Source organism: Segeticoccus sp., assembly GCF_035708005.1.
The window spans coordinates 1-48,229 of sequence record NZ_DASSTI010000129.1 but is presented as its reverse complement, the minus strand read 5'-3'; the positions used below and the strand labels follow the sequence as shown (position 1 = coordinate 48,229).

General features: G+C 71.7%; 46 protein-coding genes and 2 pseudogenes. 27 read left to right on the top strand and 21 right to left on the bottom strand.

Going from position 1 to position 48,229, the window contains the following annotated elements; all coding sequences use genetic code 11:
* A pseudogene (locus tag VFL99_RS12805) lies at nt 1–1,018 on the bottom strand (HNH endonuclease signature motif containing protein); the annotation flags it as partial.
* A 430-nt stretch (nt 1,019–1,448) separates the two neighbouring features.
* On the opposite strand from VFL99_RS12805, the gene VFL99_RS12800 reads away from it, so the two are divergent.
* The 5 genes from VFL99_RS12800 (at nt 1,449) to VFL99_RS12780 (ending at nt 5,614) form a co-directional block, all read left to right on the top strand.
* Nucleotides 1,449–1,883 carry a hypothetical protein gene (locus tag VFL99_RS12800; protein WP_325106752.1) on the top strand — a complete coding sequence of 145 codons (435 nt, stop codon included), beginning with the start codon at nt 1,449–1,451 and terminating at the stop codon, nt 1,881–1,883.
* Nucleotides 1,884–1,974: 91 nt separating this feature from the next.
* Nucleotides 1,975–3,474 carry a DDE-type integrase/transposase/recombinase gene (locus tag VFL99_RS12795; protein WP_325106751.1) on the top strand — a complete coding sequence of 500 codons (1,500 nt, stop codon included), beginning with the start codon at nt 1,975–1,977 and terminating at the stop codon, nt 3,472–3,474.
* Nucleotides 3,475–4,290, top strand: a complete 816-nt coding sequence (locus VFL99_RS12790) for an ExeA family protein (RefSeq protein ID WP_325106750.1) — start codon at nt 3,475–3,477, stop codon at nt 4,288–4,290.
* A 221-nt stretch (nt 4,291–4,511) separates the two neighbouring features.
* Nucleotides 4,512–4,805, top strand: coding sequence for a hypothetical protein (locus VFL99_RS12785; RefSeq protein WP_325106749.1), 294 nt, complete (start codon nt 4,512–4,514; stop codon nt 4,803–4,805).
* The gene (locus VFL99_RS12780) at nt 4,802–5,614 is read left to right on the top strand and encodes an ExeA family protein (protein ID WP_325106748.1); all 813 of its coding nucleotides are present in this window, start codon (nt 4,802–4,804) and stop codon (nt 5,612–5,614) included. The genes VFL99_RS12785 and VFL99_RS12780 overlap by 4 nt, the downstream gene beginning before the upstream one ends.
* 124 nt (nt 5,615–5,738) lie before the next feature.
* Here VFL99_RS12780 and qcrB read toward each other — a convergent pair.
* Nucleotides 5,739–7,064 (bottom strand): annotated as a pseudogene (gene qcrB / locus VFL99_RS12775) (cytochrome bc1 complex cytochrome b subunit); the annotation flags it as partial.
* A 122-nt stretch (nt 7,065–7,186) separates the two neighbouring features.
* Between qcrB and VFL99_RS12770 the strand changes: the two are divergent.
* Complete coding sequence (locus tag VFL99_RS12770) at nt 7,187–8,569, top strand: cryptochrome/photolyase family protein (RefSeq protein WP_325106747.1); 1,383 nt, start codon at nt 7,187–7,189, stop codon at nt 8,567–8,569.
* 34 nt (nt 8,570–8,603) lie between these two features.
* Here the strand turns inward: VFL99_RS12770 and VFL99_RS12765 are convergent, their stop codons facing one another.
* Together VFL99_RS12765 and VFL99_RS12760 are read right to left on the bottom strand one after the other, a co-directional pair.
* Nucleotides 8,604–9,512: a DICT sensory domain-containing protein gene (locus VFL99_RS12765; protein WP_325106746.1), complete on the bottom strand. Its 909-nt coding sequence runs from the start codon at nt 9,510–9,512 to the stop codon at nt 8,604–8,606.
* 89 nt (nt 9,513–9,601) lie between these two features.
* Nucleotides 9,602–10,111: a MarR family winged helix-turn-helix transcriptional regulator gene (locus VFL99_RS12760; RefSeq protein WP_325106745.1), complete on the bottom strand. Its 510-nt coding sequence runs from the start codon at nt 10,109–10,111 to the stop codon at nt 9,602–9,604.
* Nucleotides 10,112–10,175: 64 nt separating this feature from the next.
* Between VFL99_RS12760 and VFL99_RS12755 the strand changes: the two genes are divergently transcribed.
* Genes VFL99_RS12755 through VFL99_RS12730 form a run of 6 tightly spaced genes read left to right on the top strand, consistent with a single transcriptional unit; the run spans nt 10,176 to nt 16,637 of the window.
* A complete protein-coding gene (locus tag VFL99_RS12755; RefSeq protein ID WP_325106744.1) occupies nt 10,176–12,272 on the top strand; it encodes an MMPL family transporter in 2,097 nt (698 codons plus the stop codon).
* Between the two features lie 40 nt (nt 12,273–12,312).
* Entirely contained in the window at nt 12,313–12,507 is a 195-nt protein-coding gene (locus tag VFL99_RS12750; RefSeq protein WP_325106743.1) for a hypothetical protein, read from the top strand.
* Nucleotides 12,507–13,520: a class I SAM-dependent methyltransferase gene (locus tag VFL99_RS12745; RefSeq protein ID WP_325106742.1), complete on the top strand. Its 1,014-nt coding sequence runs from the start codon at nt 12,507–12,509 to the stop codon at nt 13,518–13,520. Before VFL99_RS12750 ends, VFL99_RS12745 begins: the two co-directional genes overlap by 1 nt.
* Nucleotides 13,513–14,769: an NAD(P)/FAD-dependent oxidoreductase gene (locus tag VFL99_RS12740; protein WP_325106741.1), complete on the top strand. Its 1,257-nt coding sequence runs from the start codon at nt 13,513–13,515 to the stop codon at nt 14,767–14,769. Before VFL99_RS12745 ends, VFL99_RS12740 begins: the two co-directional genes overlap by 8 nt.
* Nucleotides 14,766–15,260, top strand: coding sequence for a TspO/MBR family protein (locus tag VFL99_RS12735; RefSeq protein WP_325106740.1), 495 nt, complete (start codon nt 14,766–14,768; stop codon nt 15,258–15,260). Before VFL99_RS12740 ends, VFL99_RS12735 begins: the two co-directional genes overlap by 4 nt.
* Before the next feature lie 27 nt (nt 15,261–15,287).
* A complete protein-coding gene (locus tag VFL99_RS12730; RefSeq protein WP_325106739.1) occupies nt 15,288–16,637 on the top strand; it encodes a TIGR01777 family oxidoreductase in 1,350 nt (449 codons plus the stop codon).
* Between the two features lie 25 nt (nt 16,638–16,662).
* Here the strand turns inward: VFL99_RS12730 and VFL99_RS12725 are convergent, their stop codons facing one another.
* The 3 genes from VFL99_RS12725 to VFL99_RS12715 form a co-directional block, all read right to left on the bottom strand.
* The gene (locus VFL99_RS12725; protein WP_325106738.1) at nt 16,663–17,319 is read right to left on the bottom strand and encodes a CPBP family intramembrane glutamic endopeptidase; all 657 of its coding nucleotides are present in this window, start codon (nt 17,317–17,319) and stop codon (nt 16,663–16,665) included.
* A 110-nt stretch (nt 17,320–17,429) separates the two neighbouring features.
* Nucleotides 17,430–18,395: an NAD(P)H-binding protein gene (locus VFL99_RS12720; protein WP_325106737.1), complete on the bottom strand. Its 966-nt coding sequence runs from the start codon at nt 18,393–18,395 to the stop codon at nt 17,430–17,432.
* Nucleotides 18,392–19,294 carry a MerR family transcriptional regulator gene (locus tag VFL99_RS12715; protein ID WP_325106736.1) on the bottom strand — a complete coding sequence of 301 codons (903 nt, stop codon included), beginning with the start codon at nt 19,292–19,294 and terminating at the stop codon, nt 18,392–18,394. Before VFL99_RS12715 ends, VFL99_RS12720 begins: the two co-directional genes overlap by 4 nt.
* Before the next feature lie 137 nt (nt 19,295–19,431).
* Between VFL99_RS12715 and VFL99_RS12710 the strand changes: the two genes are divergently transcribed.
* From VFL99_RS12710 to VFL99_RS12690, 5 genes are read left to right on the top strand one after another with little or no spacing between them, the layout of a single operon-like run.
* Complete coding sequence (locus VFL99_RS12710; RefSeq protein WP_325106735.1) at nt 19,432–20,739, top strand: NAD(P)/FAD-dependent oxidoreductase; 1,308 nt, start codon at nt 19,432–19,434, stop codon at nt 20,737–20,739.
* Entirely contained in the window at nt 20,736–21,539 is an 804-nt protein-coding gene (locus tag VFL99_RS12705) for a DUF1365 domain-containing protein (RefSeq protein ID WP_325106734.1), read from the top strand. Before VFL99_RS12710 ends, VFL99_RS12705 begins: the two co-directional genes overlap by 4 nt.
* 2 nt (nt 21,540–21,541) lie before the next feature.
* Nucleotides 21,542–22,792: a cyclopropane-fatty-acyl-phospholipid synthase family protein gene (locus VFL99_RS12700; RefSeq protein WP_325106733.1), complete on the top strand. Its 1,251-nt coding sequence runs from the start codon at nt 21,542–21,544 to the stop codon at nt 22,790–22,792.
* On the top strand, nt 22,783–24,117 hold the full coding sequence (locus VFL99_RS12695) for a cyclopropane-fatty-acyl-phospholipid synthase family protein (protein ID WP_325106732.1): 1,335 nt from the start codon (nt 22,783–22,785) through the stop codon (nt 24,115–24,117). Before VFL99_RS12700 ends, VFL99_RS12695 begins: the two co-directional genes overlap by 10 nt.
* Nucleotides 24,114–24,908, top strand: a complete 795-nt coding sequence (locus VFL99_RS12690; RefSeq protein ID WP_325106731.1) for a DUF1295 domain-containing protein — start codon at nt 24,114–24,116, stop codon at nt 24,906–24,908. Before VFL99_RS12695 ends, VFL99_RS12690 begins: the two co-directional genes overlap by 4 nt.
* A gap of 36 nt (nt 24,909–24,944) precedes the next feature.
* Here the strand turns inward: VFL99_RS12690 and VFL99_RS12685 are convergent, their stop codons facing one another.
* Nucleotides 24,945–25,739: an alpha/beta hydrolase family protein gene (locus VFL99_RS12685; protein WP_325106730.1), complete on the bottom strand. Its 795-nt coding sequence runs from the start codon at nt 25,737–25,739 to the stop codon at nt 24,945–24,947.
* Between the two features lie 627 nt (nt 25,740–26,366).
* Between VFL99_RS12685 and VFL99_RS12680 the strand changes: the two genes are divergently transcribed.
* From VFL99_RS12680 to VFL99_RS12665, 4 genes are read left to right on the top strand one after another with little or no spacing between them, the layout of a single operon-like run.
* Nucleotides 26,367–27,059: a 3-oxoacid CoA-transferase subunit A gene (locus tag VFL99_RS12680; protein ID WP_325106729.1), complete on the top strand. Its 693-nt coding sequence runs from the start codon at nt 26,367–26,369 to the stop codon at nt 27,057–27,059.
* Nucleotides 27,059–27,721 carry a 3-oxoacid CoA-transferase subunit B gene (locus VFL99_RS12675; protein WP_325106728.1) on the top strand — a complete coding sequence of 221 codons (663 nt, stop codon included), beginning with the start codon at nt 27,059–27,061 and terminating at the stop codon, nt 27,719–27,721. Before VFL99_RS12680 ends, VFL99_RS12675 begins: the two co-directional genes overlap by 1 nt.
* A 10-nt stretch (nt 27,722–27,731) precedes the next feature.
* Nucleotides 27,732–29,201 carry a lipase maturation factor family protein gene (locus VFL99_RS12670; protein ID WP_325106727.1) on the top strand — a complete coding sequence of 490 codons (1,470 nt, stop codon included), beginning with the start codon at nt 27,732–27,734 and terminating at the stop codon, nt 29,199–29,201.
* Nucleotides 29,198–30,094, top strand: coding sequence for a hypothetical protein (locus tag VFL99_RS12665; protein WP_325106726.1), 897 nt, complete (start codon nt 29,198–29,200; stop codon nt 30,092–30,094). The genes VFL99_RS12670 and VFL99_RS12665 overlap by 4 nt, the downstream gene beginning before the upstream one ends.
* 4 nt (nt 30,095–30,098) lie before the next feature.
* Here the strand turns inward: VFL99_RS12665 and VFL99_RS12660 are convergent, their stop codons facing one another.
* The 3 genes from VFL99_RS12660 to VFL99_RS12650 form a co-directional block, all read right to left on the bottom strand.
* A complete protein-coding gene (locus VFL99_RS12660) occupies nt 30,099–31,265 on the bottom strand; it encodes a serine hydrolase domain-containing protein (protein WP_325106725.1) in 1,167 nt (388 codons plus the stop codon).
* 8 nt (nt 31,266–31,273) lie between these two features.
* Entirely contained in the window at nt 31,274–32,716 is a 1,443-nt protein-coding gene (locus tag VFL99_RS12655; protein ID WP_325106724.1) for an amidohydrolase family protein, read from the bottom strand.
* A 71-nt stretch (nt 32,717–32,787) separates the two neighbouring features.
* Nucleotides 32,788–33,429: an ACP phosphodiesterase gene (locus VFL99_RS12650; RefSeq protein WP_325106723.1), complete on the bottom strand. Its 642-nt coding sequence runs from the start codon at nt 33,427–33,429 to the stop codon at nt 32,788–32,790.
* 143 nt (nt 33,430–33,572) lie between these two features.
* Here VFL99_RS12650 and VFL99_RS12645 point away from each other — a divergent pair, with 143 nt between their 5' ends.
* Both VFL99_RS12645 and VFL99_RS12640 read left to right on the top strand, forming a co-directional pair.
* Nucleotides 33,573–34,124, top strand: a complete 552-nt coding sequence (locus VFL99_RS12645; RefSeq protein WP_325106722.1) for a hemerythrin domain-containing protein — start codon at nt 33,573–33,575, stop codon at nt 34,122–34,124.
* Nucleotides 34,125–34,133: 9 nt separating this feature from the next.
* The gene (locus VFL99_RS12640) at nt 34,134–35,132 is read left to right on the top strand and encodes an SDR family oxidoreductase (protein ID WP_325106721.1); all 999 of its coding nucleotides are present in this window, start codon (nt 34,134–34,136) and stop codon (nt 35,130–35,132) included.
* Nucleotides 35,133–35,138: 6 nt separating this feature from the next.
* Here VFL99_RS12640 and VFL99_RS12635 read toward each other — a convergent pair whose 3' ends face one another.
* A complete protein-coding gene (locus VFL99_RS12635) occupies nt 35,139–35,789 on the bottom strand; it encodes a nitroreductase family protein (RefSeq protein WP_325106720.1) in 651 nt (216 codons plus the stop codon).
* A gap of 46 nt (nt 35,790–35,835) precedes the next feature.
* On the opposite strand from VFL99_RS12635, the gene VFL99_RS12630 reads away from it, so the two are divergent.
* On the top strand, nt 35,836–36,840 hold the full coding sequence (locus VFL99_RS12630; protein WP_325106754.1) for a lysylphosphatidylglycerol synthase transmembrane domain-containing protein: 1,005 nt from the start codon (nt 35,836–35,838) through the stop codon (nt 36,838–36,840).
* Here the strand turns inward: VFL99_RS12630 and VFL99_RS12625 are convergent.
* Both VFL99_RS12625 and VFL99_RS12620 read right to left on the bottom strand, forming a co-directional pair.
* Nucleotides 36,782–37,390 (bottom strand): class I SAM-dependent methyltransferase, encoded by a 609-nt coding sequence (locus VFL99_RS12625; RefSeq protein ID WP_325106719.1) that lies wholly within the window; start codon nt 37,388–37,390, stop codon nt 36,782–36,784. The two genes, VFL99_RS12630 and VFL99_RS12625, sit on opposite strands and share 59 nt — an antisense overlap.
* A gap of 10 nt (nt 37,391–37,400) precedes the next feature.
* Nucleotides 37,401–38,324, bottom strand: coding sequence for a glycosyltransferase family 2 protein (locus VFL99_RS12620; RefSeq protein WP_325106718.1), 924 nt, complete (start codon nt 38,322–38,324; stop codon nt 37,401–37,403).
* A gap of 75 nt (nt 38,325–38,399) precedes the next feature.
* Here VFL99_RS12620 and VFL99_RS12615 point away from each other — a divergent pair, with 75 nt between their 5' ends.
* Complete coding sequence (locus tag VFL99_RS12615) at nt 38,400–39,836, top strand: glycosyltransferase family 39 protein (protein ID WP_325106717.1); 1,437 nt, start codon at nt 38,400–38,402, stop codon at nt 39,834–39,836.
* On the opposite strand, the gene VFL99_RS12610 is transcribed toward VFL99_RS12615, so the two are convergent.
* The 6 genes from VFL99_RS12610 to VFL99_RS12585 all read right to left on the bottom strand — a co-directional run bounded on the left by VFL99_RS12610 (nt 39,801) and on the right by VFL99_RS12585 (nt 44,836).
* Complete coding sequence (locus VFL99_RS12610; protein ID WP_325106716.1) at nt 39,801–40,439, bottom strand: TetR/AcrR family transcriptional regulator; 639 nt, start codon at nt 40,437–40,439, stop codon at nt 39,801–39,803. The genes VFL99_RS12615 and VFL99_RS12610 overlap by 36 nt on opposite strands.
* 22 nt (nt 40,440–40,461) lie before the next feature.
* Nucleotides 40,462–41,472 (bottom strand): aldo/keto reductase, encoded by a 1,011-nt coding sequence (locus VFL99_RS12605; RefSeq protein WP_325106715.1) that lies wholly within the window; start codon nt 41,470–41,472, stop codon nt 40,462–40,464.
* A 13-nt stretch (nt 41,473–41,485) separates the two neighbouring features.
* Entirely contained in the window at nt 41,486–42,592 is a 1,107-nt protein-coding gene (locus tag VFL99_RS12600) for a Zn-dependent alcohol dehydrogenase (protein WP_325106714.1), read from the bottom strand.
* Between the two features lie 65 nt (nt 42,593–42,657).
* Complete coding sequence (locus tag VFL99_RS12595) at nt 42,658–43,023, bottom strand: hypothetical protein (protein WP_325106713.1); 366 nt, start codon at nt 43,021–43,023, stop codon at nt 42,658–42,660.
* Nucleotides 43,020–44,123 carry a glycosyltransferase gene (locus VFL99_RS12590; protein WP_325106712.1) on the bottom strand — a complete coding sequence of 368 codons (1,104 nt, stop codon included), beginning with the start codon at nt 44,121–44,123 and terminating at the stop codon, nt 43,020–43,022. Before VFL99_RS12590 ends, VFL99_RS12595 begins: the two co-directional genes overlap by 4 nt.
* Before the next feature lie 26 nt (nt 44,124–44,149).
* Nucleotides 44,150–44,836, bottom strand: a complete 687-nt coding sequence (locus tag VFL99_RS12585; RefSeq protein ID WP_325106711.1) for a hypothetical protein — start codon at nt 44,834–44,836, stop codon at nt 44,150–44,152.
* Between the two features lie 528 nt (nt 44,837–45,364).
* Here VFL99_RS12585 and VFL99_RS12580 point away from each other — a divergent pair.
* Nucleotides 45,365–46,729, top strand: a complete 1,365-nt coding sequence (locus VFL99_RS12580; RefSeq protein WP_325106710.1) for an HD-GYP domain-containing protein — start codon at nt 45,365–45,367, stop codon at nt 46,727–46,729.
* Nucleotides 46,726–47,811: an HD-GYP domain-containing protein gene (locus VFL99_RS12575; protein WP_325106709.1), complete on the top strand. Its 1,086-nt coding sequence runs from the start codon at nt 46,726–46,728 to the stop codon at nt 47,809–47,811. Before VFL99_RS12580 ends, VFL99_RS12575 begins: the two co-directional genes overlap by 4 nt.
* On the opposite strand, the gene VFL99_RS12570 is transcribed toward VFL99_RS12575, so the two are convergent.
* On the bottom strand, nt 47,808–48,229 hold a 422-nt coding region (locus VFL99_RS12570), incomplete at its 5' end, for a hypothetical protein (RefSeq protein ID WP_325106708.1). The two genes, VFL99_RS12575 and VFL99_RS12570, sit on opposite strands and share 4 nt — an antisense overlap.

Here is a 48,229-nt window from a genome sequence, read left to right as displayed (position 1 = left end):
TCCAGGTGATGGTGCCGTCGGGGTGTTGTCGGGTGTGCCACAGGCGGCGGGTCTTCAGGTTGTGGTGGCGGCGGTGTTTGGCCGAGCCGTTGCTGGTGCTGGTCTTGCCGCCGGCGGCGTGGTCGGTGTCGTGGTCGAAGTCGCAGTGTGGGGCCGGCACGGTGCAGCCGGGGCCGCGGCACAGGTGGTCGCGGGCGTCGACCTGGGCGGCCAGGGCCGGTGGGGCCTGGTAGCTGGTGGAGGTCAGCTCGACCAGGTGGCCGCTGGCGGGGTCGGTGACCAGGCGTCGCCAGGTGGATCCGGCGGCCAGGCACAGCTCGCGGGTCTGGTCGGCGGGCAGGAATCCGTGCCCGGGTAGTTCGCCCACGCCGGGGCGGGTGCCGGTCAGGGTGTCCAGGGAGACGACCACGTGCACCAGGGCCGGGGGTGGGGTGCCGATCAGGTCCCAGGTGCGCCGCTGCGCCGGGCCGGGCGCCGGCGCCTCCGGCATCGCGAACGGTACCCGGGCGCCGCGCCCCGCTGGCTCGTGCTCGGGGGGCTGCTGGCCCGGTGGCGGCCCGCCGGTCGGTGTGCTGGCGCGTTCAGGAGCGCCGCGCTCAGTGGTGTCCTCACCGGTGGTGTCCTCACCGGTGGGGTCCTCAGCGGTGGTGTCCTCGGCGGTGTCGCCGGCGGTGTCGCCGGTGGGGTCGTCGATCAGGTCGGTGGCCACGATGCCGTACAGCAGCAGGTCCACGATCAGGTCGCTGCGCAGCTGGTCCAGGGTGCGTGGGTCGCCGGCGCGGCGGGCGGCGCGGGCCATGGTGTCGATGCGGCGGTGGGCGGCCACCACGCGGGGGCCGTCGCCGGTGACCCACAGGCAGGCGGTGCCGTCCTCGGCCAGCTCGAACCCGGCCCGGCGGCCGCGGACCTCCCGCTCGTGCCGGGCCGGGTCGCTGCCGTGCCGGGCCCGGGAGACCTTCAACCGCCGGTAGAACGTGCTCGCCGAGATCGGCACACACCCCGCCCCGCTCTCTGGCACACACCCACCACCAGCCGACCCACTGTTGACCGTCACTGTGGGTGACGACGTGGAGGCCCCGGGCAGTCACTGAGGTTGCCGGCGAGGGTCGATCGGCTGTCTGTGGGGTTTGTTGAGTTGCTCGGCGCCATCACGGTGCAGTTGACCGGGAGAATCGCTTCTTCGGAAGAGACGACAACGGCCCTCCCACGCCAACGTCGTGGTGGACCGTCGCGGGAGGGCCGTGCTGGATGCACGGAGGCACCCGTTGATGACGGTAGAGGCTGATCAGGGTCGGGTCGAGTCGCGGTTGGCGGACGGGCGCATCGAATGCCCAGGTTGCTCCACGGCGCTGCGCCCGTGGGGGTGGGCGCGCACCCGTGGCGTGCGAGGGCTGTCAGGACGGCTGCGGCCGCGGCGGGCGCGGTGTCCGGGCTGTCTGGTCACGCACGTGCTGTTGCCGGTGACCGTGCTGCTGCGGCGGGCGGATGCCGCGGAGGTGATCGGGGCGGCGCTGGTGGCCCGCGCCGGGGGTTGCGGGCATCGGCCGATCGGGGCGAGGTTGGGGGTGCCGGCGGCGACGGTGCGCGGCTGGCTGCGGGTGGCAGCCGGCCGGCTGGAAGCGGCCCGGGGGTACCTGCTGGGTGTGGCCGCCCGTGCCGGGGTGGACCGGCCGGTCCCGAAGGCGCTGGGTTCGCCGTGGCGGGACTTGCTCGCGGCCTTGGGCGCGGCGACCGCGGCGCTGATCGATCGGTTCGGAAGCGTGGGCGTGCTCGGCCCGGTGACGGCTTGGCAGGTCGCCGCGGCGTGCTCTGGTGGTCGGCTGCTCGCCCCCGGATGGCCCTCGACCGAACAGCAGGCGACCGGCAACACCAGTTGCCCCTGACGCTCGGTGTCGGGAGCGGGAATCCTCGCGGGAGTCACCGCCTGGCCGGGTCCTGGCCGGGCTTCCCGTTGCCGAAGCGAGGTATTCACCGGTGAGCACACCCGAGCAAGACGATGTCAAGCGCCGTGAGCGGGCCCAGCAGGTGGCGTTGTTCCGTTACCAGTTGATCTGTCCTGCCTTGGACCCGGAGTTGTCGACCAAGGCTCGCGGGCGGATCGTGCGAGCAATCGCCGCCCGCAGCCATGCCGGCCCGTTCGGTGGGCAGCACCGCTACTCCCGGGACAGCCTGGACCGTTGGATCCGCCGCTACCGGGTCGGCGGGTTCGAGGCGTTGATCCCCTCGATCCGCCAGCCCGGGTCCCGGATCGACACCACCGTGCTCGAGCTGGCGGTCGCGCTCAAGCGAGAGAACCCCGCCCGGACCGCCGCCCAGGTCGCCCGGATCCTGCGCACCTCGGGCGGGTACTCGCCCTCGGAGTCCACGCTGCTGCGGCTGTTCCACCGCCGCGACCTGATGGGCCCGGCCACCGGTGAGCAGGTCGCGTTCGGCCGGTTCGAAGCCGACGCACCGAACCAGCGCTGGGTCGGGGACGCGTTGCACGGACCGCGGGTGGGTGGCCGCAAGAGCTACCTGTTCGCGTTCCTGGACGACCACTCCCGGCTGGTCACCGGGCACCGGTTCGGGTTCGCCGAGGACGTCGTGCGACTGGCTGCCGCGTTCGAACCGGCCCTGGCCGCCCGCGGCGTACCCCAATCCTGTTACGTCGACAACGGATCGGCCTACGTGGACGCGTGGCTGCTGCGCGCCTGCGGCAAGCTCGGGATCCGTCTGGTGCACTCCACCCCGCACCGGCCCCAGGGACGAGGGAAGATCGAGCGACTGTTTCGCACCGTGCGCGAGCAGTTCCTCGTCGAGGTCGCCGACACCACCGCCGCCGACCTGTCCGAACGAGACCAGTCTCCTGCGGCAGCCCTGCTGGAGTTGAACTCCTTGTTCACCGCGTGGGTGGAGTCGGTCTACCACCACCAGGTGCACTCCGAAACCGGGCAAACCCCGCTGGCCCGGTGGAACGACGGCTGGCAGGCCGCCGGGCACGGCCCAGCCATGCCGTCCGCGGACGCGTTGACCGAGGCGTTCTTGTGGTCGACGCTGCGCACCGTCACCAAGACCGCGACCGTGTCACTGCACGGCAACACCTACCAGGTCGAGCCGGCCCTGGTCGGGCGCAAGGTCGAGCTGGTGTTCTCCCCGTTCAACCTCGAGGCCATCCAGGTCCGCCACGGCGGGCGCTCCTACGGGCCCGCCGTTCCGCACGTGATCACCCGGCACGCCCACCCCAAGGCCAGGCCCGAAACCCCCGAGCCGCCGCCGGCCCCGGGGACCGGCATCGCCTACCTGCAACTGGTCGCCCAGGCCCACCACGCCCAGGTCGCCGCGGACGAACGCATCGGCTTCCACGCCCTGTACTCCGCCCCACCACAGGCAGCTGCCACCACGCCCACGACCGACGAACCCGAGCAGATCCCCGGACAGACCCGCATCGAGGACTTCACCGACAACCCGAACGCCCAGGCACGAGAGGCCAAGTAGATGAGTATCCAACGTTTGCAATCACACTGGGGCTTCACCGCCATGCCCTTCGGCCGTGCCCTGGCGCCCTCGATGCTGCACCGCCACGCCGCGCACGCCGAAGCCGTGGCCCGGATCGGCTGGTGCATCGACCAGCACGCCCTCGGCGTGCTCACCGGCGAGGTCGGTGCCGGCAAGACCGTCGCCGTGCGCGCCGCGACCGCCGCCCTGGACACCTCCCGACACGTGGTGATCTACCTGCCCAACCCCTCCGTCGGGGTCCGCGGCATGCTGCACCACATCGTCTCCGCGCTCGGACAGGTCCCCAGCTTCTACACCGCCACCCTGGTCCCGCAGGCCGCCGAGGCCCTCGCCGCCGAACACGCCGAACGCGGCCGCACCCCCGTGGTGATCTTCGACGAGGCCCACCTGCTGGACAACACCCAGATGGAAGCCGTGCGGATGCTGACCAACCACGACATGGACTCCGGCGCCCCCTTCGCCGCCCTGCTCATCGGACAGCCCACCCTGCGCCAACGGCTGCGCCTGGGCGTGCTGGCCGCCCTGGACCAGCGCATCGCGGTGCGCTACGCCCTGGCCGGGATGAGCCCCACCGAGACCGGCGCCTACATCACCCACCACCTCAAGCTCGCCGGACGCGCCGACACCCTGTTCAGCGACGACGCGATCACCCTGATCCACAACGCCTCACGCGGCTACCCCCGCGCGGTGAACAACCTCGCCGTCAACGCCCTCACCGCCGCCTTCGCCAAGAGCAGCGCCATCGTCGACGAGAAGGCCGCGCGCATCGCGATCTCCGAGGAAGGTGCCGACTGACCCCCGCCGCGTCACCACGCCGAGCACCCCATCACTGAGCCGACCAAGGCCCCGCCCGCACCCCAGCAGGCGGGGCCAACTCACACCCCGACCATCGGCAACACCGATGACGGCATCCTCGGCAAGATCAGCGACGGACAACACTGATCGGGCGCCGTGTCGAGCTGGTCTTCGACCCCTTCGACCTGACCCGGATCGAGGTCCGCTGGCAGGGCAGGCCCATGGGGGAGGCGATCCCGCACCGGATCGGCCGGCACGTGCACGCCAAGGCCCGACCCGACGAGACCACCCCACCACCGGCGGCGACCGGGATCGACTACCTGCACCTGGTCGAGGCCGCCCACACCGCCAAGCTGGCCCAGCGGCTGGCCTACTCCCGGATCGACTCACCACCCGAGCAGGTCCCCGGCCAGCTCACCCTGCCCGGCACCGACATCCAGGCCAACACCACCGACGCCAACACCACCGACGCCGACACCACCGACGTCGACGGCGGCCAGGAGACATCGAAATGATCGAGAAGCTGCAGTCCCACTACGGATTCACCACCATGCCCTTCGGCCGGTCCCTGGCGCCGGGCATGCTGCACCGGCACGCCTCACACGCCGAGGCCGTGGCCCGGATCGGCTGGTGCGTGGCCGAACGCGCCCTGGGCGTGATCACCGCAGAGGTCGGCGCGGGCAAGACCGTCGCCGCCCGTGCCGCCCTGGCCGGGCTGGACTCCTCCCGACACACCATCATCTACCTGGGCAACCCCGCCGTCGGCGGCCGCGGCCTGTACGGCGGCATCGTCACCGCCCTGGGTGGCGTGCCGCGGTTCCACAAGGCCGCGCTCATCCCGCAAACGGCCGACCTCCTCGCCGCCGAGGACCACGAACGCGGCCGCACCGTCGTCCTCATCCTCGACGAAGCCCACCTGCTGACTGCCGAGCAGCTCGAGGAGCTACGACTGCTGACCAACGCCGACATGGACTCCCACTCCCCGTTCGCCTGCCTGCTCATCGGCCAGCCCACCCTGCGCCGCAGGATCAAGCTCGGCACCTTCGCCGCGCTCGACCAACGCATCGCCCTGCGCTACGCCATGACCGGGATGAGCGCCCAAGAGACCGCCGGCTACGTGGCCCACCACCTCGCCCTCGCCGGCCGATCCGACACCCTGTTCAGCGACGACGCCCTGGCGCTGATCCACCAAGTTGCCCGTGGCCTACCCCGAGCTGTCAACAACCTCGCCGTCCAAGCCCTGGTCGCCGCTTACGCCGCCAGCAAGGCCATCGTCGACGAGTCCAGCACCCGCGCCGCCGTCGCCGAAGTCACGGCAGAGTAACCATTACCGCGACATCCCGACCAAGAAGCCCCGCCAGCCCTCGCCGCCGGGGCTTCTTCATACCCCCGATCCGTCGTCACCCTCGACGACGGCATCATCGCCAGGCAGACCGCCGTTCAACAGGGGGACCGACGATCACCAGGCAACGCAGCAGGTTGGTGATGTCGTTGATCGACAGTTGGACCTTGTCCGCGATGATGTCGTTGCTGGAGCCGAGCATGAGCAGGGCGTAGAAGGTGATGGCCATCGCACCGAGCCCGGTGCGGGTCGGGGCGTTGCGGGGACGGTCGAGCAGGTGGTGCTCACGGGTGTCGCCGGTGACGTGGGCCTCGAGGAACGGGTAGACCCCGGCGATGGTGAACAGGATCCCCAGCAGCAGGATGCCCGGCAGCAGGGGGTTGATGCTGAGGGTGATGCCCCAGACGGCGAACTCGAGGGGCGGCATCAGCCGGAGCGCCCCGTCGGCGAAGAACATGTACCAGTCGGGCTGCGAGCCAGCGCTGATCTGGGTTGGGGAGTAGGGGCCGTAGGACCAGATCGGGTTGATTGTCACCAGCGCCGCGAGCAGCGCGGTCACACCGAAGACGATGAAGAAGAAGCCACCGGCCTTGGCGGTGTAGACCGGCATGAACGGGTAGCCGACCACGTTGTGTTCGGTCCGGCCCGGGCCGGGGTACTGCGTGTGCTTGTGGATGAACACGAACAGGATGTGCGCCGTGAACAGGCCGACGATCAGGGCCGGCAGCAACAGGATGTGGATCATGTACAGCCGCGGGACGATGTCCTCACCTGGGAACGGCCCGCCGAACAGCAGGAACGGGACGTAGCTGCCGATCACCGGGATGGACTGCATGAAGCCCTCGGCCACCCGCAGGCCGGTGCCGGACAGCAGGTCGTCCGGCAGCGAGTAGCCGGCGAAGCTCTCCATGGTCGCGCAGAACGCGAGCGTGACGCCGATGACCCAGTTGATCTCGCGGGGCTTGCGGAACGCGCCGGTGAAGAAGACCCGGAACATGTGCACCGTGATGGACACCAGGAACAGCAGCGCCGACCAGTGGTGGATCTGCCGGATCAGCAGACCGCCGCGGATGTCGAACGAGATGTGCAGCGTGGACCGGTAGGCCTCGCTCATCTGGATGTCCTGCAGCGGGGCGTAGGACCCGTGGTAGATGACCTCGTTCATGCTGGGCACGAACCAGAAGGACAGGAACGTCCCGGTGACCAGCAGGATGATCAGCGAGTACATCGCGATCTCGCCGAGCATGAACGACCAGTGGTCGGGGAAGACCTTCTGCATCAGGTGACGGACGCCCTTGGCGCCGCCGGTGCGGTCGTCGAACCAGCCGGCCACGCCGCCGAGGGAGGCGGCCGGGCCGCTGCTGGGAACCCGGGGCGCAGGATCGTCGGTGCGCAGCCCGGCCGCGCCCTTCGGAATGCTCGAGGTGCCCATCGGCGCCTCCCGCCTGCCCGGCTCACCTCTTCGGGTGGGACCGGTCCCTCGATCTGGCTATATCTTCATTGTGAATACCATAATCTACTCATTGTGAAACCATGTCAATGGAGCGTGATGTCATGACCGGCCCGAGCATCCTGTGGCTGCGCAGGGACCTGCGGCGACATGACCTGCCGGCGCTGACCGCGGCGGGCGCGGCTGCCGGATCGGCGGGGGTGCTGCCCGTCTTCGTCGTGGACCCCCGTCTGTGGGACTCGGCGGGTGGGCCGCGGCGTGCCTGGCTGGCGGCCACCTTGACAGCCACGAACGAGGCGTACGACGGGCGGCTGGTTCTGCGTCTCGGAGATCCCCGTCGTGTGGTCCCCGACCTCGCGAGGGAGGTCGGCGCCTCGTCGGTCCACGTCTCCGCCGAGAGCACGCCCTACGGCCGGCGGCGCGATCGGCACGTCGAGCGAGCCGTGACGAAGCTGGGCGTCGAGTTCGTCGCGACCGGGACGCCGTATGCCGTCGGGCCCGGCCTCGTGCGCAAGGTCGACGGAGAGCCCTACCGCGTCTTCACCCCCTTCGCGCGGGCTTGGCGCGAGCACGGCTGGCCGGCCCCGGACCAAGCGCCGGAGGCCGTGCGGTGGTCGTCCGTCAACAGCGACCCGCAGGCCGCCAGCATGGTCGACCAGGCGGCACGCAGTCCCGAGGCGTCCGGTCTCCCGGTGCCCGGGGAGGCCGGCGGGCGGGGCACGTGGGAGAGATTCCTCGAGACGGGGGTCACGGCATACGACACCGAACGAGACCGGCCGGACCGGGAGGGGACCTCACGGCTCTCGCCCTACCTCAAGCTGGGTGTCGTCCACCCACGCACGCTCCTGGCCGACCTCGCGCCGCGTCTGGCGCAGCGCGGCGCAGGCGCCGAGCGATTCGTGACCGAGCTGGCGTGGCGCGAGTTCTACGCCGACGTCCTGTGGCACCAGCCGAGGTCTGCGTGGACCGACCTGCGCGACTCGCTGTCCGGGATGCGCTACGACGAGCCGCAGGACGCGATCGACGCCTGGCGCGAGGGGCGGACCGGTTACCCGCTGGTGGATGCGGGGATGCGCCAACTGCTCGAGACGGGGTGGATGCACAACCGGGTCCGGATGGTGACCGCGAGCTTCCTGACCAAGGACCTGCACGTGTGGTGGCCGGTGGGGGCTCGGCACTTTCTGGCGCACCTCATCGACGGTGACCTGGCGTCCAACAACCACGGGTGGCAGTGGGTGGCGGGCACCGGGACCGACGCCGCGCCCTACTTCCGGGTCTTCAACCCGACGGCCCAAGGCGAGCGCTTCGACCCCGACGGCGACTACGTCCGCCGATGGGTGCCGCAGCTGCGCCACCTGACCGGCGCGGCGGTCCACCGGCCCTGGCAGGCGACCGGCGGCTACGACCACGGATACCCGAGGCGCATCGTCGACCACGCCGAGGAGCGCCGGGAGGCGCTGCGGCGCTACCAGCACGGCAAGCCCTGATCCCTGGGTCGGCGGCTCGTGACGGCGGCCCGGTTCAGCCGGGACGCGCGCTCTCCAGGTAGCCCAGCATCCTGTCGAACAGCCCCTCGGCGCGGACCACGTCGCGGGACGCTGGTCCGGGGCTGCCCGCCAAGTGCTGCTCCAGCTCCCCGGCCTGTCCCGGCGCGTATCGATCGGCGAGCCGCGCCGCGATTCGTGACGCATCCCGGACCGCCGCTGGATCGATGGTCCACACGGTCTCGAACCGGCGCTGCGAGTCCGCGATACCACCCTCGGCTGGGACCTCCCACCCGGTCAGCGCCGCCGGGTGGTCCGGCGCGTCGCAGACCAGGGCCCATTCGCGGCGCATCGGGGCATCGGCGGGCACCGGCACCTCGAGCGGCGCCACCCCGCGCGCGCTCGGTCGGGCAAAGTCGGCGAACACCACCACCGCTCGCGCGGTCCGCGCCAGCTCCTGCCACCGAGCAGCCGAGGCGCGGTAGAAGCGCTCCCGCTGAAAGCTCGCGAACAGCACCGGTTGCTGCGCCCGGGCGCAACACTCGTCCTCCATGGCGCGGGTCAGGGCCAGCAGGGTGGGCTTGCGCAGCACCTGCGGCCGCAGGCCGGGGTGGTGACGGCGCAGTCCGGCGAAGACGGAGGGTTCAGGAGCATCCTCGGAGTTCGTCGTGAGGCGGAACGCGGCGGCCAGGCCCAGCCCTGCATCTCGCCGGCGCAGGATCTCCTCGACCAGGGCGACATCCCGCTCGGCATACCGCCGGTGCCGCCCCTCCCGGCGAAGAGGGGCCGGCGCGCCGTAACGCGCCTCCCAGGTGCGCAACGTGGCAGACGGCACCCCGGTCCGTCGAGACAGCTCGCCGATCGACAGTCCCGCTTCACCTTGCTCGTTGATGGTGCGCTCCTCGGCTCCGCGACCCCTCGTTGGCTGTTCCGCCCAGTGTTCCACCTCGACCGAGCAGTGCGGGTCGCACGAGATCGCCCGGAGGGGTGGCCGGCCACGGTCGAGCTGTCCGCCAGGACCGGATGAAGGCGCGGTCAGGTCGGCCCCTCGGCGGGAGCCGACGCGGGCCCGGTCTGCCCGGGAGTCTGGGCGAAGTCGCGCAGGACCGCGCAGACGTCGTTCAGGTAGGCCAGCACGGCGCGGCTGGTGTCGGCGTCGAGCTGCTCGGTGACCCGGTTGATGCCGGCGATCAGCGGACGCAGCGCATCCAGCATGTCGTCGTGGGCGCTCCCGGTCGCTCGCACGATCCGGCGGCGCCCGTCGGTCGGGTGTGGCGCCCGCTGCAGGTGGCCCGCGGCGACCAGCCGGTCGACCAAGACGGTCGCCGAGGCGGAGCGGATGCCCAGGCTGTCGCCGAGCTCGACGACCCCCATCGGCTGGTCGCTGGAGGTGAGCCGGTCCAGCGCCGTCAGGTCGGTGATGCCGACCCCGACGCGCCGCGCGAGCACGGCGTGCACGTCCGGTGCCAGACCGAGCAGCGCCCGCAGTGCCTGACCGATCAGGTAGTGCGCTTCGTGGAGGTCCGACGTCGACGACTCGTTCATCGCGGCCATGCTATCCACCACCCATCACTAGACATTCTAGGGAAACCTCCTAGACTGTCTAGCCATGTGGAGCTCGAGGGGAAGTCATCGACGGACCACACGGTTTCGGTGGGCCCTGCCCGCCGTCCTCGTGGCGGTCTGGCTCCTGGTCGGTGGCGTCACCGGGCCGCTAGCAGGCAAGCTGAGCACCGTCCAGACCAACGACGCCGCGGCGTTCCTGCCCGCCAGCGCCGAGGCCACCCAGGTCGCGAGGCTGCAGAAGAAGTTCAACGACCAGCAGACCGTGCCGGCGGTCGTGGTGTATGCCGACCCGTCCGGCCTGGACGCGGCAGTCACCCAGCGAGCCCGCGCCGACGCCGACGCCATCGCCGGTTTCGACGGGGTGGCCGCTCCGGTAGCCGGCCCGGTCCCCTCCCGGGACGGGAAGGCGCTCGAGCTCATCGTGCCGATCAGAGCCGACTCCGACGTGGCCGGGGTGGTGGACCGGGTGCGCGCCCGCGTGAGCGCGGGCCTGCCCGAGGGCGCGCGCGGCTACGTGACGGGTCCGGCCGGGTTCACCGCCGACCTGACCGCGGCCTTCGCCGGCATCGACGGGATCCTGTTGCTGGTCGCAGTGCTGGTGGTGCTGGTCATCCTGGTCCTGGTCTACCGCAGCCCGGTCCTGCCGTTCGCGGTGTTGATCAGCTCGCTGTTCGCGCTCGCGGTGGCCAGCGGCCTGGTCTACCTGCTGGCCGACCGCGACCTGATCACCCTCAACGGCCAGAGCCAAGGCATCCTGTTCATCCTGGTCGTGGGTGCAGCCACCGACTATGCCCTGCTGCTGACCTCCCGGTATCGAGAGGAGCTGCGCGAGCACGAGTCCCGGTTCGCCGCGATGGCGGTCGCGTGGCGGCAGTCGTTGCCCACGGTGTTGGCGTCCGGACTGACCGTGATGGCGGGGTTGTTGTGCCTGTTGCTGTCCGATCTGAACTCGACCAGCAGCCTCGGTCCGGTGGGTGCCCTGGGCATCCTCGGCGCGCTGCTGTCGACGCTGACCTTCCTGCCCGCGGTGCTGGTGCTGCTGGGGCGCGCCGCGTTCTGGCCGAGGCGACCGCGGTTCGGCTCGCCCCACCCGGAACGTTCCGGGGTCTGGGGCGCGGTCGCCCGGTTCGTGGGCCGGCGCCCTCGCGCGCTGTGGGTGGGGACGGGCGCCGGTCTGGTGGTGCTGGCCGCGTTCGTCCCGACCCTTCAGGCCGGCGGCACGTCCCAGGACGCACTCTTCCTGCACCAGGTCCCGTCGGTGACCGGACAGCAGGTCGCGGCGCGGCACTTCCCGGCAGGCACCGGCAGTCCGGCGGTCATCATCGGCCCCGCCGACCGGGTCACGGAGACGGTCGCCGCCGCCAAGCAGGTCCCTGGCGTCAGCCAGGCGCGCCCCGTCGGGCCGACCGGCGGTCCGGTGAAGCCGGGCCAGGAGCCGGCGAGCGTGGACGGGCTCGCCCAGGTGCAGGCCACGCTGGAGGCGCCGCCGGACAGCGAGCGCGCGATCGACACCGTGCGGGCGCTGCGCGACACGGTCCATGACGCGGTCCCCGGGGCCAGGGTGGGCGGCAGCACGGCCACGACCCTGGACACGCGCACCACCGCCGAGCACGACCGCAACCTGGTCATCCCGATCGTGCTCGTGGTCATCTTCGTGCTGCTGGCGCTGCTGCTGCGCGCACTGCTCGCGCCCCTGCTGCTCCTGGTCACGGTGGTGCTCAGCTTTGCCGCCACCCTCGGGGTGTCTGCGCTGGTCTTCAACCACCTGTTCGGGTTCGCCGGCGCGGATCCCTCGGTCCCGCTGTTCGGCTTCGTCTTCCTCGTCGCGCTCGGGGTCGACTACAACATCTTCCTGATGTCTCGGGTGCGGGAGGAGAGCGGGCGACACGGCACCCGGGACGGTGTGCTGCGCGGCCTGGCGGTCACCGGGGGAGTGATCACCTCGGCCGGCGTCGTGCTGGCCGCCACCTTCGCCGCGCTGTCCGTCATCCCGCTGCTGTTCCTGGCCCAGATCGCCTTCATCGTCGCCTTCGGCGTCCTGCTGGACACCGTCGTCGTCCGGTCGTTGCTGGTGCCCGCGCTGGTGCACGATCTCGGATCCCGGGTCTGGTGGCCCAGTCGGCTCGCGAGCAAGGAGTGAATGTGATGCAGTGGGAAAGCGAGCAAAGGGGTGGTGACTGATGCGGGTGTGTCGCACCGTGGTGGTGGACCGGCCCCTCGAGCGGGTGTTCGCCTACCTCACCGACTTCACCCATGTCGCGCTGTTCACCTTCTCGGGCCCACTGAAGTATGCCGCATGGCTGCTGCGACCCGCGTTCAGCCGCCTCGGCGACCAGGCCGAGGCCGGCCTGCGGTCGGCCCTGGAGGCGCTGTGATGCCCGCAGGAGTAGGCCGGGTCGGGGCGCGATGGGTCGACACCGTCATGGACCGCAGCCTGGTCGCCGGCTACTCACGGCTGGGCATTTCGGTCCGACGGCGGTTGCCTGGCTGGCCGGCCGACCCGGTACTGGGAGCGCTGGGCGGCAGGCAGGTGGTCGTCACCGGCGCGACGTCTGGGCTGGGGGAGCAGACCTGCGTCGGCCTGGCGGCCCTGGGTGCGGCCGTCCATCTGGTGGTCCGCGACCCGGACAAGGGCGCCAGGGTGCGAGATTCGCTGCGCAGGCGCTGTCCTGGCGCCGAGCTGCGGGTGTGGCGGTGCGACGTGTCCGACCTGATCGACGTACGGCGGTTCACGGCGGAGTTCGCGGCCGAGGTGGGCCGGCTCGACGTCCTGGTGCACAACGCCGGGGTGATGCCGGCCCAGCGTACCCAGTCGAAGCAGGGCCACGAGCTGTCGCTCGCCACGCACGTGTTGGGCCCGGTGCTGATGACCGAGCTGTTGCGATCGACGCTCGCTGCCGCTGAGAGCAGCCGAGTGGTGTTCGTGACCTCCGGCGGCATGTACGCCCAGCGCCTGCCGGTGGGCGATCCGGAGTACCTGAAGGGTTCCTACCGCGGTGCCAGCGCTTATGCGCGGTCCAAGCGGGTGCAGGTGTCCCTGCTGCCGATCCTCGCGCAGCGGTGGGCGCCCGCCCGGGTCACGGTGTGCGCCATGCATCCCGGCTGGGCGGACACGCCCGGCGTAGCGTCCTCGCTGCCCGGGTTCGGACGACTCGCCGGGCCGATCCTGCGGGACGTCGCCGATGGTGCGGATACCACGGTGTGGCTGGCCGCCACCGAACCGACGCCACCGACCGGCCGGCTGTGGCACGATCGCCGCCCGCGGCCCGAGCATCTGGTCCCCTGGACCCGGGAGACCCGGGCGGCCCGTGCGTCCATGTGGTCCTGGTGCGCCCTGTCGCTCGGCCTGCCTGACACGGCGACGGAATGGTGTGGTGCAGATGGTTGAGCAGGTAGATGTGGCAGTCGTCGGCGCGGGCCTGGCCGGGCTGAGCTGCGGCCGAACCTTGGCGCGCAGTGGCCTACGCGTCCGGCTGCTCGAGGCCTCCGACGCAGTCGGCGGCAGGATCCGCACCGACCGCGTCGACGGGTTCCAACTGGACCGCGGCTTCCAGGTCTTCAGCACGGCATACCCCGAGTTGCCGCGCCAGCTCGACGTGCCAGCGCTGCAGCCCCGCCGGTTCGAGCGGGCGGCACTGGTTCACCTGGGCGGCACGCCCTGGCGACTGGACGACCCCCGCCGCCGCCCCACGGCCGTGGTGGACGCGCTGCAGGCGCCGGTCGGTGGGCTGCGCGACCTGGCACCGCTCGCGGCGTACGCCGCCAGCTGCGGCTACGCACCCACGTCGTGGCTCAAGGGCCGCACCGACCAGGCCACGCGGTCCCACTGGCACCGGTGGGGCCTGTCCGACGAGGTGATCGATCGCGTCCTCGCCCCCTTCTTCGCCGGGCTGCTGCTGGAGCGCGAGATGAGCACCTCCAGCCGGTTCACCGACCTCATGCTGCGGACCTTCGTGACCGGCTGGTCGGCGGTGCCCGCGGGTGGGATGCAACGACTCCCAGAGCAACTCGCCGACGGCCTCGATGTGACGTTGGAGACCCGGGTGCGACAGGTGGCCGGCACCCGGGTGGTCACCGGCGACGGGCGCCTGACCGCCCGAGCCGTGGTGGTGGCCACCGACGCGAGCACCGCCGCCGGGCTGCTGCCCGGCCTGCGCGAGCCATCCTGGAAGGGCGTGACGACCTGGTACCACGTCGCGCCCGAACCGCCGTTGTCCACGGCCACGCTCGTGGTCGACCCCGAACGGTCACCGGTCGACAACACCGTGGTGCTGACTTGCGCGGCACCGTCGTACTCGCCGGACCACCGTGCCCTCGTGGCGAGCTCGTGGGTGCACGGCTCGGGGGAGCCGCCGCCGGAGCCGGACGTGCGACGGCGGCTCGCGCAGCTCTACGGCACCAGCACCTCCGACTGGGAGCACCTGGCCACCTACGACCTGCCGCGCGCCCTGCCGGCCATGCCGGCTCCCCACCCCTTCCGGCGCACCATCAGGTGGGGCGGCTGCTACGTCTGCGGCGACCACCGTGACACCAGCTCGATCCAGGGCGCCCTGGTCTCCGGCCGGCGCACCGCGCAGGCGATCCTCACCGACCTCGGCGAGACGGCAGGTGGCCCCGAGGAGACCGGGGCCAGATGAGACCCGACCGACGAACTCACCTCGTGACGGCGGGATCTGCCCTGAGCGCCGCCCTGGTTGGGTCGCTCGGCACCCGAGTCCACACACGCTGGTACCGCGAGCTGGACACACCAGCGTGGCAGCCGCCGGGCTGGGTCTTCGCGCCGGCCTGGACCACGCTCTACACCCTCGGCGCCATCTCCGCCGACCGAGCGCTGACCCGTTCGGCCGGCGCGGATCGACGACGGCTGAAAGGGTGTTGGGTTGTCAACCTCGCCCTGAACACCGGCTGGAGCTGGCTGTTCTTCACCGCTCGCCGCCCTGACGTGGCGCTCATCGACACCACGCTGCTCGAAGCCTCGACGCTCGACCTGATCAGACTCACCCGACAGATCGACCGGCCGGCCGCACTGCTGCTGCTCCCGTACGCCGGCTGGGTCGCCTTCGCGACCGCACTCAACCTCGAGATCGTGCGCCGGTCCCGAGGTGGCCCGGTGCCGCGATCGACATGACACACGACCACGACGACGAGAGGCACCATGACCGACTTCGAGCACAGCAGTGAGGTTCCCGCTCCGGTCGAGGAGGTCTTCGCCTGGCACGAGCGGCCCGGCGCGATCCACCGGCTCACGCCGCCGTGGCAGTCGGTCCGCGTCCTGCAGGAGGCATCGTCGGTGCGCGACGGGACCGCCGTGTTGCGCCTCCCCGGCGGGCTGCGCTGGACGGCCGCCCACCGGCCCGACGGCTACGACCCGCCGCGCCAGTTCGTCGACCAGCTGACCGGAGCCCCGCTGGGCTCGGTGCTGTCCTGGCGGCACACGCACCGGTTCGAGCCGGTGTCCGACGGCGTCACCCGCGTCATCGACCGGGTCCGCACTTCGGTCCCCGAGGTCGCTCTGCGATCGATGTTCGTCTACCGGCACCGGCAGCTGGCCGCCGATCTGGCCGCTCTCGCACGGGCCAGGATCTGGGGCAGGCAGACCCTGACGGTGGCGGTCACCGGGGCCAGCGGGCTGGTCGGCACCGCGGTGTGTGCGCTGCTCGGCACGACCGGTCACCAGGTGATCAGGCTGGTGCGGCGCCCGACCAGCAACTCCGGTGAGCGGCAGTGGAACCCGCAGGATCCCGACGCCGACCTGCTGCGCGGCGTCGACGCCGTGGTGCACCTGGCCGGTGTCCCGATCGCCGGACGATTCACCGACGGCCACAAGGCGGCCGTTCGCGGCAGCCGGGTGGGCCCGACCCGGGCGCTGGCCGAGCTGGCGGCCCGCACCCCCGACGGACCACGCGTCCTCGTGTCCGCCTCCGCGGTCGGCTACTACGGCGCCGACCGGGGAGACGTCGCCCTCGAGGAAGGGGCCGAGCCGGGCTCGGACTTCCTCGCCGAGGTGGTGCGCGAATGGGAGGCGGCGACCGCACCGGCGGCCGCAGACGGCATACGCACGGTGCAGGTGCGGACCGGCATCGTGCAGTCACCCGCGGGCGGCACCCTGCGGCTGCTCCACCCCCTGTTCGCGGCGGGCCTGGGCGGGCGGCTCGGTGGGGGTGACCAGTGGCTCTCGTGGATCGGCATCGACGACCTGGCCGACGTCTACCTGCGGGCGGTGCTCGACGACGACCTGTCCGGGCCGGTGAACGCCGTCGCACCGGACCCGGTCCGCAACCGCGACTACACCCAGGTGCTGGGCGCGGTGCTGCGTCGGCCGACGATGCTGCCGATTCCGCGGCTGGGGCCACAGCTGCTGCTGGGATCGGAGGGGGCCGACGAGCTGGCGCTGGCCAGCCAGCGGGTCATGCCGGTCCGGCTGCAGGAGGCCGCGCACGTCTTCCGCCACCCGGAGCTGGAGCCGGCCCTGCGACACGTGCTGGGGAAGGAAGCCGGCGCCTGAGGAGCCGGAGTCGGTCTGCGGCTGCTCAGGACGCCCGTTGACGCCGACGGGTCGGGCGTCGGAACAGGGGCGGCAGGTGGCGGAGCATCAACACCGACCAGGTCAGGTGGGTCAGGATCGGCGCCTGCACGCCGCCGGAGGCCCGGCGCTGTAGCCCGAAAAGCACCCCCATGGCGGCACCGGCGAGGGTCAGCGCGGGGTTGCGGGTGGTGGCCGTGACCGCCACGTAGGCAACGCTGGAGACGGCCACGGGGTGGTCCTCCCGCACGGCCTGGTAGAGAGCACCGCGGAAGAACAGCTCCTCGGCCAGGCCGTTGGCGCACGTGGTCAGCACGACGGCCGGAGTCGATCCCTCGTCGGCGTAGGACAGGACCCGGGTGATCGCCCGGTCGAGGATCGGGATGTGCCTCGCCAGCAGGGCCGCGAGGTAGAACAGGCCGAAGGCGCCGGCTCCCGTGGCGACCGGCGTGACCACCGGCCGACGCAGCCGGCTGTCGCGTCCCTCGATCCACCCCAGATGCAACGGGCCCGAGGCCAGCGCGCCGACCGTCCAGGTGGCTGCCGTGGTGAGGGTGAGCACCAGGAAACGCCGTGACCCCGGCCGGCTGGACAACGAGGTGGCCAGCAACGCCGCGCCGCCAAGGCCGGTCACGCCCACGGTCTGCCGACGGAAGGTGCGCACCCGATCTGGTTCGGGCGCGGGGCGCGGGGCCTGATCGAGCAGGGGACGCGGCAGCCGGCCACGCAGACCGGCCACCCGCCGGTCACGACGGCCCCGTCGAGCCGGCGTCGTCACTCCGGGTCCGTTTCCTGGGCGCGCTCCCGCAGGGCCTGCCGGACGGCCTGGTCGTAGGACATCGGCTCGAACGGCACCAGGGCGCGGATGGCGTCGTCCCGGACGACCACCTCGTTGGTCATCGAGTCGACCAGGGCCCGCCCGGTCGCGGTGTCCACGTCGGTGACCAGGGCCAGCCACCACGAGGACAGTCCCGGGCTGAGCAGCGGGACCGGCAGGACGAGCAACGGACGGTGCTCGATGGTGGCGACCCGGCGCAGCATGGTCACGTACTCCAGGACCTCGGGCCCACCGATCTCGAAGGCCCGAGACCCCGGCAGGGGCAGGGTGAGAGCCGCCACGAGGTAGCGCACCACGTCATCGATCGCGATCGGCTGGGTGCGAGTGCGCACCCAGGTCGGGGTCACCATCACCGGAAGGTGCTGGACCAGCTGCCGGGTCAGCTCCCAGGAGATGCCGCCGTGGCCGACGATGATCCCCGCCCGCAAGGTGGTCACGGCCACGCCTCCCGCACCCAGGAGTCCCTCCACCGCGCGCCGGCTGCGCAGGTGGGCGGACAAGGCGTCGGCGTCGTCACCGAGTCCGCCGAGGTACACGATCCGACGCACTCCCGCCTCGCCGGCAGCCTCGCCGAAGGCTTGGGCCGCCGCGGCGTCCCGGCGCGCGAAGTCAGGCGCGTCCAACGAGTGCACCAGGTAGTAGGCCGCGTCGGCCCTGCCCGTGCCCGTGGTCGCGCTCCTTGGCGGCAGGGTCGCTCCGCTCCATCCTCGCCGCCCGTCGTCGCCGCTCAGTGCCCCCGGAAGAGAGTCGGGGGCGTGGACGTCGCCGTGGACCGGCACCCCCGGTCCGGAGTAGTCGTCGGGGTGTCGGGTCATCGCGACCACCTCGTGGCCTGCGTCCTGCAGCGCCCGGCACAACCGGCGACCGACGAAACCCGTGGCCCCCGCCACCAGCACCCTCATCGTGTCGCCCCGACCAGCTCGGCCTGGGTGACCGGGTCCCCGTCGAGCAGTCTGGCCCCCAGCCGTCCGGCCAACCAGGCGGTCGCGCCGGCACCGGCCAGGGCGAGCGGGCTACGACCTGCCAGCGCAGCGAGCTCGGCGGCCACCTGCTCGAACCGCGCGGAGTCGGTGCCCGCCACGACGACCAGAGCCGGCGAGGTCGCCTCCACCGCCCCGGCCAGTTCCTCGACCGGAGTGGACGTCCCGAGGTAGGTGATGACCCAACCGTGACGGGCCAGGACGATGCCGAAGACCAGCAGCGTCAGGTCGTGCAGCTCGCCTGGTGGACACGCGAGCACAGCCCTCGGCCCGCTGCCGGCTCCCCAGCCACGAGCCAGTCCGGCCAGCCGCCCGCGCAAGACGTTGCTGGCGAAGTGCTCTTGCGCCACCGTGGCCGTGCCCTGCTCCCAGCGATCGCCGAGATCGGCCAGGTAGGGCACGACCACGCCGCGCAGCACCGAGCTCAGCGACAGGTCGTCGAGGGCGCGGTCCAGCACGGCTTGCGCGGCCGGCTCGTCGAAGGCGTCCAGGGCGCGGCGCAGTTCCGTGGTCACCGCCTCGACCCCGACGTGGTCTCGAGTGCCGGCCGGGGTCTCGGGCGCCGCGATCTGTGTGGCGTCCGGCGGGTCGGCCAGCACCACCTGGGCGGCCTGGGCGGGTGCCAGGCCGCCGGCCACGAGCGTCTTCATCCGCTGCACCCTGGCCTCGTCCGCGCGCGTGTAGAGCCGGTAGCCGCCGGCCGACCGCACGGGTTCCAGGACGCCATACCGGCTCTCCCACGCGCGCAGGGTGTGGGCGGACAGCCCGACGCGGCTGCTCAGGGCGCCAATCCGCAACCCGCCCTGCTCCGAAGCACTCATGACGTCACTATACGATACTTAGACAAACATTTGACATTGCTTCGACATAGTTCCTAGCCTTGTCCTGCGAGTCGCACCCGGCAGGGGCGGGCAGCCCGGCCGGGACCCACGGCGACAGCGGTGAGGGAGAGAGATCAATGAGTCCACGTGCGCAGCCGGCGCAAGCGCCGCAAGAGGCGCGCTCCGGCGCTGGCTCGGTCGCGGTGGTCGGGTCCGGCGTCTCCGGCCTGACCGCGGCGCACCTGCTGTCCCGCCGGTACGACGTGGTCCTGTTCGAGGCCGAACCGCGGCTCGGAGGCCACGCGCACACCCATGACGTGCGCGACGCCCAGGGCGCGCGGCACGCCGTGGACAGCGGCTTCATCGTGCACAACGACGTGACCTATCCCCGGTTGCGCCAACTCTTCGCGGAACTCGACGTGCAGGTCCGTCCGACCGAGATGAGCATGAGCATCCGGTGCGACGGGTGCGGGCTGGAGTATGCCGGGGGGCGCGGGGCCCGCGGGGTCCTCGCCCAGCCGGGGCGCGTGCTGGACCCGCGGTTCGCGCGGCTGCTGGGGCAGGTGCGCCGCTTCCACCGTCGGGCAGCCACCTTCCTGCGCACCCGCACCGACGACCTCAGCACGTATGGCCAGTGGCTGACCGCGGAGGGTTTCACCGGCCACTTCATCGCCCACTACGCGGTGCCGCTGGTCTCCTGCGTCTGGTCGTCCGGCCGGGAGGTGTCGCTGAGTTATCCCGCGCGCTACCTGTTCGAGTTCCTGGACCACCACGGGATGCTGGCGGTGACCGGCTCGCCCCAGTGGTCCACGGTGGTCGGCGGCTCGCGGGTGTATGTCGAGCGGCTGGCGGCCCGGCTGTCGGACGTGCGCCGGTCCCACGCGGTCACCGACGTCACCCGGCATGCCGACGGCGTGGACCTGCGTGACGTCTCCGGGAGGGTCACCCGGGTCGACCGCGTGGTTCTCGCGACCCACGCGGATCAGGCGCTGGCGCTGTTGACCGACCCGAGCGACGCGGAGGTCACCACCCTCAAGCAGTTCGCCTACTCCCGCAACGAGACCGTCCTGCACACCGATGCCTCGGTGCTGCCACGCGCGCCACGGGCCAGGGCATCGTGGAACTACCGGATGAGTGGCTGCAGTACGAGGGACGAGCCGCCGGTCGTGTCCTACTGGATGAACCGGTTGCAGGGGCTGGAGGCGGCGGACCAGTACCTGGTCACCCTGAACGACCCCGGCCTGGTCGACCCGGGTGCGGTGCTGGCGCGGATGACCTACGAGCATCCGATCTACACCCCGGACACGCTGCGTGCCCAGACCCGGCTGCCCGGGCTGGCGACCGGGCGCACCGTCTACGCGGGCGCCTACCACGGCTGGGGCTTCCACGAGGACGGCTGTCGCTCCGGGGTCGCGGCCGCACGGCACTTCGGGGTGGACTGGTGAGCCGGCCGGCCACTGCGGCGGGGCCCTCGGGCGCGGACTCGATGACCATCCCGGACCTGCCGGCGCTGGTGGGAGGCAGGTTGACCCACCACCGGCTCGGAGCGGTCCCCTACTCCTTCCGCAACCGGGTCTACCAGTGGCTGGTCGACCTCGATGAGGTGCCGCGCCAGCCGTGGACCCTTCGCCTGCTCGCCCGGTTCGACGCCGACGACCACTTCGGCCACGGCGGCGGTGACGGCGCGGACCACGGGGTGCGGATCAAAGCCAAGGTGGAGCGCTTCCTTGCCACCCAGGGCGTCGACCTCGGCGACGGCAACCAGATCCTGATGCTGGCGGGAGCGCGGGTGCTCGGTCACGTCTTCGACCCACTGACGGTCTACTGGTGTTTCACCCGCTCGGGTGACCTGGCCTGCGTCGTGGCCGAGGTGCACAACACCTACGGGGAGCGCCATGCCTACCTGTTGCGCCCCGACCGCCACGGCCGAGCCACGACCGACAAGAGTTTCTACGTCTCCCCGTTCTACGACGTCACCGGCTCCTACCAGTTGCAGTTCAGCTTGGGCCGTGACCGGGTGGCGGTCTCGGTGACGCTGCACCGCGACGGCGCACGCGTCTTCAGCGCCGCGTTCGCGGGCCGCCCCGAACCGGCCACCCGTACTGCCCTGATCCGATATGTCCTGCGGTATCCACTGATGCCACAGCGGGTTTCGGCGCTCATCAGGTTCCACGGCCTCCGGCTCTGGCTGCGCCGCCTGCCGATCCAGCCTCGACCCCGACACGATCCCCAGGAAGGGGTATGACCATGAGTGCCTCCACCGCGACCATGTGGCCAGGCCTTGCCACGGCGCCCCGGGCGCCGTTGAGCGCCACCGTGGCCCGACGCATCTTCGAGCGGGCGATCCGGCTCGTCCCCGTCCAGGTCCGCTACCCCGACGGGAGCAGCCACGGCGACACGGGGACGGATACACCGGTGCTCGAGCTGGTGCGGCCGGACGCGTTCTTCGCCCGGTTGGGCCGCGACACCAAGATCGGGTTCGGCGAGGCCTACATGGCCGGGGACTGGAAGGCCGGCGCCGGCACCGACCTGGCCGACCTGCTCACCCCGTTCGCCGCGCGGCTGACCAGCCTCGTGCCTCCGGCCCTGCAGCGGCTGCGCGGGCTCGTGGACCGACGGCTGCCGGCAGAACAGGACAACAGCATCGGGGGTTCGCGCAGCAACGTCGCCGCGCACTACGACCTGAGCAACGAGCTGTTCGCCTCCTTCCTCGACCCGACGATGACCTACTCCTGCGCGTGGTTCGACGACACCTCCGCCGACGGTGACCTGATGCTCGAGCGGGCTCAGGAGCGCAAGATCGACGCCGTGCTCGACCTCGCGCACGTCCGCGCCGGTACCCGGCTGCTGGAGATCGGCACCGGGTGGGGCTCGCTGGCCGTCCGCGCGGCGCAGCGCGGCGCAGACGTCACGACGATCACGTTGTCGCAGGAGCAACGTCGGTTTGCCAGTGCCCGGGTCCGGGAGGCCGGGATGGCCGACCGGGTCGACCTGCGGCTGCAGGACTACCGCGAGGTCGAGGGGCGGTTCGACGCGGTGGTCAGCGTGGAGATGATCGAGGCCGTCGGCGAGTCCTACTGGCCCACCTACCTGTCCGCCCTCGACCGGCTGCTGGCCCCCGGTGGGACGGTCGGCATCCAGACCATCACCATGGCCCACGACCGGCTGCTCGCGACCCGGCACAGCTTCGGCTGGATCCAGAAGTACATCTTCCCCGGGGGGCTGATTCCCTCCGTGCCGGCCATCGAGCAGAACCTTCGGTCGCACACCACGCTCCGGGTCAGCGGGAGCCGGGAGCTGGGGCCGCACTACGCTCGCACCCTCCACCTGTGGCGGGAGCGTTTCCTGCAGCAGTGGCCGCAGGTCCGGGGGCAGGGCTTCGACGAGACCTTCCGGCGGATGTGGGAGTTCTACCTCGCCTACTGCGAGGCGGGCTTTCGCAGCGAGTACCTCGGCGTCAGCCAGCTCCAGCTGACCAGGCGGCCGTCATGGGCCTGAGGCGTCGTCGCACCCAGGGCCTGAGGGCGTGGGGTGGCCGTGGTGGGGGTGTTGCCGGCCGCCTGGTCGGTGTCGTGCAGCCGCTGCTCGCAGACGGCCCGCTACCGGTCCGGATCCGGGCCTGGGACGGCAGCGAGGTCGGACCAAAAGCCGCTCCGTTGCTGCTGATCCGGTCGCGGCGGGCCTTGCGCCGTCTGGTCTGGCGGCCGGGCGAGCTCGGGTTGGCGCAGGCCTATGTCACCGGAGAGATCGACGTGCCCGGCGGCGTGGACGACCTGACCGACGGCCTGCGCCGGATCTGGCACGTGGCACAGAGCGGCCCGGGTGGCGCGGTGCGGCTGACTCCCCGACAGAAGGTGGGGGCGTTGCGCACTGTGGCCAGGGTCGGCGCCCTCGGCCCGCCGCCGAAGGCTCCGGTGACGCAGGCGCGGCTTCGCGGTGGACGTCATACCACGGCCCGGGACCGGGCAGCCATCGGCCATCACTACGACCTGGCGAGCGAGTTCTACGCCCTCCAGCTCGATCCGAGCATGGCGTACTCGTGCGCCTACTACGCCGATGCCGACGCGACCCTCGAGCAGGCTCAGCGGGCCAAGCTCGACCTGGTCTGCCGCAAGCTCGGGCTGGAGCCCGGCATGCGTCTGCTGGACGTGGGCTGTGGCTGGGGATCCTTGGCCCTGCACGCTGCCGAGCACTACGGGGCGCAGGTCGTGGCCCTCACCATCTCGCCCAGCCAGGTCGAGCTGGTCACCGAGCGGATCGCAGAGCGGGGCCTCGCCGACCGGGTCGAGGTGCGGCTGCAGGACTACCGCGACCTCACCGAGCGGGACGTCGACGCGGTCGCCTCGATCGAGATGGGCGAACACGTCGGTGAGGACCACTATCCCACCTATGCGGCCACCATGCTCGGCGCGCTGAAGCCCGGCGGGCGACTGCTGCTGCAACAGATGTCCAGGCGGCGCGATGCCGCTCCCGGGGGTGGAGCATTCATCGAGCGGTTCATCGCACCCGACATGCACATGCGGCCCCTGTCGCAGACCCTCGGCCACCTGGAGGCGGCCGGCTTCGAGGTCCGCCACGTGCATGCCCTGCGCGAGCACTACGTCCGCACCGTTGCGGACTGGCTCGCCGCCTACGAGTCCCGGTACGACGAGGCGGTCCGGCTCGTCGGGGAGGAGTGGGCGCGCGCATGGCGGCTCTACCTGGCCGGCGGTTCGCTGGCCTTTGCGCAGGGTCGGATGGGCGTCGACCAGGTGCTGGCCAGTCGGCCGCTCCCCTCAGGTGACTCGGGTCTGCCCCCCACCCCCACCTGGCACCGGGAATGACCGACTCCGGCTTCGCCGGCGGCGCGCTGCTCGGCTCGATGGCCTGGAGCGCTGCGGCGATCGTGGTGGTCCTCGCGGTTACCTTCGCCTGGGCCCGCCACACCGGGGGGCACCGCGTCGTCGACACGGCGTGGGGTCTGCTGTTCGTGGCCGTCGCGGTCACCACCTTCGTGCGCTCGGCCGGTGACGGCGGCAGTGGCCGACGCTGGCTGCTGCTGGTCATGACACTGCTGTGGGGAGTGCGTCTGGCCGTCCACCTGGGCCGGCGCAGCCGGGGCGCGGGGGAGGACCCCAGGTATGCCGAGCTCCTGGCCGGCCGCGGTCTGGTCTTCACGATCGCCAGCGTCTACCTCCTGCAGGGAGCGCTAACGTTCGTCGTGTCGATGCCGATCCAGGTGGGCATGCTCGAGCGCGCGCCGCTCGGTGTGCTCGACTACCTCGGGGCCGCGCTCTGGCTCATCGGACTCGGCTTCGAGGCGGTCGGCGACCGGCAGCTCGACCGCTACAAGGCCGACCCCGACCGCGAGCCGGTCCTGGACACCGGGCTGTGGCGCTACACCCGCCACCCCAACTACTTCGGCGACGCGTGCGTCTGGACCGGCCTGTTCCTGGTCGCCGCCGGACACTGGCCCGGGCCGCTGACCCTGCCCAGCCTGGTCGTGATGGTCTACCTGCTCGCCTTCGGCTCGGGCAAGCGAGTGCTCGAGCGCAGCATGTCCCAGCGGCCCGGCTACGCCGCCTACATGGCGCGAACCTCCGGTTTCGTGCCCTGGCCGCCGAAGCCGCGGTGAGGCCGGCGGTGCGCGCCAGAACGCCCGCGTGAGAAGTCATCCCGTCGGCTCGCCCCTGCCGCCGAGCAGGTCAGGCAGCAGCGCGACCACGGTCGCCCAGGCCGCCGACGACGGGTCGATGAGGGTCAGGTGGTCGCCCTGGACAGGGTGCAGGACGGCCCGGTCGCCGGCCTCGGTGGCCGCGTCGACGTAGGCCGTACTCTGGGCGTAGGGGACCGTCGTGTCGTCCTTGCTGTGCACGCAGTAGACGGGCACGCCGATCGGCAGGCGCCGGATCGGGTCGGCCGTCCGGTAGTGCTGTGGCACCTGGGCCGCGGTGCCACCGAGCAGGTCCCACACCGCCGTGCCTCGCAGGCCGGAACGTCCGGCGACGGTCAGATCCAGCACCCCAGCCTGGGAGACGACCCCGGTCAGGTCAACCCGCGGGGCGGCGAGGGGCAGCGACGGGTCGCCGGGCCTCACCGCCGTGCTAGCACGTCCGGCCAGCAATGCTGCGAGCTGTTCGCCCGCCGAGTGGCCGATGGCCACCACGGCCGAGGTGTCGATCGGGCCGTGGTCGCCTCCCAGGGCCACCTCGGCAAGCTTGTCGACGCCCGTGGCGACATCCAGGAACGTCGCCGGCCAGCCGCCGCCGCCCCCCAGACGTCGATATTCCAGGTTCCAGGCGACCCAGCCGCGCCCGGCCACGTCGGCGGCCAGCGGTGTGCCCAGGTCGGCGGTGTATGCCGCGCGCCAGAACCCACCATGGATGATCACCACGGTGCCTGGCCGACGTCTGCCACCAGGCAGATGCAGGTCGGCATACTGCGAGCGGTCCGAGCCGTAGGGCACCCGGACTCTCGTCCTGCGGGCTCCCGACGTGCTGCTTGATCTGGCCGGAGTGTGACCCGGTCGGGCCCGCGGGGCGGCGTGACCGCCACCTGCGCAGCCCGTGAGGCCGGCTCCGGCAGCGCCGGCGAGAAGACCCAGCGCGGTCCTGCGGCTGAAGTGCTTCTCATCCACCACGGTGCTCCTTCTCGTTCGCACGGCAGGTTTGCTCATGCCGCTCGTTCGAAGCGAGCACCACCGGTGGATGGTGGCAGGAGCGGTGTCGACCTTCTGACCAGATCTCTGACCGAGACTCACGGGGATGCGATGAGAGGCGCGGCGATGGAGGCGCCACGAAGGCAGGGATCGTGCGGCATGGCCACCAACCATGGCGCGCCGCGAGGCGGCTGAGCGCTATCCGTGTCTGCTCATAACCCGGAGGTCGCAGGTTCAAATCCTGCCCCCGCTACCACGTCGAGGAAGGGCCCGGACCACATGGTCCGGGCCCTTCGTCGTTGCTCGGGTCGGCTCTCAGGTCGGTGCAGCCGGCACCGCCGCCAGCGCGCTGTCAGCTGCCGACCAGACGCCGGTAGCCGACGCCCTCGAGCGCCAGGTGTCCCACCGCTCCGGCGGCGACCTACCGTAAGGGGCATGCGGGTGGAGATCCTCGAGAGTGTCGACGAGGCGGTCGCGGGCATCGAGGACGGCAGCACCGTCCTGGTCGGCGGGTTCGGGCTGGCCGGGATGCCGTTCGACCTGCTCGACGGGCTCATCCGGCAGGGAGCCACCGACCTGACCATCGTGAGCAACAACGCCGGCAACGGCGAGGTCGGTCTGGCCGCACTGCTCAAGGCCGGTCGGGTGCGGAAGGTGATCTGCTCCTTCCCGCGCCAGTCCGACTCCTACGTCTTCGACGAGCTCTACCGCTCCGGCCGGATCGAGCTCGAGGTCGTACCGCAGGGCACCCTCGCCGAGCGGATGCGCGCCGCCGGTGCCGGCATCGGCGCGTTCTACACCCCCACCGGCGTGGGGACGATGCTCGCCGAGGGCAAGGAGACCCGCAGCATCGACGGGCGCGACTACGTGCTGGAGTACCCGATCAAGGGTGACGTGGCGCTGATCGGCGCCCACCGCGCCGACCGGATGGGCAACTTGGTCTACCGCAAGACCGCCCGCAACTTCGGCCCGGTGATGGCCACCGCCGCCACGACCACGATCGCCCAGGTTCACGAGGTCGTGCCGGTCGGCGGCCTCGACCCCGAAGCGGTCGTGACGCCGGGGATCTTCGTCGACCGCGTGGTCCGGGTCGAGGCCCGCCACTACACCGTGCAGGGAGCACGCTGATGCCGCTCACCACCGTCGAGCTCGCCGCGGTCGTCGCCCGTGACATCCCGGCGTACTCCTACGTCAACCTCGGGATCGGCCAGCCCACCAAGGTCGCCGAGCACCTGACGGAGGACCAGGGCATCGTGCTGCACACCGAGAACGGGATGCTCAACATGGGGCCGGCCGCGGTCGGTGACCAGGTCGACCCTGACCTGACCAACGCCGGCAAGGTGCCCGTGACCGAGCTGCCCGGTGCGTCCTACTTCCACCACGCCGACTCCTTCCTGATGATGCGGGGCGGGCACCTGGACGTCTGCGTGCTCGGCGCCTTCCAGGTCTCGGCGGCGGGTGACCTGGCGAACTGGCACACCGGAGCACCGGATGCGATCCCGGCCGTCGGCGGGGCGATGGACCTCGCGCTGGGCGCCCGGCAGGTCTTCGTGATGATGCGGCTGTTCGACAAGCAGGGCCGACCGAAACTGGTGCCGGAGTGCACCTACCCGCTCACCGGGCTCGCCTGCGTCAGTCGGGTCTACACCGACCTGGCCGTCATCGACGTCGGACCGGACGGTGCCACGGTGCGCGAGACCTTCGGAGCCACGGTCGACGACCTGCGGAGGCGTCTCGACGTGCCCTTGGCGACGCGCACGCGAGATGCCGGGAGCGACCCGCCGACCTAGCCTTCACTGCATGGGCGGGACGCTCACCGCGCAGGGCACGGCCTGGTTCGTGGCCGACGGGCAGTGGCTGGGCCGTCTGGTGTTCCAGCGGGCGCTGGCGGCGGTCTACGTCGTGGCGTTCCTGTCCGCGCGCAACCAGTTCCGCGCGCTGCTGGGGGCGCACGGACTGCTGCCCATCCCGGCATACGTGCGGCGTGTGCCCTTCAAGCGGGCACCGAGCCTGTTCCAGTGGCGCTACTCCGACGGCCTCTTCGAGGCGGTCTGCTGGGTCGGGATCGTCCTCGGCCTCGCCTCCGTGATCGGCGTGACGGGGGCGCTCCCGCTGGGGGCCTGCATGGCGGTCTACGCGGTGCTGTGGGCCCTCTACCTGTCCATCGTCAACGTCGGGCAGACCTGGTACTCCTTCGGCTGGGAGTCGCTGCTGCTCGAGGCCGGCTTCCTCGCGATCTTCCTCGGCAACGGCGCCACCGCACCGCCGGTGCTCATCCTGTGGCTGCTGCGCTGGCTGCTGTTCCGGCTCGAGTTCGGCGCCGGGCTGATCAAGATCCGCGGCGACCGGTGCTGGCGCGACCTGACCTGCCTGCGGTACCACCACGAGACGCAACCGCTGCCCAACCCGGCGAGCTGGTGGTTCCACCACCTCCCGATGCCGTTGCACAAGGTGGAGGTGCTCGCGAACCACTTCACGCAGCTCGTCGTCCCGGTGCTGGTGTTCGCACCGCAACCGGTCGCGGGGTTCGCGGCGCTCGTGATGATCGTGACGCAGTGCTGGCTCGTGTCGAGCGGGAACTTCGCGTGGCTCAACGTGCTCACGATCACCCTCGCGATCCCGGTGCTCGGCGACGGGCTGCTGCACCACGGGCTGCCGTTCTCCGCGCCCGCGCACCTGGTGTCACCGGCGTGGTGGGAGAGCGTCGTCGTCGCCGTGACGGTGTTGATCCTCGCGTTGAGCTACCGGCCCGCCCGCAACCTCGTGTCGCGTCGCCAGCTCATGAACGCGTCGTTCGACCAGCTCCACCTCGTCAACACGTATGGCGCGTTCGGCGGCATCACCCGGGTACGACACGAGGTCGTGGTCGAGGGAACCGCCGACTCGGCGATCACGGACACGACGACCTGGCACGAGTACGGCTTCCGGGGGAAGCCCGGTGACGTCCGCCGCCGTCCGCCGCAGGTCGCGCCGTACCACCTGCGGCTCGACTGGATGATGTGGTTCGCGGGGATCTCGCCCGCGTACGCGCGCAGCTGGTTCGGCGGCCTCGTCGAGCGCCTGCTCCGCAACGACCGCGACACGTTGCGGCTGCTGCGCACCAACCCGTTCCCCGACGAGCCGCCGATGTTCGTGCGCGCGCTGCTGTACCGGTACCGGTTCACGACGTGGCGTGAACGCAGGCAGACCGGGCGGTACTGGGATCGTGACGTCGCCGGCGAGTTCCTCCGTCCCGTCCGTCGCCAGCACGAGACGGCGGTGCGAGGATGACCGGACCCGTCGGTGCCGCGGTCGTCGGGACGGGCGCGCTCGGGTTCGGGCTCGTCGCATCCGCGACGGGATTCGGGTTCCGGCACGGCCTGGACTGGGACCATCTCGCCGCGATCGGCGACATCACCGGCGCGCAGCCGACACCACGCCGGTCGATGCTTCTCGCGACGGCGTACGCCGTCGGTCACGGCCTCGTCGTGCTCGCGATCGGCCTCGCCGCGATCGCGCTCTCGGAGCGCTTCCCGGTGGCGCTCGACGACGTGATGGCGCGCGTCGTCGGCGCGACGCTCGTCGCGCTCGGGCTGTACGTGCTCGTGCAGCTGCCGCGCCAAGGTCGCGACTTCCGCATGCGCAGCCGCTGGATGCTCGTGTTCGCGTTCGTGCGCCGGGTGATGGGCCGCCACCGCGACGCGGCGCACGTCGTCGTCATCGAGCACGAGCACGCGCACGACCACGACGCGCGCCATCCCCACGTGCACGCGACACGGTCGGACGCGCGCGAGCGCGTCGCGGTCACGCAGACGCACCGCCACGTCCACCACCACGTCGTCGAGGTCTCGGACGAAGCGTTCGCCCGATGTGGCTTCGGGACTGCGCTCGGCGTCGGGATGCTGCACGGCGTCGGCGCCGAGACCCCGACGCAGGTCGTGCTGTTCGCGACGGCGGCCGGCGTGAGCGGCAAGGGGGGCGGCGTCCTGTTGCTCGTCGCGTTCCTCGTCGGCCTGTTCGCCGCCAACACCGCGGTCGCGCTCGCGGCGACGTTCGGCTTCGGGACCGCGTCACGCGGGTCGCGCGCCTACGTCGCGATCTCCGCGGTCACCGGTGTCGGGAGCCTCGTCGTCGGCGCCGTGTTCCTCGCGGGCGCGGCGAGCGTCCTGCCCGCGCTCGCGTGAACGTTCAGGCGAGCGCGTCGTAGCAGGCGTTGATCAGCGTGTAGCTGCGCTGGTCACCCGCGAGGCCGACGTCCATCCGGTTCATGACGTACCCGAACGCGAGGTCCGCGTCCGGGTCGGCCCACCCCGCGGAGCCGCCCGCGCCGAAGTGACCGAACGAGCGGGGCCCGCCGAGCCGGACGAGGCTCGACGGCAGGATGAAGCCGAGGCCGAACTGCAGGTCGAGGTCCATGAGCACGATGTTCGGGCCCTTCGTCCGCTGCGTCGTCGCGTCGCGTACCTGCGCGTCCGAGAGCAGGCGCACGCCGTCGACCTCGCCGATGCACGCGGCGTACATGCGCGCGACCGAGCGCGCGTCCGCGATGCCCGCGGCCGCGGGCACCTCGGCGGCGTGCATCGCGCGGGTGTTGAAGATGCCGTCCTCCGAGAACGAGCCGCCCGCGGTCAGCGCCTTCACGACCATCGAGTCGGGTCCGAGCAGGCCGGCCATCGAGGCGCGCGACTCCTCACCGGGTGGCGCCGGGGCGTCGCCCAGCACGCTCCCGTAGAGGCGCGCGACACGTGCCTCGTGCTCCTCGGGCAGCCCGATCCAGAAGTCGAGCCCGAGCGGCCGCGCGACCTCCTCGTGGAAGTACGTGCCGATCGTGCGTCCCGTCACCCGCCGGACGACCTCGCCGACGAGGTACCCGAACGTCACCGCGTGATAGCCGTGCGCGCTCCCCGGCTCCCACACGGGCGCCTGGTGCTCGAGCGCGTGGATCATCGGCTCCCACGCGAGCGCCTGCTCGAGCGTCAGCGGCTCGTCGACCCACGCGAGCCCGGCCTGGTGCGACAGCAGCTGCTCGACGGTGATCGCGGACTTGCCCGCCTGTCCGAACTCCGGCCAGTACTCGACGACCGGCGCGTCGACGTCGAGACGTCCCTCCTGCGCGAGCTTGTTGGCGCACACGGCGGCGGCGCCCTTCGTCGTCGAGAAGACGAGCACCATCGTGTCGCGCTCCCACGGCGCGTGGGTCTGCACGTTCGTCTCGCCTCCCCACAGGTCGACGACCGGACGGCCGTGGCGGTACGCGCAGAACGCCGCGCCGATCTCGCGCCCCGCGTCGAAGTTCTTCGCGAACGCATCGCGCACCGGCTCGAAGCCGGGTTCCGTGAAGCCGTCGATGTCCATCGGTCCCCCTACGTCTCGATCGTGAGCGCGCGGACGGCGTCCTCGACGACCGTGCCGCTGAAGAACTTCGGGTTGCCCGCGCTCCACAGCGCGGCCGGGTTGCGGAACACGAAGTCCGCGAAGTCGTCCTCGGTGAGGTGACCGTCGGTGACGAGCTCGTACGCCTCGGGAAGGACGTCGCGCGTGTCGGGCACGTCCCAGTGACCGACGTCGGACGCGAACACGGCGCGCAGACGCGAACCGAGCGGGTGCAACGACCGCGCGAACGCGAGCGCGTTGAGCGGGTCGTCCGCCTCGCACCCGAAGAAGAACTGCCGTGTGAACACGTCGACGACGTCCTCCGGACGCTCGATGCCGCTCTGCGCGAACTCGTCGATCACGGCGGGATCCTCACCCGGCTCCGAGAGCATCGTGAGCGCGTCGTCCAGACGCTCGCGGCGTGTCTTCACGCCTTCGTCCGCGAACTCGTCGAGCAGCGCGCCGAGCTGCGCGCGGTCCAGGCGTTCGGGGTCGTAGTGGGCGATCGCGTCACGGTTGCGCTTCGACCAGTGGCCGAGGAAGTCGGCGAGGAGGCTGCACGCCCACGCGACACCACCTTCCTGGAACGCGAACCGCAATCTCGGGAAGCGGCGGGGGACGCCGCCGAACAGCAGCGACCGGGCCGTACCCTCGCCGGCCGCGGCGAAGTTCCCGATGTGGTTGTACATGTAGTTCGTCGTCGACGCGCGCGTGCCCCATCCCTGGCCGCTGGCGTGGAACGTCGCCGCCACGCCGAGCCGGTCGCACGCCTCCCACAGCGGTGTGTAGTCGTACGCGGAGTCGTGGCCGAGCGTGTCGATCCACCGCGCGGCGGGATGGTCGAGGCCGGGCACGGGACGGGGAACCGCGCCCGAGAGCATGACCGCCTTCAGCCCGAGCACGCCGACCGCGTGTTCGAGCTCGTCGACCGCTTCCTCGGGCGTGAACGTGGGGATGCACGCGACGGGCGCGAGACGGTCGGCGAACGGGCTGTACGCCTGCGCGTAGTACGTGTTGCACGCGCGCGCCATCGCGCGCCGCAGCTCCTCGCCCGGGTACGCCGTCACCGTGAGCCCGTACGTCGGGTAGAGCACCGCGAAGTCGATGCCGATCTCGTCCAACCGTTCGTACAGGAGCGCGGGGAGCATCGCGGTGGCACGGTCGAGCGTGTTCGCGGACGGCAGACCCCACCACGGGCTGCGGGTGCGCCCGATCGCACGGCGCGCGTCCCCTGGCGGGACCTGCCTCATCAGCTCCGTGCCGTGCACCATTCGGTCGAGCTCGCGCGCGACCGACTCGCCCGCGAGCTCGACGACGTTGTCGCGCACGAGCGGCAGGAACTCGATCAGGTGACCGTCGGAGTCGACGACGGGATGGTCGAGCCGCGCCCGGACCCGCGCGGTCGCGTCACTCGGCGCGAACCGCTCGCTCACGTTTCTCGCTCTTGCGCCTGCGGCGCGGGCCGCTCGGGCCCCGCTCCCGCTCGCCTCACCGGCTCGCTCGCTCACGCCACGCGTCCAAGTCGGGTGCGCACGTCGTGGACGATCTCGCGCGCGCTCGACGTGACGTCGGACCGGAGCGCGGCGAGCTGCACGGTGACCGCGTCGACGTGTTCGCGGGACAACGCGAGCCGTGGCCTCCGCGCCGTCATGCGGTGGAGGCGTTCGGCCGTGAACCGCGGGTCGACGTAGCGCGCGGGTTCGAGCGTCGTCGCGATCCGTACGAGCGCGGCGCGCCACCGGTCGCGGTCGGACGCCGGCGCGATCGCGACGACCTCGGACGGTGCCGACGACGCGCGTGCGAACACGTCGGCGACCTGGAGACGCACGCGCGCGTCCGTCATCAGCGCGCCGTCGAGGAGCAGCTCGACGCCGGCGTGCGCGCAGGCACGTGCCGGGCCGCGGGGTACGCCCGCGGTGAAGAGCGCGTCGCGCAGCGCGTAGCAGCGCGAGGTGAACCACGCGTGCGCGTGGAACACGTCGTCGCACGCGCGGTGGTGCGCGACGCCCGCGGCGATGGTCCCGGCCGCGCCGCCCAACCGGACGCCGGCCATCGCCGCGAAGTCCGGCAACGCGGCACCGAGCGCGAACTCCGGTTCCGAGGGTGCACGGTCCGCGGCGAGCGCCACGTGCGCGACGAAGTTCATCGGGCGGAGCGTACCGGGGGAGGGTTGAGCCCGGCCCCTGGCGGGAATCGGAATGCAAGACCTGGACGCGACGGGAGACGAAGCGCAGGCGTGGCCGGAGGCCGGGACGCCGGAGCGGAGTCGACCAATGAACAGGAGCACCCATGGCTGCGAACGACGTCATCGGCGCGATCCTCGAGGATCACGCGGAGATCAAGCAGATGATGACGAAGGTCGAGACGGCGACGACGAGCGACGCCAAGGAAGAGGCGTTCCATTCGCTCGTGCGCAAGCTCGCGATCCACGAGACGGCGGAGGAAGAGGTCGTCCATCCGCTGACGCGCAAGGCGCCCGACGGCGAAGCGGTGACGAAGGAGCTCCTGCAGGAAGAAGATCAGGGCAAGAAGGTCCTCGCCGAGCTCGAGAAGATGGACGTGAACGACAGCGAGTTCGGCGTGAAGTTCGAGAAGCTTCGCCGCGACGTGCTGCACCACGCCGAGGAGGAGGAGCAGCAGGAGCACCCGCGCCTCCAGGCCAGCGTCGACGACGGCAAGCTGCGCGACCTGACCAAGGTGTTCCGCGCGGCCGAGCAGACCGCGCCGACGCACGCGCACAAGGCCGCGCCCGAGTCCGCGACCGGCAACATGGTCGCCGGGCCGCTCGTCGCGATCGCAGATCGCGCGCGCGACGCCATCCGCTCCGCGATGAAGCACTGACCGCCGGACATGGGCAAGGTCGCGGTCATCACGGGAGCGACCGCGGGCGTCGGGCGCGCGTGCGTCAGGATGTTCGCGGAGGCGGGCTACGACGTGGGCCTGCTCGCGCGCGGCGCGGGCGGGCTCGACGCCGCCGTCAAGGACGTCGAGAGCGCGGGCCGTCGCGCGTGCGCGGTACCGACCGACGTCGCCGACTTCGACCAGGTGGTCGCGGCCGCGCAGCAGGTCGAGCGCGAGCTCGGTCCCATCGACGTGTGGGTCAACGACGCGTTCAGCTCGGTGTTCGCGAAGTTCACGGACATCGAGCCGTCGGAGTTCCGTCGCACCACCGAGGTGACCTACCTCGGCCAGGTGCACGGCACGCGCGTCGCGCTCGACCACATGCTCCCGCGTGACCGCGGTGTCATCGTGCAGGTCGGGTCCGCGCTCGCGTACCGGGGCATCCCGCTCCAGTCCGCGTACTGCGGCGCGAAGCATGCGATCAAGGGCTTCACCGAGTCCGTCCGCACCGAGCTGCTGCACCAGGGCACCAACGTGAGGATCACGATGGTGCAGCTGCCCGGGTTGAACACGCCCCAGTTCAGCTGGGTGCTGTCGCGGCTGCCGAACCATCCGCAGCCCGTCCCCCCGATCTTCGAGCCCGAGGTCGCCGCGCGCGGCGTGTTGTTCGCGGCCGAGCACCCCAACCGGCGGGAGTACTTCGTCGGCGGCAGCACCGCGGCGACCATCGCCGGCAACGCGATCATCCCGGGCCTGCTCGACCGCTACCTCGCGCGCACCGGGTTCAAGAGCCAGCAGACGAAGGACCCGGTGAGCCCGAACCGTCCCGCCAACCTGTGGCACGCGGCCGACGAGACCGAGGACTACGGCGCGCACGGCGAGTTCGACGCCGGCGCGAAGCACCGCAGCTACCAGTGGTGGTTCACGAGCCACCGCCGCAGCGTCCTGACGGGCCTGACCGCCGCGCTCGCGAGCGCGGCTGCGGTGGCGCTCAAGCGGAGGCGCTGATCGCCGTCACCAGCGGTCCCAGTGGACGACGTCGTCGACCGGGCGGCGTGGCGCGGGACGGAAGTCGTCGCCGAGGGTGTGACCGACGGGGATCAGCGCGACCTGCGTGACCTCGTCGAACGGGATCCCGAGCACCGTGGCGGCCTCGGCTTCGAGCTCGAGGTGCGCCGTCGTCCACGACGTGCCGAGCCCGCGGGAGCGCGCCGCGAGCATGAAGCTCCACACCGCGGGCAGGATCGACCCGAACGCGGTCGCCTGATCCGCGAGCGGCGCGCCGTCGAAGCGCCCGTCGACGCACGGGACGACGAACGCGGGCACCTCGTGGACGTGCTCGTAGAGATAGCCGGCCGACGCGAGGACACGCCGGCGCGTCGCCCGCTCGCCGTCGTCGAGCGTCCGGCGACGTGTCTTCGTGCCGCGCGTCCGTGTGTTGTAGGCGACCGCGGCGCGCCGGTAGACGTCGGCGAGCGCGGCGCGCGTCGCGTCGTCGGTCACGACGACGAAGTGCCACTCCTGGTCGTTGGACCCGCTCGGCGCCTGGAGCGCGAGCGCGAGGCACTCACGCAACAACCCGGGCTCGACGGGACGCGTCAGGTCGAGGCGCCGGCGGACCGCACGCGTCGTGGTCAGGAGCTCGTCGACGTCGTCCAGCCGCACGGGTGCAGGACCGTACCCGCTCACGCGCCTTGTAGGCTCCTGAGCCCTGAAACGTGCGCAACTCGCCCGACTCACGACGGCCGTCGGCATCGTCATCGCGATCGCGGGCGGTGTGTTCGTCGTCCGCGCGATCGCCTCGCAGTGGACGGACGTCCGTCGCTCGATCGACGACGCCAACGTCGCGTGGCTCGCGGTCGGCGGTGCGCTCGCCGCGCTCACGATGGTCGCGATCGCGCTGCCGTGGCGGCGTGCCCTGGCGCTGCTCGGCGCGGACGTCACGTGGCGCGCCACGCTCGTGTGGTACTTCGTCGGCGAGATCGGCAAGTACGTGCCCGGTGGGATCTGGCCCGTGGTCGGACGGGCCGAGCTCACACGCCGCGGAGGCCTCCCGCGAGCCGCGTCGTACGCGAGCGTCGCGCTGTCGCTCGGCGCGCTCTACCTCGCGGGGATGCTCGTGGCTGCCGCGCTGCTGCCACTTCGGTTCCTGCACGGCGGCGCGACGAGCTGGCTGTGGGTCCTCGTCCTGCTCCCCGTCGGTGTCGTCGCGCTGCACCATCGGGTCCTGACGTGGCTCGTCGCGCGCGCCGAACGACTGCTCAAGCGCGAGCTGACGATCGTCATCCCGCGCTGGTCGCAGTCGTTGCGGCTCGTGCTCGAGTACGTCCCGAGCTGGCTGCTGCTCGGCACCGCGACGTGGTGCATCGCGCGGGCCTTCACGCCCGACGCGTCGTGGATCACGATCGCGCCCGCCGCGATGATCTCGTGGGTCGCGGGATTCGTGCTCGTACCCGTCCCCGGCGGGATCGGCGTGCGCGAGGCGGCGTTCGTCGCGCTCGTCGGCGGCGGGATCCCGTCCGGCACGCGGGCCGCGATCGCGGTCACCGCGCGCCTCGCGTTCATGCTCGTCGACGCGCTCGGTGCCGGAATCGGCGCGTTGTGGCGCGCCGGACACGCGCCGGTCCGCGTCGCCGGCGGCGCGGGTGAGACCGCGCCTACGCGCGAACCCGAGCCGCGACCATCGTCCACGGCGGCGGGTTCGACACACCCGTGACGTCGAGCGCTCCGCCGACGAGCGCGACGAAGCGCCGGCGAGACCAGTGCTGGACGTGACCGGGCGTGTTGCCGAGCGCGGACCAGTACTTGCCACGCGCCATGTTGGCGACCCGCCACAGCGGCTCCCACGGCACCGAGACGACGACGTCGCCCGACGCGACCCGAGCGATCTCGCGCAGCGCCGCCTCGGGACGGGGTACGTGCTCGAGCACCTCGATCGCGAGCACGAGGTCGAACGTCGCGTCACGGAACGGGAGCGCGGCGACGTCCGCGAACGCGCCCGGAAGGTCGCGTGTCTGCCAGTGATCGGCGAGCGTCGGGTCCGGGAGGTCGATGCCGGCGATCGCCGCGTCGGGATACCGCTGCCGCACGCGCGCCGCGATCTCGCCCTCGCCCACACCGACCTCGAGGATCCGCGCCGGCGCACGTGACGGCAGCGACACGTCGAAGCGCGCCATGAACCCGGACATGAGCCGGCGCTCGATCGGGTTGGCGCTCGCGTACTTGTCGTAGGCGTTGCCGGTCGGAACGGCCGACTGCGTCGTCACGACCCGGTCGTCACAACGAGGCGGGTTCGACCTCGTCGGCGGGTTTCGCCACGCGCACGATGAGGTCGGCGAGCAGACCGATGCCGAGGAACAGCAGACCGGCGAACAGGATCAGCAACGTGTTCGCGGCGAGCCGGAAGTCGCGGTTCCACCAGTCGAAGCCGAGCTTGGCGAGCCCGAGCGCGAGCAACGTCGTGGAGAACGGCAGGAATACGCGCAGCGGCTTGTAGGACAGCACCATGCGAACGACCTGGACGAGGTAGTTCTTCGTGTCGCGCCACCAGTGGAACTTCGACTTGCCGGCGCGCGTCGAGTACTCGATCGGGACGTACTTGATGGAGTACCCGTTGGCGAGGAAGGCCATCGTGATCGTGGTGACGTGCGAGAAGCCCTGGGGCAGGAGGTGCAGGTACTGGCGAGCGACGTCGGCCCGGAACGCGCGCATCCCGGAGTTCAGGTCGGGGATCGGCTTCTCGACGAGGTAGCTCGCGAGCTTGCGGATGATCCACTTCGCGGGCACCCGCAGGGCCTTCTGCGTGCCCTGCTCCGAGGTGCGCGCCCCGACGACCTGGTCGTAGCCGTCGAGCTCCTTCACGAGGCGCGGGATCTCGTCGTTCGGGTACGTCATGTCCGCATCGGTCCACACGACGACGCGGCCGCGCGCGGCGTGGGTACCGGCGCGGCGGGCCGCGCCCGACCCGCGGTTCTGCGGGAAGATGATCAGGCGGATGTGCTCGATGTCGCGGAGCTCCTCCGCCGACCCGTCACGGGAGCCGTCGTCCACCACGACGATCTCGTAGGTGTAGGGCGACGCGTCGAGCGCGTTCCGGATGCGGTCGATCTCGGTCCGGATGTGGCCCCGCTCGTTGAACACGGGCAGCACGACGGTGACATCGGGATCCGACGTCCCCCCCGCGCGATCGGTGTCGGTCACGAGTTCCGTGCGGGAGAGGCTAGCGCCGCTCGCGCCGGGTGCGCACGAGGACGCGCAGGGTACGGTTTGCGCCTCATGAAGCGGGGTCGACCGGCCGGCGTGGGGGAGATCGCGTCCGAACGCGAGGACCGCGGTGTGCGCCGCCTGCTCGCTCGGGGCGGGCGTCTCGGGTTCGGTCGCGGCCTCGTGGTCGTCTGGCTCCTCGGGCTTGCGGTGCGCCTGACGGACGTGCTGTGGCTGCGGTGGCCGCACCTTCCCTTCGGCGGTGACGCGTTCGCCTACAGCGGCGGTGCGAACCTCTTTGCCCTGGGCAGGGGGTTCGTCCAGCCGTTGAGCGGGTTCCTGGGCGGGCCCGTGCGGCAGACGGCCGACCATCCGCCGCTCTACACCTTGTACCTCGCACTCGTCGCGTTCTTCGACCCGGCCAAGTACACGTCGCAGCTCACGTTCATGCTGTGGTCGTGCGTCCTCGGCACGATGACGATCGTCCTCGTCGCGCTCGCCGCACGGTTGATCGCGGGGAACCGCGCCGGGATCATCGCCGGGATCATCGCCGCCGTGTACCCGGGCATGTGGGTGCACGACGGGATGCTGCTGTCGGAGACGATGGCCCTCTTCACCGCGGCAGGCGTTCTGCTGTTCGCGTACCGGTTCTCGGCGAAGCCGAGCATGTGGCGCGGCGTGTGGCTCGGCTTCTGGTGCGGTGCAGCCGCGCTCGCCCGCCCCGAGCTGGTCCTGACCGTGCCGTTGCTGGTCGTCCCCGTCGTCCTCCTGTACTCGCGCGTGCCATGGTCGCGGCGCCTCGGATGGACGGCGGCCGCGGTCGCGACGAGCGCGCTCGTGCTCGCGCCGTGGGTCGGGTACAACGCGGCCCGCTTCAAGGACCCGGTGCTCCTGTCCACCAACCTGGGTGGAACCCTCGTCGCCGCCAACTGCCACGGCACGTACTACGGCAAGAACATGGGGTTCAAGGACTACGAGTGCGCGCACACGAACTTCCAGACCGTGCTGGCGCATCATCCGAACTTCGGGTCGCTCGACCAGTCGCAGCAGGACCCACTCCTCCGGGCCCAGGCGCTGAAGTACGTCAAGTCGCACATCAGGCGCTTCCCGCTCGTCGCGGGGGCCAGGATCGGGCGGATCCTCGGGTTCTACCAGCCGTTCCAGGAGGTCGAGATCGAGCACGTCCTCCTGAAGCAGCAACGTACGGTCGAGTTCAGCCTCGTCGTCGGCTTCTGGATCGTCGGCTCGCTCGCGGTCGCGGGTGGCGTGATCCTCCGCCGACGGCGCGTCCCGATCTGGCCCGCGGTCGTGGTGCCCGTGATCGTCGCGATCTCCGTCGCGACGACGTTCGGACAGCTGCGCTACCGCGCGCCCGCCGAGGCCGCGGTCGTCGTACTTGCCGCGGTGGCCGTCGATGCGGGCGTCACCGCGCTCTGGCGCCGCCGCGAACGTCGGGGCGTCGACCCGGAGTCGTCAGCGGAGCCGCCCGTGGGCGCGCTCACCCCCTGACGCGCTCCCCGCGACCGCGTCCGGTTCGCCGGTCCGCACACCGCGCAGGCCGAACCACGCCATCTCGGACAGCCACCGCGCGAGGCGTCGTGGGTCGCGCTCCGCATCCGCGCGTTGCAAGCGCCGGCTCGTCGCCTCCGCCATCCCGACGAGCGCGTGTGCGAGCACGCGCCGGTGCTCCTCGTCGACGTCGATGTCGATGAGCCCCGCGATCAGCTCCGCGATCTGGTCGATCGTGTGCTGCACGAAGCGCGAGAACTCGGGGTCGTTGCGGACCGGCGCGCCGAACAGCACACGGAACCCGGCATCGTTCTCGGTGACGAAGCGGAAGTACGCGGTGAACCCTGCCTCGACACGCTCGCGACCGGTGTGCGCTTCGCTCGTCGCGCGACGCACGTGCGTGAGCAGCCGCGACTCGACGTCGCCGAGCACCTCGCCGTAGAGCGCGCGCTTCGACGGGAAGTGCTGGTACAGGACGGGCTTGGTCACGCCTGCCGCAACCGCAACCTCGTCCATCGACGTGCCGTGGAACCCGCCGGCCGCGAACACGTCGCACGCGACGTCGAGGAGCTGACGGCGTCGCTGGTCGGCGGGGAGTCGCATGCCCGCCGAGGCTAGACGTGCCTCAGGACGCGACGCTCGACTTGAGCGGCATCTCGAAGCGGTCGGTGTGGTCGAAGTTGCGTTCCCACGCGGCGTCGAGCTCCGACTTCTCGTCCCCGGTCAACGGCAGGTCCGCGGCAGCCGCGTACTCGCGCACCTCGTCGGCGTCGACGCACGTCGGCAGGACGGTCGTGAACGTGTCGAACGCGAGGATGCCCGCCATGGCCGCCTGACCGATCGTGCGGCCGGTCTCCGGCGCCCACAGGAACGTGAGCGTGTCGGCCTTCTCGAAGTTGTCGAGCATGTTGTCGCGGTTGCGGTACGCGCGATGGTCGTCCTCCGCGAACACGGTGTCGCGGTCGATCTTCCCCGACAGCACGTCCGACGCGTGCGGGACGCGTGAGATCAAGCCGACGCGACCGTCCGCGACCGCGGGCTGCGCGGCAAACGCGCGACCCGGCTCCTGCTCGAGGACGTTGAACACCGTCTGCAACGCGACGATGTCGCGGTCGCGCAGGGATTCGATCCCTTCCTCGACCCAGCCGACCGCGGGACCGAGCGAAACACCGACCTCGCGCACCTTGCCCTCGGCGCGCAGCTTCGCGAGCTCGTCCCACAACGCGTCGTCGCGCACCGGGTCGACCCGCACGTTGTGGAGCTGCAACAAGTCGATCGCGTCGCGCTCCAGCCGGCGCAACGAGTCCTCGACCTGCTTGCGCACACCCGCGGGCGTCCAGTCCTGCGGGCGCTCCGACTGGTGAGCCATGCGCGGCGCGTGGATGTCGTAGCCGCACTTCGTCGTGATCACGACGTCGTCGCGACGGCCGAGCAGCTCCGCCACGAGACGCTCGCCGTAGCCGTCCTCGCCGTACGCGGGCGCGGTGTCGAAGAACGTGATCCCCGCGTCGAGCGCGGCGTGCACGAGCCCGGCCTTGTCGTCGACCCGACCCCACCAGTCGGTCGCGATCGTCCAGAACCCGAACCCGACCTCCGACACCTCGAGGTCGCTGTCACCGAATCGGCGGTAGCGCATCGTCGCCCTCTCGCTACGAGTACTTGATGACGGAACGGGCGATCGAGCCCGACCCCATGTTGGCGAGCGCGTCGTTGACACCGCCGAGCGTGATCTCGTTCGAGATGAGCTCGTCGAGCATGAGCTTGCCCTCGGTGTAGAGGCGCGCGTACTTCGGGATGTCCTGGTGCACGTTCGACGAGCCGTACCAGCAGCCGCGGATCTGCTTCTCCATGATCACGAAGCCGAGCGCGGCCGGGATCGTCGTCATCACGTCCATCTTCGGTACGCCGACGAGCACCGCCTGACCGCCCCGGCGCGCCATGTTGAACGTCTGGTCGATCGTGTCGGCCAGGCCGATCACCTCGAACGCGACGTCCGCGCCGCGCCCGCCCGACAGCTCCATCACCGTCGCGACCGGGTCACCGTCGGACGCGTTGACGAGGTCCGTCGCGCCGAACTTCTGCGCGGTCTGCAGCTTCCCGTCGTTCATGTCCACCGCGATGATCCGCTCCGCGCCCGCGTGGCGCGCGCCCTGGATCACGTTGAGGCCGACGCCGCCGCACCCGACGACGGCGACGGTGTCGCCCTTCGCGATGTCGGCCGTGTTCACCGCGGCGCCGAAGCCGGTCAGCACGCCACATCCGATCAGCGCCGCCGCCGCGAGGGGCATGTCGCCGGGGATCTTCACCGCGCCGATCGCCGGGACGACCGTCTCCTCGGAGAACGTGCCCGACGCGGCCATCTGGAACAGCGGCTGGCCGCCGGCCGAGAAGCGCGACGTCATGTCGAGCAGGCCGCCGCTCATCGCCGCCGCCGAGCCGGGCTCGCACAGCTCCCCCTGGCCGTGCTTGCAGAAGTAGCACTCGCCGCACTGCGGCACCCACGAGATCACGACGTGGTCGCCCGGCGCCAGGTTCGTGACGCCCTCACCGACCTCCTCGACCACGCCCGCGCCCTCGTGACCGAGCACCGACGGCAGCGGGCTCAGCAGCGTGCCGTTGGTGACGGACAGGTCGGAGTGGCACACGCCCGACGCGCCGAGTCGGACGCGGACCTCACCCGCCTTCGGCGCCTGGAGATCGACGTCGACGATCTCCAACGGCGAACCGATCTCCCTGCACACGGCGGCCCTGGGCATTGGTGGCTCCTTGCTCGTTCAGGCGTACGACGCGGACGAGAACCTGACTGTCCGGTCAAGGGTACTCAGCGGGCGTCGTCTCTCTCCGCTCGCTCACGCTGCTGGTCGCGCTCCGCTCGCTCACGCTGCTGGTCGCGCTCCGCTCGCTCACGCTGCTGGTCGCGCTCCGCTCGCTCTCGCGTCTGGTCGCGCTCCGCTCGCTCCGCCGCCCGGATCCCGTACCCCATGACGATCGGGACGGGCAGGATCACGCACGACGCGACGAGGCCGGCGATGCACACGGCGACGAGCGCGCGCGGGAAGCCGCTCGCGGCGCCCGCGACGAACGCGACGATCGCGAGGAGCAGGGCCCCGTAGCCCACACGCTTCGCGACTCGTACACCCGCCGCCAGCCGCGCGCGGTGGCGCGCGACCGGATCGTCCGTGCTCACGCCGTCCGCTCCTCGGGCACGACCGCCCGCGCGAGCACGTCCGCGAGGCGGTCGGGAAGCATCGCGAGCGACAGGTGCCGGCGCACGGCCTCCAGGTTGCGTGCGCCCGTCGGGTCGGCGGGAGCGCGCAACCGGCGGACGACGGTGTCGACGTCGTCGAGCGAGGGTGCTGCGAGCCCGATCGCCGCGAGCTCGTCGCGGACGGGATACGGACCGGCGACGACGAGCCGGCGCGCGATGGTCGCCTCGACCAGCGGGTTGCCGAACCCCTCCCACGTCGAGGGGAAGACGACGACGTCCGCGGCGGCGTACGCGTCGGCGACATCGCCGACACGCCCGATCGTGACGGGCACGGCCGCACCGCGGACGAGCGCGTCGAGCGTCGGTCCGTAGCCGTCCTCGGCCGGACCGGTGAGCCAGTACCGGACATGGCGGTCCGGCAGCTCGCGCTGCAGCGCGGTGGCGAACGAGAGACCGCCCGGCACGTTCTTGCGCTCGATCGCGCGCGTCGGTTGCAGGACCACGAGGTCGTCGGGCCCGAAGCCGAGCGCGTCACGCGTCGCGTCGCGCGCGCCGGGCTCGGCATCGACGTCGAAGCAATTCGGGACATGGACGACCCGCGCCGGAGCGAACCCGCGCGTGAGCAGCTCGTCACGCGAGCGCGCGTTGATCGTCACGTGCACGACATGCGGGGCGTCGGGCGGGAGGTCGGTCACGTGCGCGGTCGCGGCGCGCTGCCACGGCAGGTCGTGGTGATGGAGCACGACGGGGACGCCGGCGCGCTCGACGACGCGCGCCACGGTCCGTGCCGCGTGCGGGTTCAGCGGCAGCGAGCAAGTGTTCTCGACGACGACGAGGTCCGCGTCGACGACCGCGTCCTCGAGCGCGCGCTTGGACGGCGACGCGCTCGCCGGCGGGTCGATGGCGAGCCAGGAGAGCGCGGCGTCGCCCGGCCGGGCGCCGTCGAGCAGCTCGCCGGCCACGCGCCGGACGTCGAAGCCGAGCGCGCGCAGGGCGCGTTCCCACTTCAGCGCCTCGACGGAGACGCCGTCGGTGCCGCCGAGGCGGAAGGAGACGACGCGCGCGACGAGCGAGGTCACGCTCGCACGATAGGCGCACGTCGCCGTCAGGCGAGCTGCGGGAGACGGCGGTTCGTCGCGTCGAGGACCGCGCGCGCGACGGCGTCGGTGTCCTGGTGGTTGCGCACGAGCGCCGATCCCGAGACGAGCTGCTCCCCGCCCGTGAGCACGAACACGATCGTGACGACCGCGACCTCGTTCGGCCCGACGCGTAGGACCTGCGCGCTCTCGACGTCGAGGCACTCGGCGGCGGGCTCGAGCTGGCGGAGCGCATCCAGCGTCGCGGTCGCGACGAGCCGGTGCCGTGTCGCCGCCGCGATCGACCCCTCCGCGAAGCCGACGACCTCACCGCCGCGCTCGGCGTCGTGCCCCGCAGCTCCGCGCATCGTCACCCGCACGAGCGAGCGCAGGCCGCTCGTCTCGGCGGTGATCGCCTCGATCGTCGGTCTCCCCGCCTGCGCTCCTGCGGCCGGCTCGCCGGCCGGCGGCCCGTCCGCGCCGAACTGCACGACCGACACGACCCGGCGGTCGATCTCGATGCCGAACGACGCCAGCGCGACGGACTGGATGTCACGTACGACCTGCTTCGGGTGCTTGCCCGGCAGCGCGAGGACGTGCACCTCGGTCGGCATGCCCGTCTCGTCGGCCACGATCCGTGCTGCCGAGATGTCGGGCAGTCGGCAGAGCTCGCGCTCGAGCTCGCGCAGCTCGAGGTCGGGTTGCGTGTCCCCCACTGGTCGGCCCTCCCTGCCCGGGGCCGTCAGGATACGCCCCCGCCCACCACGGTGTGTCGCCGATCGAGTGCCCGGGAGGCCGCCGACGCCACGCACTGTTGTGGCGCGTGTGGTTGTTGCACATTATTGTTGCGCCTGTTCCAGGCACGGCCGTCGGGCCCGGGGTGGCGCACGACCGTGTTCTGCACCAGGATTCCAGCGGGGCAGGCAACCCGACCGACAACCACCGAGAGCGAACAATCACCGACTATCGGGAGGAATCGGAGGAGTCACCGCGCCCGACCGTCACGGACGGAGACGGCAAGGCCCCGGAGCGACGATCACACCCCGAGCGGAGCGGATCGCCCCCGGCGCGACAGCGGGTCGCCGGGGAGGACACCGTGAAGGGGGTCTTCGACGTGAAGAAGGCCTACGTCCGTATCGCTGCGATCGCCTCGGCACTGGCTGCGCTGCTCCTCGCGGGCGGCGCGAACGTCCGCTGGAGATAACAACGACCGGGGCCTTGCCGTGTCCTTCCGGAAGGTTCGCGTGCGCATCCGTCGCCCCAACCGCGTCGATCTGATCTGCGTCGCCGTCGGGTTCGCCGCCGTGACGGCGGGCGTCTTCGTCGCGCGCGCGTCGGCCGCGCCCTCGGTCGCTCCGCTCCTGCTCCTCGGCGCGCTGTTCGCGTTCGCCGAGCACGAGGGCGTCGTCGTCGGCGAGCGGACCGGCATCAGCGCGAGCTTCATGGTGACGATGGCCGCGGTGGTCGTCTTCCGGGCCGAGCACTCGCTGCTCGGGCCGATGCTGGTCGGCGCGATCGGCGGCGCCGCCTACCTCCCGCACTTCCGCCCGTTCGACTGGCGAAAGCTGGTGTTCAACGTCGGCAACTACGCGCTCGCGAGCCTGTGCGCCGCGCTCGCGTTCGCGGCGGTGCCGCATTCGACGAGCAGCTTCGTGCCGACGTTGCTGGTCGTCTCGATCCCGAGCGCGGTCGTGAACTCGGTGATCGACGTCGTGCTCGTGACCGCTGTCGTCTCGGCGTCGACCGGCTCGTCGTTGCGCGGCTCGTTCCGCGAGATGGCGCCGACGTACCTGCACGTCTACCCGTTCGCGGTCCTCGGCGTGTTCATGGGCCGGCTCTACCTGGAGATCGGCGCGGCGTCCGTGCTGCTGTTCATCGTCCCGATCCTCATCGCACGGCACACGTTCCAGACCTACGTGGACCTGAAGCAGGCGCACGAGGCGACGATCCGCATCCTCATCCGCGCGCTCGAGGCGAAGGACGCGTACACGGCGGGACACGCGGAGCGGGTCGCGATGTTCGCGCTCTACATCGGGTCGGAGCTCAACCTCTCACCCGCGCGACAGGAGCGGCTGCGCCTGGCCGCGCTCATGCACGACGTCGGCAAGCTGATCGTCCCGAACCATCTGCTCAACAAGCCCGGCCGCCTCACGGCCGAGGAGTACGCACGCGTCCGCCGTCACGAGCACGTGTCCATGGAGCTCCTGACGCGCATCGACTTCCTCGCGCCCGTCGCGCCGAGCGCGTCGAGCGAGCACTCGCGCTTCCGGCCCGTCTCCGACGATCGCGGGCAGCCGATCGAGCCGCACATCGTCGCAGTTGCCGACGCGTTCGACGCGATGACGTCGACGCGCTCGTACCGGCGCGCGCTGACGCAGCAGGTCGCGTTCGACGAGCTCCGCAAGAACGCCGGCCGCCAGTTCCACCCGCGGTGCGTCGACGCGCTGATCACCGCGATCGAGCGACGCGGCGAGCACTACGGCGCCGGGTACGAGGACGGGACCGGAGAGTGGGCCACACCCCCGCCCGACGCCGGCACCGGGTCGGCGGGCCTCGGCGACCTCCTGCCGGAGCCCGCGCCGCGCCTCGCCTCGGGTGGCGTCGCGTGAGCGCGGGCGCGCTCGCACTGCTCGCGGCGGGGATCGTCGCCGGCGAGCTGCTCGAGATCAGATCCGAGCGCGGCCCGGTGCTCCCCCTCGCGCACTCCGTCGTGCTCGTCGTCGCCGTGGTGGCGACGGTCCCGCAGTTCGCCGCGACCGTTGCCGCCGCGCAGGTCGTCGCCGCCTTTCTGCGAAGGCAGCGGACGGTCGCGTCTCGCGCCACGCTGCTCGCGCAGCGTCTCGCGTCCGCGGCCGCGGCGTGCGCGGTGTACCGGGTCGGCGTCGACGTCGTCTCGCACGGGCACACGCGGTGGGCCGTGCTCGGCTCGCTCGTTCTCGCCGGTGTCGCGCAGATCGCCGTCGACGAGGCGGTCGTCGCGATCCGGTCCCGCACCACGGACGTCGTCCTGCGCGCGTGGGCGGCCGAGCTCGCGCTCGTGACGAGTGGCGTCCTCATGGCGATCGGCGCGGACGGCATCGGTCACAGCGGTGGGATGGGCCTGTGGGGCGTGCTCGTCTTCTCGGTGCCTCTCCTCGCGACGTGGTACTCGTTCAGCCGCCTGGGCGCGATCCGGCACACCTACGACCAGACCATCCGCGCGCTGTCGCTCGCTCCCGAGCTCGGCGGGTTCGTGCGCGCCGGCCACGCAGCGCGGGTCGCGGACCTCTGCGTGGCGATGGGGCGCGAGCTCGGGTTCGACCACGACGCGCTGCGCAACGTCGAGATCGCGGCCCGCCTGCACCATCTCGGTCACCTGTGTCTCGACGATCCCGAGGTCCTCGGCCGTCCTGCCGATCCGTGGGAGGTCGCGGAGGCGGGTGCGGTGATCCTGCGCGCGACCGACTACCTCGCGGCCGCGGGAGACGTGCTCGCGACGGAGCCGCTGCGTCACCGGCGCGCTCTCGAGGTGCTCGACGAGCCCGGCGCGCTCGGCGGTCACGTGCTGAAGGTCGCGAGCGCGTACGACGAGCTGACCGCGGGCGACGCGTCGCGGTCGCGTGCCGCGCTCGAAGCACTCCACTCTGGTCCCGGCTACGTCTACGACGGGCGGGCGCTCGACGCGCTCGAGCGCGCGGTGTCGCGCGGTTAGGGCGTCGCGAGCCACCCCGCCGCGTCCGCGCGTTCCGCTCGTAGCGTCGCCTCGTCGAGCGCGTCGAGAACGATCTCGCGGCGTGGTGTCCTCGGCCGTGCCGGTGGCGTGCTGTACGACGGTGACGGCGCGGGGACCGGGACGCGCGGCGTGGGCGTGTCCGCGTTGCGGGTGCTCGTCCGGCGCGCCGGCGCGTACGGCGCGGCGAAGACGCTCTCCCACGCGTCCTCGTCACGCCGGCTGGCCCAGAAGCACACGTCGACGAGACCGACCGCGAGGATCAGGTCGCCGAACGACAGCAGCTCGTGGAACGGTGCCGGCATCAAGATCCGGTCGTCGAGCACGGTGAGGAGGTCGCCCGGGCGCTCGGGACGGTGCTTGACCGACGTCTCGACGCGCGACACCACACGGCCGTGCG

Excerpts from the sequence above, each read along its gene's own strand:
- VFL99_RS12730 (WP_325106739.1), top strand. The coding sequence starts at position 15,288 with ATGACCGACTTCGAGCACAGCAGTGAGGTTCCCGCTCCGGTCGAGGAG.
- VFL99_RS12750 (WP_325106743.1), top strand. The coding sequence starts at position 12,313 with ATGCGGGTGTGTCGCACCGTGGTGGTGGACCGGCCCCTCGAGCGGGTG.
- VFL99_RS12665 (WP_325106726.1), top strand. The coding sequence starts at position 29,198 with ATGACCGGACCCGTCGGTGCCGCGGTCGTCGGGACGGGCGCGCTCGGG.
- VFL99_RS12790 (WP_325106750.1), top strand. The coding sequence starts at position 3,475 with ATGAGTATCCAACGTTTGCAATCACACTGGGGCTTCACCGCCATGCCC.
- VFL99_RS12695 (WP_325106732.1), top strand. The coding sequence starts at position 22,783 with ATGGGCCTGAGGCGTCGTCGCACCCAGGGCCTGAGGGCGTGGGGTGGC.
- VFL99_RS12660 (WP_325106725.1), bottom strand. The coding sequence starts at position 31,265 with ATGGACATCGACGGCTTCACGGAACCCGGCTTCGAGCCGGTGCGCGAT.
- VFL99_RS12710 (WP_325106735.1), top strand. The coding sequence starts at position 19,432 with ATGAGTCCACGTGCGCAGCCGGCGCAAGCGCCGCAAGAGGCGCGCTCC.
- VFL99_RS12720 (WP_325106737.1), bottom strand. The coding sequence starts at position 18,395 with ATGAGGGTGCTGGTGGCGGGGGCCACGGGTTTCGTCGGTCGCCGGTTG.
- VFL99_RS12615 (WP_325106717.1), top strand. The coding sequence starts at position 38,400 with ATGAAGCGGGGTCGACCGGCCGGCGTGGGGGAGATCGCGTCCGAACGC.
- VFL99_RS12600 (WP_325106714.1), bottom strand. The coding sequence starts at position 42,592 with ATGCCCAGGGCCGCCGTGTGCAGGGAGATCGGTTCGCCGTTGGAGATC.
- VFL99_RS12780 (WP_325106748.1), top strand. The coding sequence starts at position 4,802 with ATGATCGAGAAGCTGCAGTCCCACTACGGATTCACCACCATGCCCTTC.
- VFL99_RS12605 (WP_325106715.1), bottom strand. The coding sequence starts at position 41,472 with ATGCGCTACCGCCGATTCGGTGACAGCGACCTCGAGGTGTCGGAGGTC.
- VFL99_RS12640 (WP_325106721.1), top strand. The coding sequence starts at position 34,134 with ATGGGCAAGGTCGCGGTCATCACGGGAGCGACCGCGGGCGTCGGGCGC.
- VFL99_RS12740 (WP_325106741.1), top strand. The coding sequence starts at position 13,513 with ATGGTTGAGCAGGTAGATGTGGCAGTCGTCGGCGCGGGCCTGGCCGGG.
- VFL99_RS12745 (WP_325106742.1), top strand. The coding sequence starts at position 12,507 with ATGCCCGCAGGAGTAGGCCGGGTCGGGGCGCGATGGGTCGACACCGTC.
- VFL99_RS12645 (WP_325106722.1), top strand. The coding sequence starts at position 33,573 with ATGGCTGCGAACGACGTCATCGGCGCGATCCTCGAGGATCACGCGGAG.
- VFL99_RS12675 (WP_325106728.1), top strand. The coding sequence starts at position 27,059 with ATGCCGCTCACCACCGTCGAGCTCGCCGCGGTCGTCGCCCGTGACATC.
- VFL99_RS12770 (WP_325106747.1), top strand. The coding sequence starts at position 7,187 with ATGACCGGCCCGAGCATCCTGTGGCTGCGCAGGGACCTGCGGCGACAT.
- VFL99_RS12715 (WP_325106736.1), bottom strand. The coding sequence starts at position 19,294 with ATGAGTGCTTCGGAGCAGGGCGGGTTGCGGATTGGCGCCCTGAGCAGC.
- VFL99_RS12785 (WP_325106749.1), top strand. The coding sequence starts at position 4,512 with ATGGGGGAGGCGATCCCGCACCGGATCGGCCGGCACGTGCACGCCAAG.
- VFL99_RS12755 (WP_325106744.1), top strand. The coding sequence starts at position 10,176 with ATGTGGAGCTCGAGGGGAAGTCATCGACGGACCACACGGTTTCGGTGG.
- VFL99_RS12680 (WP_325106729.1), top strand. The coding sequence starts at position 26,367 with ATGCGGGTGGAGATCCTCGAGAGTGTCGACGAGGCGGTCGCGGGCATC.
- VFL99_RS12610 (WP_325106716.1), bottom strand. The coding sequence starts at position 40,439 with ATGCGACTCCCCGCCGACCAGCGACGCCGTCAGCTCCTCGACGTCGCG.
- VFL99_RS12735 (WP_325106740.1), top strand. The coding sequence starts at position 14,766 with ATGAGACCCGACCGACGAACTCACCTCGTGACGGCGGGATCTGCCCTG.
- VFL99_RS12760 (WP_325106745.1), bottom strand. The coding sequence starts at position 10,111 with ATGAACGAGTCGTCGACGTCGGACCTCCACGAAGCGCACTACCTGATC.
- VFL99_RS12700 (WP_325106733.1), top strand. The coding sequence starts at position 21,542 with ATGAGTGCCTCCACCGCGACCATGTGGCCAGGCCTTGCCACGGCGCCC.
- VFL99_RS12650 (WP_325106723.1), bottom strand. The coding sequence starts at position 33,429 with ATGAACTTCGTCGCGCACGTGGCGCTCGCCGCGGACCGTGCACCCTCG.
- VFL99_RS12670 (WP_325106727.1), top strand. The coding sequence starts at position 27,732 with ATGGGCGGGACGCTCACCGCGCAGGGCACGGCCTGGTTCGTGGCCGAC.
- VFL99_RS12690 (WP_325106731.1), top strand. The coding sequence starts at position 24,114 with ATGACCGACTCCGGCTTCGCCGGCGGCGCGCTGCTCGGCTCGATGGCC.